Below are 57,671 nucleotides of genomic sequence, written 5' to 3' on the forward strand. Positions count from 1 at the left end.
AACACGATCAAGATCGCCGATGTCCCGGCCACGGGCGTGACCGTGCAGCGCGGCCACACCCTGGACGGCCTGGGCAAGTACTACCGCGAAACCATCGTCGAGGCCCCGGACGAGCCCGTCGACATCGTGGCCGAGCTGCGCGCGGCGAAGGTCGATGTGATGGTCTGCTACCTGCCGGTCGGTTCCGAGGCTGCCGCGAAGTTCTACGCCCAGTGCGCGATCGACGCCGGCGTGGCCTTCGTCAACGCGCTGCCGGTGTTCATTGCGGGCACCAAGGAGTGGGCGGATAAGTTCACCGAAGCCGGTGTCCCGATTGTCGGCGATGACATCAAGAGCCAGATCGGCGCCACGATCACGCACCGGGTGATGGCGAAGCTGTTCGAGGACCGCGGCGTGACCCTGGACCGGACGTACCAGCTCAACGTCGGCGGCAACATGGACTTCAAGAACATGCTCGAGCGGGACCGGCTGGAGTCGAAGAAGATCTCCAAGACCCAGGCCGTGACCTCCAACGTCGAGGCGAAGCTGCACGCGGACGACGTGCACATCGGCCCGTCCGACTACGTGGCCTGGCTCGATGACCGCAAGTGGGCGTTCGTCCGCCTGGAAGGCCGAAACTTCGGCGACGCCCCGGTCTCGCTGGAGTACAAGCTCGAGGTCTGGGACTCCCCGAACTCCGCCGGCGTAATCATCGACGCCGTGCGCGCGGCGAAGATCGCCCTGGACCGCGGGGTGGGCGGGCCGATCCTGTCCGCATCGAGCTACTTCATGAAGTCCCCGCCCGAGCAGTACAACGACGACATCGCCCGCGACAAGGTCGAAGCCTTCATCCGCGGCGACATCGAACGCTAAAAGCCGCTGACGCCTGAGGGCACATCCAGTCCCTCACCTCCAGCCTTAAGGCATTTCGAAGGTCCGGACCCGCTACGGCGGTCCGGGCCTTCGCCGTTTCCTGCCCTTACTTGCCGGATTACCCGCTTGTCTGCGCCTACCTGCTTACTGCCTCCCTGCCTGCCTACCGCGAGGGTCAGGAAAACGTCGTAACGGGACGCTCGAGCCGATCGCCGTCGACGACCAGATCCACGCGCTCGTTGTAAAAACTGAGCAGCCCGCGGATCTTCGGATTCTCGCGGATCGGTTCGGCGTAACTCCACACGACGTCCTGCTCAAGCTGGCCGCCCGCACGGACCGACCAGTAACGGGCGCGGCCTTTATACGGGCAGGTGGTGGTCTTGGTACTCGGTTCCAACAGCTCCGTGCGCACATCCTCGAACGGCAGGTAATAGCGCGGCGGCAGATGCGTCTCGAAGAGCAGAAGCGGCCGAACGCTGTGGGCGATCTCTTCGCCGCCAATGAACACCTGCACGCGCCGCGAACTGTGCAAGGTATCAACGCGCGTGTACGGATCGCGGGCGTGCACGAACACCTGTTCGTCCTCCTCGTACCAGTCCAACTGTCGCCAGGAAAAAGTCACGTGGCCTGCCAGGGCGGCGAAGTCCCCGGTTGGTTCCTCGTAGGACCAGGCGGCCCCCTCGGCCCGTCTCCTCCCGACCCGAACGGTCCACCGGCTTCCGGCGCCGTCGCCAGCACCGGCGCCCGGAACTTCGTCGGTCAACGCGCCGGGAACGACGTCCTCACGCGGCACATAGTAGGTAGGCAGGCTGCCGGACCCGTACCGCACCAGCAACTGCGCGCGAGTGCTTTCGGCGACCAGTTCATTGCCCAGCCGGACCCGGATCCGGCGCTGGGTGGGTTCTACAAACGGCTCTCGAATGTCCATGCTTCATCTCACTGCTTACGCGCCCAACCGGTCTCGAAAACCCCGGATCGGCATTGCGCTCAGCTTGTCTCTTGGTCGGCCGGAGCAGGACCGCGATCAGCGGCGTCCTCGCAAAGTTTAAATGCGATATGAGCCGACTTTGAAATAGCTCCCTCGGGCGGCGCCTTGACACCGGTGCTTGTCGCGCCGGCCTCGTACCCAGCCGCGTAGCCCACCAGGAATGTGGTGACAGGTGCGGTCGCATGAATCACTGACTCCGCAGACTTTCTTGCTAGGTCAAGGAGCACTTCCAGGTCCACATTCAGATTTCCAATCTTCAGTTCCTGCGTCAGCCGCTGACTCCATTCGGCTACGATCCGCATCTCTTCATCTTCCACGGCCATGGTTGCTCTCCTCGGTACGTCGCCCGGAATGGGACGAACGGGTTTGCTTAGACAATACAATTCTCGGTCCTTCGATGGGCGTTATTGCCGTTACTTGTGCTGCGGATTGGAACCGACCGCTAAGAGGTGGCGTCACCAGTGCCAGTGACCGCCGAATGAGCGAGGGTGGCGGGTTGGACAGGGAGCACAATTCTCGATTGCGTGTCTAATCGCCCCTTGCGCGTTGCATTCCTTGCCAGACAGGCGTACTTTCTGCCGGGGTTTCATGCTGACCCGTCTGCAAGCCATTAGGGCACATCCCGCCGCTATGAGGCACCACCACATCAAGGGCTAAGGAGCCAATTAGTTCTAACGATTCTGTCCCTTGACAGGCGTCACGCTATAGGCCACGCTGTTGCAATACGCGAAGCAGGTTGCACAATAGGCACCGCACATGGCCCGGTTACCGGAATATTGGATCCGTCGAGCGGGCTATGTCTGGGTTCTAAAGTGCTGCCTCGGGGGACAATTGCTGATGGTCTTGCAGTCGTCCTTCAGGGTGGACTTCCGCAGCCGCCAGAGTGCGCCGAGGCGCATAGCGCTAGTGGCGGCACCTCGCGGCAACGTTCAATACATTCGGAAGAATCCAGGGCAAGCAGGAGAACATGATCAATCCCATCAAGCGGAAAGCCCCCGTCAAGGATATCGATGAGAACGAGCTTGAAGTCCATGATCCAAAAACTGCAGCAGCAGGGGTCAAGGCTGTCATGGTGTCCATGGATCGCGGCATTTCGCAGGCCGGTCTCGTGCGAACTGCCCGTTCTATGTTGCGAGTCAACCAACGGGGCGGCTTCGACTGTCCCGGCTGTGCTTGGCCCGAGTCCATATCCGGAGCCCGCAAGCCAGCCGAATTCTGTGAGAATGGCGCGAAAGCCATTGCAGAAGAAAACACGCTCCGGACCGTTACTCCAGAGTTTTGGGCAACGCATTCTGTCGAAGAATTAGCCGGAAAAAGTGAATATTGGCTGGGCAACCAGGGCAGGATTACGGAACCGGTCGTCATCCGTGAGGGTGAGACGCACTACTCACCCATCTCCTGGATGGATGCATTCAACCTCATCGGTGAACACATTCGTGCAACCACTCCGGACCGTTGCGTTTTCTATACTTCCGGACGGACAGCCAACGAGACCGCGTTCATGTACCAACTGTTCGCGCGCTCTATCGGGACCAACAACCTGCCGGACTGCTCGAACATGTGCCACGAATCTTCTGGATCCGCGCTCAACCCCACTATTGGCATTGGCAAGGGCACGGTGTCGCTGGATGACATGCACAATGCGGAGTTGATCATGGTCGTCGGCCAGAATCCAGGCACCAACCACCCGCGGATGCTCTCCGCCTTGACGGAATGCCGCCAGAACGGCGGCAAGGTCGTTGCCGTAAACCCACTGCCCGAGGCTGGCCTCCTGAAATTCAAGGACCCGCAGAGCCCCGGTAATTTGGTGCGCGGCGGGGACCAGGTCGCTGACGAGTTCCTGCAGATCAAAGTAGGCGGCGACCTAGCCCTGTTCCAAGCCTTGGGCCATCTGCTGCTGGAAGAAGAAAAACGGGCACCCGGAACGATAGTCGACCACGACTTCATCGATGCGCAGACGGATGGTTTCCAGGATTACCGAGAAGCTCGGAGCCAGCTCGACTGGATTGAGACCGAAAAAGCCACTGGGCTCTCAAGGATGGAAATAACCCGAGTTGCCGACATGCTCGCCAAGTCGAAGGCAACCATCATTTGCTGGGCCTTGGGCGTGACACAGCAGCCGCATTCCGTGAACACACTGCGCGAAATCATCAATATCCTTCTCCTGCAGGGGAACTTCGGAAAACCAGGCGCCGGGGCCTGCCCCGTCCGCGGCCACTCCAATGTGCAGGGCGACCGCACCATGGGTATTTGGGAAAAGCCCAAGGAATGGCTGTTGGCGGCCCTGGACGAAGAGTTCGGCATCAATTCCCCTCGCGAACACGGCGTCGATGCGACAGAAACGCTCGAGGCCTTCATGGACGACAAGGTGGATGTCTTTGTGTCCATGGGCGGCAACTTCGCTCTCGCCTGTTCAGATACCGAGTCGCTGGAAGCAGGCATGAAGCGGGCGGGTTTAACCGTGCATGTGTCGACCAAGCCCAACCGCTCCCACATTGTCCACGGGCGAACGTCGCTGATTCTTCCGACTTTGGGCCGCACCGACAAGGACGATAAGCATCTGAAGGGTGCACAGTTCCTGTCCGTCGAGGATTCGATGTCAGTAGTCCATTCGACGCAGGGCCGGCTGGCACCCGTTAGCGAGCATCTGCTTGCCGAACCCGTCATCATTGCGCGGATGGCTCAGGCCACCCTCGGCGAAGATCACGCCGTGGACTGGCGGGCCATGGCCGAGGATTACGATGTTATCCGCGACCACATATCCCGAGTGCTTCCCGGTTTTGAAAACTTCAACCAGCGAATCCGGACAAAGAATGGGTTCGTTCTGCCGAACCCGCCGCGCGACACGCGCTCCTTTGCCACCGACATCGGGAAGGCCAGATTCAGCGTCAGCCCGCTGGAGTATCTGGAGGCCCCGGACGGTCACCTGATCCTACAAACCATGCGAAGTCACGACCAGTACAACACAACGTTCTATGGACTCGATGACAGGTACCGCGGAATCTCCAACGGCCGCCGGGTTATCCTGGTCCATCCCGAAGACTTGAATGAACTTGGCTTCTCCGACCGGGACCTGGTGGATGTGGTCAGCACATTCAAGGGGACCGAACGCAGGGCTGATAAATTCCGCTTGGTCTCTTATCCGACTGCCCGAGGTTGTGCCGCAGCGTACTTCCCGGAAGCGAACGTCCTCGTGCATCGTGAACTCGTCGCCCGCGAATCCAACACCCCTGGGTACAAGGCGATGACGGTGCGATTCATAACCCACGAGGAGCCGCAGCTTAGCTAGGATTCCCTAGGCAGCTACTCGCCGCAAAGCCCAAGTGTTTCAAACGGACGAGTCAGGTAACCACGCCCGACCCTAAGCCCGGCATAAATTTACGGTGCAGGTGCCCACGGTCGGCTACGTCAAACGGGGCTGGTACTGCCATACCTGCGGGCAGTACCAGCAAGCGCCCGCTGCTGACTTTGCAAGGGCGGGAGCGCAATATCGCACTCCCCTGCCTTTGACCAGATCGACGACTTCCCCGTAATCGAGGGGTATCGGCTCGTTCCTTCAGCAGGATGAAATGAAAGGCCTCAGCGGCTCACTGATCTGCCCTGCCAGAATCCGAGGCAACAAAACGAAGTTGACGAATTAGAGGGTGTCCGCGCGGAGAAGCGGCAGACTGCCCTCCCTTTTACAAGCCTCGGTGTCAGTGAACCATCGATTGGCGGCGAGCAAGCACCACCCCGGCAGCTTTTTGATCCCCGTGACCACAAGATGCTTGGCATGATCTCAGTCCGGTCAATCCTGTCCAAGCGAGTCCTGATGCTGCCCGGCATCGTTCAAGGTTCGACTAAAAGGGGTTGACATCGCATGTGAGGTGCGACACCCTGAATGTGTTGCGTAAGACGAAGCGTGTTGCGCAATAAGCACAAACCAACGGTGATTTGGAGATGGCGATGCGTACATTGGCGATCGTAGGCGCGTCCTTGGCAGGTCTTTCGGCTGCCCGGGCTGCCCGGGCACTAGGGTTCGACGGAAGGCTTGTCATTATCGGCGAGGAAGCGGAGCGGCCCTATGACCGCCCTCCTCTGTCCAAGGACTTCCTGCTCGGCCGGATCACAACCGATGACCTGGCGTTGGAAGCCTCGGATGAGGATCTGCAGGCTGAGTGGTTGCTTGGTAGCCGTGCCGTCAAGCTGGACAGCGCCACCAAGACCATTACCCTCGCAAACGGTCAGTCGGTGAAAGCTGACGGCATCGTACTTGCCACCGGCGCTTCCGCCCGAAACCTCCCCCAGCTTGCTGGTCTGTCCAACGTCTTTACCTTGCGCACCCTTGCTGACAGCCAGGCGCTGGCAGCCGAATTACGGCCGGGCCGCAGGTTAGTAGTTATTGGTGCCGGTTTCATTGGGGCAGAGGTAGCCTCGACGGCCAGCGACCTGGGCCTGGATGTCACAATTATCGAGGCCCAGCCAATTCCGCTGAGCGGACCGCTGGGGCCAGAAATGGGTGCCATTGTTTCGCGGCTGCATGAGCAGAACGGCGTCGAGCTGGTCTGCGGCACCGGCGTGGAGTCCTTTTGCGCTGACGAAGGAATCGTCACCGGTGTAAAACTTAACGATGGCCGCGTCGTCCCTGCCGATGTCCTGCTCGTCGGGATCGGCGCGTCTCCGAATGTAGCATGGCTCGAAGGTTCGGGCCTCGAGGTCGCCGAGTCGGCCCCAGGTGGCGTTCTGTGTGATGCTCGCGGCCAGACTAATGCGCCGGGTATCGCAGCCGTCGGCGATTGTGCCGCCTGGTTGGATGAGCGTTCCGGCCATCATCATCGTGTAGAGCACTGGACCGGGGCACAGGAACGTCCGGCACTAGCCGTCGCCGGGCTCCTGAATTCAGGCGCTCCTAAGCAGCCGGTCAATCTCCCCTATTTCTGGTCGGACCAGTACGGTGTGAAAATCCAATTTGCAGGCAACGCCCGCGACGCCGACAGAGTTCAATTCGAGACGGGTACCGCCGAGGAGCACAGTTTCCTGGCCGTATATTACCGAGGAGAGGACCCGGTCGCGGTTCTCGGCACCAACCAGCCCCGGCTTTTTACCAGATGGAGGCGCCAGCTGAACGCCGCCAGCGCGGCACAAGTAAGCACGCTAACCCCAGCATCGTCCTGAAGCCTCCTGTTACCTTCCCGTATCTTTCCAGGAGGGTCAATGACTGGCGAAGTTACGCTTCCAGAGGATACGTACACTGCTCCCGGTCTTCCAAGTCGAGCAGGAGCGAATTGACGAAGCACTTCTGGGAATCACCTCGGACAGGCATCACTGGAGCAACGCGCTCAGGTCTGCCACTAGCCCTCCTGCCGCCTAATTTCCGGGCCAGCATGCTTGAAGTTCATGCAGACCTACCCGCGCCTGCCCGCGAACTTACATGACCAAAACTTTGCCTTCCCAATGAGGGTGCAAGTTCCGTTCTTCATCAACACACAGAAAAGAGAGGAAGACCGCTTATGTCAGGAAACAGAGCCGTTGCCTATAAAGGACCAGGGAAAGTCGAGATCATCGACACCGACTACCCAACCTTTGAACTCAGAGACGCCCCGGGGATCAACCCGGCCAACATCGGCCGCAAGGTCCCCCACGGCGTCATTCTGCGAACAGTCACCACCAACATCTGCGGCTCGGACCAGCACATGGTCCGCGGCCGCACCACCGCCCCGACCGACCTGGTACTCGGACACGAAATCACCGGCGAAGTCATCGAATGCGGACCCGACGTCGAATTCATCAAGACCGGCGACATCGTCTCGGTCCCGTTCAACATTTCCTGCGGCCGCTGCCGCAACTGCAAGGAACGCAAAACCGGCATCTGCCTCAACGTAAACCCCGACCGCCCCGGCAGCGCCTACGGCTACGTGGACATGGGCGGCTGGGTCGGCGGCCAGGCCGAATACGTCATGGTGCCCTACGCGGACTGGAACCTGCTGAAGTTCCCGGACCGCGACCAGGCCCTGGAGAAAATCATGGACCTGACCATGCTCTCCGACATCCTGCCCACCGGCTTCCACGGCGCCGTCACCGCCGGCGTCGAAGTCGGCTCCACCGTGTATGTGGCCGGCGCCGGCCCGGTCGGCCTTGCCGCCGCAGCCGGCGCACAACTACTCGGCGCCGCCGTCGTAATCGTGGGCGACCTCAACGAACAACGCCTCGCGCAGGCACGCAGCTTCGGCTGCGAAACCGTGGACGTGTCCCAGGGCGACCCGAAGGACCAGATCGAGCAACTCCTCGGTGTGCCCGAAGTGGACTGCGGCATCGACGCCGTGGGTTTCGAAGCCCGCGGCCATGGCAAGGACGCCTCGCACGAGGCGCCGGCCACCGTGCTGAACTCGCTGATGGACATCACCGCCGCCGGCGGAGCGCTGGGCATCCCCGGACTCTACGTCACCGGCGATCCCGGGGCGGCGGATGAAGCCGCGCAGCACGGCTCGCTCTCCATCAGCCTCGGCACCGGCTGGGCCAAATCGCTGTCCTTCACCACCGGCCAGTGCCCGGTCATGAAGTACAACCGCCAGCTGATGATGGCGATCCTGCACGACAAGGTCCAGATCGCCAAGGCCGTCAACGCCAAGGCCATCCCGCTCGAAGACGCACCCAAGGGCTACGCCGAATTCGACGCCGGCGCCGCCACCAAGTACGTCCTGAACCCGAACGGCTACGTCAAGAACTAGGAAGGACCGATTCAAGGATTGCGCTGGCGCTAGGGGGAACGAACGAGGTACGTCAAGCCCGGTTGTACTCAACTCAGCTCATAAGAGCCTCCCATTCCTTCAACAAACGTGTCGAAAAGGAGAATTAACATGACCTCAGTAACTCTTACGGAAGCTCGTGCGATAATCGACGCTGCCGAAAAACGCGCTGGCGAAATCGGCCAGCCCATGAATATCGCAGTAGTCGACAGTGGCGGCAATCTTGTCTCCCACGCACGCATGGACGGTGCTTGGATCGGCAGCATCGACATCTCCATCAACAAGGCGTTCACCGCTCGTGCCTTTGACATCCAAACCAAGGATTTGGGGGACAACTCCCAGCCGAATCAGCAGTTCTACGGCATCCATGCAAGCAACGGGGGCCGGATCATGATCTTCGCCGGGGGTCTGCCGCTGAGCAGGGACGGCCAGGTCGTGGGTGCGGTCGGGGTTAGCGGAGGCTCAGGCGAGCAGGATCAAACCGTCGCGGAAGCAGGCGCCGCAGCTCTGTAGATGGGCGGCAAGCCCCAGCGGCCAGGTGGCCGGTGAATAAATCACCGGCCACCTGGCCTTACCTGCGGATTGCGGACGAGGGTGGGACTGGTCTACGGTCCCACTCTTTCTGTGTTGTGATGACGCCATGAGAGCTGCCGTTGCACTCTTTGGCCGCTCCCCAGCGTTCGGATTTCGACAAGAGCAGCTGTCACCGTGGTCAAACGCCCGTTGCCCGGCGATACACACACGCCGTACGAGCCGGTTACAGGTACCGTCGCTACCAAGCGCGTCCGACCGAGTTCGATCAGTCGCGAGTAACCCCTTAAGGGGTGCGCACTAATTTCCTTCCACGGCACCGTCCGCCTCGGAGAGTGAAAGCTCAAAGGCCGGCAACTGCCGGTCAAAACGTCCTGCCCATGACGCCGCTTGCAATAGCGGCACCGAGAAAGAGGAGAATAGGAATCGTAGGTCCGATAAGAAGATAACGACGGCACTGGTTGCACAAAACATCCGTGGCGGGAAAAGGCTCTTACCGGATGGATGTTGAACCGGACAGCATGGGACCGGTGCCGGAAGGATCATCCATCAGATGTGCCCCTCGGCGGTTCGAAGATTGAACTTCGATGCGTGCAAAGGGCATTCGACTTCACCGCCTTCCACCCAGCCGTCTGCCAACGAGGCATCCTTTTATGGCGACGTCTGATATATCTTGTGTCGGGCCGATACGGCCTCGCTAAACCAACGGAGAGGCCTGGAGCGGTGGAGGGAACGATTTCTATCGGTCGGACCCGGGCGGAGCATGCCTATCTGGAGCTCCGCCAGCGCATCATTGACATGCGGTTGCCGCCGGGCGCGGCTCTGGATGAAGAAGCGCTGATGGCCGAGCTTGGGGTTGGGCGGACACCCATGCGTGAGGCGGTCAAGCGGCTGGAATCGGATCGGATGCTTACCGTCTATCCGCGTCGGGGCACAATCATCGCCGATGTGAACATCCGTGACCTGAAGGAAATCTCCGATGCCCGCCGCGTGCTGGAAGCATTCGCGGCGCGCCGGGCTGCGGAGCTAGCCACCGACGAAGATCGGCAGAGGCTGCAGGCGTGTCTGGACTCTCTGGCTGACGCCCCGTCGGAGTCCAACAAGGCCTCAATTGGTTTGGACGAGCAGATCCATCGGGCTGTGTACACGACGATGCGCAACAGCTACGTTGAAGCGACGTTGATTCAATACTTCAGTCTCTCCCAGCGGATGTGGAACTTCGTGTTGTCGGGGATGGCGCCGATTACCCGCAATGTTCAGGAGCACGTTGCTCTGCTGCACGCCATCATCGATGGGGATGCCGACAAAGCGGCGGCGCTTGCCGAGGAGCATGTGACTCACTTCGAAGAGCTTGTTCGCAGCACCCTATAAGTCAGGGCGCCGGTTAGGCATGCGATCATGAGCCGGTGCCCGGAACCGGCGCGGTTCCGGGCACCGGCTGCAAAGTCAGGCGCGGATCTTCTTCATCTCGGGGTCAACGAGCGGTTCGGAGGCCACTGTTGCGCTGATCCGTTGACCGAAGTATTCAATCTCCACCTGGTCCCCTTCGCCCACGGTCCCGGGAAGCCAGGCGTAGGCGACGGGTTTGCGCACGGTGTGGCCGTAGGCGGCGCTGGTGACATAGCCGGCGCGCTTCCCGTTGGCGAAGACCGGTTCCTTGCCCAGGACCATGGAGGCGCCGTCGTCGATGGTCAGGCAGCGCAGCCGGGTGGCCGGAGGCTGGGCAGTGCGCTGTTCCAGGGCGGCTTTGCCAATGAAGTCGTCCTTGTTGCCGCGGACCGCGAACGCGAGGCCGGCCTGAACGGGGTCGTGTTCGGTGTCCATGTCGGTTCCCCAGGAGCGGTAGCCCTTCTCGAGCCGCAGGCTGTTGAAGGCGCTGCGGCCGGCGGCGACAACGTTGAGGGGTTCGCCGGCTGCCCACAGGGCGTCCCAGAGCCGCAGTCCGTATTCGGCACTGGTGTAGATTTCCCAGCCCAGCTCGCCGACATAGGACAGGCGCATAAGCCGGACCGGGATGCCGGCAATGGTGGTGCTGGCCGCCCGGAAGTATTTCAGCCCGTCGTTGGACAGATCCTGCGGCGTCAGCGGCTGGACCAGGTCGCGAGCGCGGGGGCCCCAGACGCCGATGCAGCAGGTGCCGCCGGTGGTGTCCTGGACGTGGACCCACTGGTGCGGGTCGGTTTCGGTTTGCGCCGCTGCCTGCCGGGAGATGTAGTCCAAATCCAGTCCGCCGTTGGCGCCGATCTGGAACAGGGTCTCCTCGATCCGGGCCACGGTCAGGTCGCTCTTGATACCGCCGGCCTGATCCAGCATGAGGGTGTAGGTGACCGAGCCGATGCTCTTGTCCAGCTGGCCGGTGGTCAGTCGTTGCAGCAGCTGCAGCGCTCCGGGGCCGGAGACTTCCAGGCGTTTGAGCGCCGTCATGTCGTACATCGCCACGTTGGTGCGCGTGGCGTGTGCTTCGGCCGCGGCGATCGGGGAGTCGAACTTCGCGGACCAGTCGTCCCTAGCTGGCGGCTGCCACTCCGGGGGCAGGGTGTTGAGCAGATCGGCGTTCGCTTCGTACCAATGCGGACGTTCCCAGCCACCGGTTTCGAGGAAGAATGCCCCGAGCTCGGCCTGGCGCCGGTGGAACGGGGACAGGCGCAGGTCCCGGGGGGACTGGCGGGGTTCGAGCGGGTGGCGGATGTCGTAGATCTCGACGAAGTTCTGCTCCGAGGTTTCCAGCACGTATTCGGGCTGCACCTGGATTTCCTCGAAACGGGCGACGTCGAGCTCGCGCAGGTCCGTTTCGGACCGGCCGGTCACCAACAGCTCGGCCACCGCTTTGGCGATGCCGGCCGAGTGCGTGACCCAGACGGCTTCGGCGATGAAGAAACCCTTCAGGTCCCGGGATTCGCCCACCAGCGACCCGCCGTCGGGGGTGAAGGAGAAAATGCCGTTGAACGCGTCCTCGATCCCGGTCTCATGCAGGCCGGGCAGCAGCTGCCGGCAGGCCTTCCACGGCTGTTCGAAGTCTTCGGCGGTGAACGCGAGCCGGGACGGCATGGCATGCTCGCTGACGGGCCCGCCGGGCAGTTCGTCATAACCAACGGCTATGGGACGGTGGGCGTAGGATCCGATGCCCAGCCGGGCGCCGTGCTGGCGGAAATAGAGGTCCTCATCCTGGTGGCGCAGCAGCGGCAACACGGCATTGTTGCCGCTGCCGATGACCTTGTCCGCTGCCGCGGGCAGCTCGGCCAGCGGTGTCGTCGTCACGTACTGGTGGGCCAGCGGCACCAGCGGCACAGGCATGCCGATCAGGTCCCCGACAGCCGGACCCCAGAAGCCTGCGGCGGAGACCACGACGTCCGCCGGGAATACTGTGTCGCCGCTGCGCACACCGGTGACCCGCCCTGCGGCGCGCTCGATACCGGTCACGGGGGTGCCGCCGATGAAGCGGGCGCCACGGGATTCGGCGCGTTCGCGCAGCAGTTCCACGGCCAGAACGGATGAGGCCAGTCCGTCGCCGGGCAGGTAGAGCCCACCCAGGACCAGATCGTCGTCGATAAGGGGGTGCAGCGCCTTGGCTTCAGCGGCGTCGACTACCCTGGCCTCCAGCCCCCAGGCGGTGGCGAAGCCACAGCGACGCTTGATCTCGGCGAGGCGTTCAGGCGTGGTAGCCACTTCGAGGCCCCCGACGCGGTTGAACGCCCGGGCGCCGCCGCGAGTCAGGGAGGTGAGCTTTCGTCCGGTGTAGGCGGCGAACTCGGTCATGGCCTTCGACGGGTTGGTCTGGAACACCAGCCCGGGGGCATGCGAGGTGGAACCGCCGGTGAGCGGGATCGGTCCCTGGTCCAGGACGGTGATGTCGCCCCAACCCCGTTCGGTCAGTTCGTCGGCCAGGTTGGCACCGACGATGCCGGCTCCGATGATAACGACGCGAGGTGATGGCATGGTGTGGGCCTTTCGTTTGTGGGCGGTGCCCGCCCCAGGGCGGTACGGGGCGGGCAGCCGTGCGAGGGTCAGGTGAAGATGATGGTGCGGTGGCCGTTGAGCAGGACGCGCTTCTTGGCGTGCCAGCGCACTGCCCTGCCAGTACCTGGGCCTCGGCGTCGCAACCGATGGTGGCCAACTGGTCCTGGGTCAGCCGGTGATTAACGCGGAGGACTTCCTGCTCGATGATCGGGCCCTCGTCCAGGTCCGCTGTCACGTAGTGCGCCGTCGCTCCGATCTGCTTCACGCCTCGGGCGTGGGCCTGATCAAGCGCAGGGCTGAGACTCTGTCTCACCTTAATTAACGTGGTCTCAAAGAACCGCGCCCGCGGCTGCGGGCAGCACCGGGGAGCCGGACGCATCCGGCAGGCCGTACACGGTGTTGCGGAAAAGCAGGGCGGTAGTGACGGCACCTACACCGCCCGGTACGGGGCTCAGGGCAGCCGCCACTGCACCGACAGATCCGGCCTCGACATCGCCGACGAGGGCGCCGGCGTCGTCGAAGTTTGTGCCGACGTCGATGACCACACTGCCCGGGGCCACATGGGCGGCCCTGATGAGCCCCGCCTTGCCGGCGGCGGCTACAACGACCGCAGCGGTGCCGGTGGCAGCGGCAAGGTCAGCGGTGCGTGAATGGGCCACGGTGACCGTTGCGTCCCGGTTGAGCAGCAGGTGCAGCAGCGGTTTGCCGACCACGAGCGACCGGCCGACGACCGTAATGGACCGACCCGCAAGCGCGACCTCGTAGTGGTCCAGCAGCTCGACTACGGCGGCAGCTGTGGCCGGGGCAAAGCATGCTTCTCCGGCCAGCAGCCGGGTCAGCGAGGCAGGGTTGGCTCCGTCAACATCTTTTTCCACAGCAATGGCACTACCGAGGCCGGAGATGCTGACGCCGTCCGGGAGCGGGGTCTGCAGGATGATGCCGTGAACGTTTTCGTCTGCGCTGGCTGTTTCCAGAACCGCTCGGATGTCGGTCTCGGACGCGTCCGGCCCCAGATCGGCCACGGTGACCGTGACACCTGTCTGCCCACCGAACCGTTGCAGCGTGCGGACATATGAGGCGCTGGACGGATCATCGGTCGCGGTCACAATCAGCAGTTGCCGCTTCACGCCCTGCCGCAATAACTCGTCGACATCTGATGCGAGCTGTGCCTGGATGGCCGCAGCCACCGGCCGGCCCGAAAGGACGCGGGCGTTCATGCCAGCACCGTCTTCCGGGCTGCCTCGGTCACCGCATCCAGCCGGTCGAGCAGCCGGTCGACGCTGTCGACGATTGCCTGCAGGCTCTCACGTTCGTTCCCGCTGGCCGCAGATGCCAGGTTCGATTCCAGATTCACCCGGGCGATGGAAGCAGCGGCACGGGCCGACGCGGCAGAGGCCGCGACGTCGGCGATGACGCTGCGGTTGCCGACCGGCAGCAGCTCTTCGGCAGCGGCAGCCAGGTCCGTGCAAATGTCGATGACGGCGCGAGGAGCAGTTGTCGCCCCGGCCAGCGCGGAATTGATGGCGGCCTTGCGTTCCGCCTTTGCCGCCTCCCCGTCGGACGGCAAGGCGTACGCCACACCTACCGCGGCGAATGTGCGCGCGTCGTCTTCGGCCGCAGCAAGGGCGCGGTCCGTTAACTCGGATGCCCGCGCAGCCAGCCTCGTCATGATCGGTTCAACGTCGGCGTACTTTGCGCCGTTCGAATACCCGACCACCATCGAGAGCAGGCTGCCGGCGAAAGCGGCGTGCAGGCCCGCTACCGTCCCCCCGCCGGGTGCGGGAGTGCGGGCAGCGAGCTGTTCAAGCAGGCTTCTGATTCTTTCATTTCCTAGGTGCTGCAATCGGTCTCCTTAGGAGCGGCGTCCACGCGCTTGTGAACATACAACTGATATATAAGAAGAGAATAGTGTTCGCCGTCACACCTGTCAACGATTTTCGGCCGCGGCCAGACGGCCCTGCCCGCCTTCCGCTTATGCTGGCCCTCCAACCCGTTGGCGCACCTGTGGAAGTTGCAAGCCGCTCGGGCGCAATAGGGCCCTCATTCGCGGCGTAGCCTCTGTCGATTTCGCGTCTGCAATTTTTCGAATCCCACTAGACAGGCGTAGTTAGGTTAGCCTAAACTCTCCGTGGCTTACTTCGGCTATTCTCTTATCGTCTCCGGGCCTTCGTCTGTCGGCGTTGAACTTAGGTGGTTTTGTGCGCGCTCTGCTCCCGCTTTCGGCATCCATGGGATTCGTGGCCCTTATTGCACTGTCAGGTTGCGGATTCAGTGGCGGGGCAGGAGGAGCCGAACAGTCGGCCGACGGCCTTGACGAGAGGATCGTCGTGGACAATTTCCGCGCTCCAGTGGCCGGTTGGGCTTTGGAGAGCGATTCCGCCTACATTCTGTCCCTCTCCGGATGCCTCGAGACGCTTACCAGGTACGACGAGAAACAGGGAAAGGTCGTGCCCTCGCTGGCCACCGAATGGAAGCAGGTCGCTCCCACCGAGTGGGACTTCACGATCCGTGAGGGCGTGCAGTTCCAGGACGGTTCCGAGCTGAGTGCGGAAACCGTGGTTGCATCGCTGAATCATGTCCTTGAAGCGGAAGTTCCGGCTCGGGCTTTCAGCCCGACGGTAGTGAGCGGTGTTAAGGCGATCAACGATAGTACGGTCAGGATCACCACTCCGAGCGAGAGTCCGCTGGTCCCGTACCGGCTAGCCAGTGTCAACACGGGTGTCCTGTCACCGGCCGCATTCGCAGACGATGCTGTCGATCCCTTCGGTCACTGTACTGGGCCGTTCACTCCCGTCTCTGAAAAGCCGAAGCAGTCCCTCACACTGGAGCGGAATGAGAACTACTGGGGCGGGCAGGTTCAACTTGCCGGCGCCGAGGTTCGGTTCATCACGGATGGGGCGACCCGTGCGGCTCAGGTTCAGACCGGTGAAGCCGATGTTTCCCTCTCCGTTCCGGTTTCAAGTCTGTCCACGCTGGAAGCAGATTCTGGCGTGAAGGTCCTCAAAGCGGATTCGCCGCGGACGGCAACGCTGTACATGAACAACGGCAGGGCCCCGTTCGACGACGTCGACTTCCGCAAGGCCATCCGCTCGGCGCTTGATCTAGATGCCCTCGCCGGCAGCGTGTACGAAGGGGCTGCTATTGCCTCCAGCGGGCCGTTTGCCCCGTCGGAGCCCTGGGCAACAAAAAATACTGAGCCTCAAGGGCAGGATCTGAAGGCGGCCAAGGAACTGCTCACTGCCGCCGGATACACCGCAGAGCGGCCGCTGGAAATCATCGCTATCGTGGAACGTGCGGAGTTCGCCGACGTCGCGACGGTAATCCAGGCGAACCTGAAGAGTGTCGGCGTCCCGGTTACCATCCAGACCAAGGAATACGCCGCGGTGGAACCGGATCTGCTGGCAGGTAACTACGACATGGTGCTGAGCCAGCGTAACCGCCTGATCGACATCGCCGACCCGATCGGCTTCCTCACGGCCGACTACACCTGCGAAGGTAGTTACAACCTCAGCCATTTCTGTGACGAGGACTACGACAAGCTCATCGCGCAGGCGGCCGAGACCGCTGACAGCGAGGACCGCTACCGGCTGTATTCCGAAGCAGGGCAGATCCTTCAGGAGCAGGCCGTCAACATCTGGCTCGTGAACGAACAGGCCGTTGACGCGGTCCGTGCCGATCTGCAGTCCTACATCCAGGACCCGCTCTCACGCTACGTGCTCCGGGCGGAAACGACGAAGCCCGCATCGTGAGAATGAGCGGCACGGCGGGGATTCAGCAGGAACAAGGTCCCGAATGATGATGTTCCTCGCCCGGAGAACAGCCACCTTGGGCATCACGGTTCTTCTGGCGTCTTTCGTGGTCTTCCTCATTCCCTATGTGACACCCGGGGACCCGGTGCGGAAGATCATCCGCTCCCGTGTGGCCGGAGACGTGATCGATGAATCCGCAGTCCAGGCTCTGACGGTCGAGCTGGGTCTTCAGGATCCCCTGTGGGTGCAGTATCTGCGGTGGCTGGGCCGGCTGGGCAGCGGAGACATGGGCCTGTCCTACACCAGCCGCACACCTGTGATCGACCAGGTCCTGCCTGCCTTCTGGATCACGCTGAGCCTGGTCGTCGTAACCCTGGGCGCGGCTGCCGCAATCGCTGTCGTGCTAGGAATCGCCGCTGCCTTGCAGGAGGGCCGCCTGGCCGACAGGCTCATCACCACTGTCACCCAGGCCTTCATCGCGCTGCCGGAATACTGGCTGGCGCCGATGCTCGTGCTCGTCTTCGCACTGAAGCTTTCGCTGCTGCCCTCCGCCGGGTGGGAGGGCCCTGCCTCCGTCATTCTGCCCGTTGCCGTGCTCGCCCTGCGTCCTACCAGCTATTTCACCTCAGCGGTGCGCGAGGGGATGCTGGACGCGCTGGGCGCGGAGCACGTCACCGCTGCACGAAGCCGCGGACTCAGCTACTCCCAGGCAGTGTGGAAGCATGTGATACCCAACAGCCTGCTGCCCCTGACCACCATGGTCGCCGTGTGGTTCGCCGGCCTGCTGGGAGGATCAGTCATCGTGGAGGTCATCTTTGCCATCCCGGGAATGGGACGCTTGTTATACGACGCCGTGCTCAACAGCGACATTCCCCTGGCGCAGGGCGGCGTCGTCATCGTCGTCGGACTCGCCGTCGTACTCACGACCACAGCCGACCTGATCCACCGACTCCTCAATCCCCGCCTCAGGATCCACCATGCATAAACGGCACGCACTCATCATGGCAGCGGTAATAATTCTGGCCCTCGTCGTGCTGTCTGTGGCGCTGTCCCCGTGGATTAGCCCCTACCCGCCTGCGGAACAGGACCTGGCAGCCAGGCTGGCCCCGCCCAGTGCAGCCCATTGGTTGGGCACGGACCACCTCGGCCGGGACACCTTCAGCCGACTGCTCGACGGCGGACGGTTCTCGCTGACCATCGCGGCTCTGGCAACAATACTGACCGGCGTCGTCGGCACAGCGATCGGCGTCATCAGTGCCCGCCGCCGGGGCTGGCTCGATGAGTTCTTTACCCGTACCAACGACGTCCTCCTGGCACTGCCGGAAATGGTGATCGCTTTGTTTCTGGTCGCCGCGCTGGGGACCGGCTATCCGTCCCTCCTGCTGGCGCTGACCGTGACTGGCTGGACACCTTTCGCCCGTCTGGCGCGCGCGCTTGCCTACGACGTCTCCGCACGCGGATTCACTGAGGCTGCCCGCGTGCTCGGATGCTCCCCCTCGTTCATCATTCTTCGCCACATCCTGCCCCACCTCGCCGCTCCCCTGCTCGGGCAGGCAACGCTCCGGTTCGGACAGCTGCTGATCAACGTCGGTGCTCTTTCCTACCTCGGTCTGGGGGTGCAGCCGCCGCAGTCGGACTGGGGGTCCATGCTGGCCGCTGCACAGCCGTACGCGCTTAGGTCGCCGCTGACGATCCTCGCACCCGGGCTGGTGATCTTCATCGTCGCGCTCTGCGTTACCCTCATCGGCCAGCGGCTGTCGCACATGACCAGCAGCCGGTTCTTACTGACCACAACCTCTTCACAGGCGGCACCGAATGCTTGAAGGCCTGATCATCGAACAGCTGCACCTCAACCACCAGGCGCCCTTGGCTGAACGGAATGCCGCAGGCAGATATCCGGACGGCGTTGTGTCCCGGCCGGTCCTTTCCGGCATCGACCTCTCCGTGGCCCCCGGTGAATTCGTGGCCCTGGTCGGCCCTTCAGGGAGCGGCAAGACGATGACCGCAATGTCCGTCCTGAGACTGCTGCCCCCGCAGGTGCGCATCGATTCAGGGGCGATCCGGTTGAACGGGCTGGACCTGGCACAATCCCGCGAGGCCGACCTGAACCGCATCCGCGGCGGCCGGATCGGCATGCTCTACCAGCAGCCCAAACGGATGTTCAACCCGCGACGGACCATCGGCAGCCACCTGGCGGAACCGCTGAAGCTCCATCAAGGGCTCCGGGGACGAAACGCCAAAGCACGGGCGAAGGATCTGCTGGCTGAAGCGGGTTTGGAAGATCCTGCCTCTTGCGCCTTGGCATATCCACATCAACTGTCCGGAGGCATGGCCCAAAGAGCTATGATGGCCCTCGCCCTGGCCGGACGGCCGGAGTTGTTGTTGGCAGACGAGCCGACGTCTGCCCTGGACAAAGTGCTCGAACGGCAGATCCTGCAACTGATCGATCGAGAGCGGCATGAACGCGGATTGGGTGTTCTCTACATCACCCACAACCTCGCCACCGTCGCCGCATTCGCCGATCGGGTGGTGGTAATGGACGCCGGACGCATCCGAGAGTCAGGACGGGCGAGAGCTGTTCTAACGGATCCGAAAACAGCCTGCACGAAAAACCTCCTTGACGCGGCAACCCTCACGCCCCCTCCCCGATCCGTGCCGGTGGCCCCTAGCCGCACCCTGCTGGCGCTAGACCGTGTCAGCAAACGATTCCCCTCAACCAGGAGCGGCGCCCGGCCCGCCCTCGATGGCGTCTCAATCGACCTTCGGGAAGGCGAGATCCTCGGTGTCCTAGGCCAGTCCGGCTCCGGGAAGAGCACCTTGGCCCGGCTGATCGTCGGGCTCGAGGCCCCCACCGGCGGAAGCATCACCCGGACACCGTCCACAACGAAGGCTGGAACCGGTCCGGCGGCCACCACGGTGCAACTAGTCTTCCAAGAGCCATACGACTCCTTCGACCCCAGAATGAAGCTGCGCACCAGCCTCGAAGCCCCCCTGCTGCAGTACCGCCACATCACAACCGAGGGACGCAGCGAGCGTATCCGCGACGTCGTGCAGGAAGTAGAACTGGATCCCGCACTCCTGGACAGATACCCCGGCCAATGCTCGGGAGGCCAACTCCAACGGCTCACCATCGCCAGGGCGCTCCTGCTCAAGCCAGAAGTGCTAATCTGCGACGAAGCGACATCAGCCCTGGACGCGGTGACACAACGCACGATCCTGGACCTGCTGTTGCGCCTGCATACCAAGCACAGGCTGAGTCTGGTCATGATCTCCCACGACCTGGACGTCATCCGGTACATGAGCCACAGGGTCGCAGTGCTCTACCAAGGCGCCCTTGTCGAACTGGCTCCCACCGGCGATTTCTTCGCAAATCCAAGGCACGAGCACAGCAAACAACTCGTAGCAGCGGCCGTCCCGCTTCACCACGGCACAACCTTGGATCACGACCGCAAGACCACCTACCCGCGGCCATCCGCCACTCTGAATCGTGCCGATACTCTCGCTGCGAGCTGAGCACCCTTCCAGCAAGCGCCGCAGGAGGCCTTCGATGTCATTCGACAGCTATCGGGCTGAAACACGCACCCTGTTGGGTGCCCAACTGGTGTTCAACCTCGGCTTCTATGCCGTTGTGCCCTTCCTCGCGGGCGCCATGAAAACCGAATACGGGCTTGGTGTCACGGCGATCGGACTCGTGCTGGGGGCCCGCACTTTCAGCCAGCAGGGAATGTTCCTGATCGGCGGCGTTCTAGCCGATCGGTGGGGCGCACGCAGGGCTATTCTCATCGGATGCCTGGTTCGTATCCTTGGATATGCGACGCTGGCCGCAGCTTCCGACTTCACCTTGTTCCTCCTCGGCGCCGTGTTAACTGGTGCCGGCGGTGCGCTGTTCTCCCCGGCGCTGGAGTCCCGGCTGTCCCATGCCGACCAGCCAGTCGAGACCGAAGCGTTAACTGGAGGGCGGAAGTCCCACCGATCCGTGTTCGTCTGGCTGGCGGTCATTGGGGAGATCGGCGCGGTCACGGGCCCCGTGCTGGGCTCGGTCCTGTTGAGTTGGAGTTTCGATGCCGCGCTGGCCGCGGGAATCGGAATTTTCTCGGCCGTAACGGTCCTGCTCTGGTACCGTTTGCCCGCCGAGCATGGCCGCGAGCCGGATATCTCCGAGGCTGACCAAGCGGGCTCGGCCGCAGGGTCGCATTCTGCTTTCCGCTGTCTGGGTGACAGACGGTTCGTGCTGTTCTGCCTTCTGGCCAGCACGAACATGCTCGCCTACAACCAACTCTACTTCGCGATTCCCATCGAGCTGAGCCGACGCGGGCTCGATGGCGCGTGGCTGGGCGCGCTGTTCCTGATGGCCTCTGCCCTGACGTTGCTCCTGCAGTTGTCGGTTTCCGCGATCGGCCGACGCTTTGGTTCCGGTCCCGCCCTGTCGATTGGTTTCGTGCTGCTATCAGGTGCCTTCACCGTAGCCGCCATGACTTCAGTACACCCCGGTTCTTCCGACGCTTCGCTGGCGCCGGTGTTTGTAACAGTTGCAGTCCTGATCCTGGGCCACATGCTCCTGACCCCCACGATCCTGTCCTTGATCCCCACGTTCGCCACAGTCAAAGGACGAGCTGCCGAACGCGGCGCGTACTATGGACTCGCGGCAACCTGCGGAGGAATCTCTGTACTGGCAGGCAATTCTGCGCTAGGGCTCCTGCTCGATTTGACCGAGCAGGAAAAATGGTGGCCCGGCACGCCGTACCTCCCGCTGATCCTGCTCCCCTTCCTGACCGCGTTGGCGCTTCCCCGCGTACTGACCAGCCATCGAGCAAGTAGGCTGTCGCACTCGTCAACCAACACCGAACTGTACGGAAAGGCCGGCTGACGAGCTGCTTAGCTTCCGCTCCACACAAACGCCCATAACAGTCGGCGAGGATCCCGTTTATGAACCATCACTTTGGCTTCAAGAGGACTCTCCGTTGGAGTCCCCGCGTGCATCCCACTGCCCAGCGCACCAATCGGTCTTGGTAGATTGGGGCCTGGCCGAACCCGTCCAGCCTGTCGGCCAGCCGGAATCGACCGAGCCGGCCCCGGCGGCGATGCCTGCGCGAGCGCGCAATTACGCACTGGATCTGCTGCGCATCATCAGCATCGTCGGCGTTGTCGCGATCCATTCCTTCGGCGAACTGGCAGGGGACGACAGCGCCCGCAACCAGCGCGACTGGATCCCGGCGGCGGTCATCGACATCGCGTTCATCTGGGTGGTCCCGGTCTTCGTGATCATCTCCGGCACACTCACCCTGGCCCCGCTCGCCCACACCACCGGCGCCGGCGACTTCTACCGCAAACGCGCTCTCCGGCTCGTGCCCGCGCTCATCTTTTGGCACCTGGCCTACATCTTCGTGGGCAACTGGCTGATCCTCGGCCGCGAACCGGACCCGGCCGAAACCCTCGCCGACGTCTTCAACACCTCGGTCTACCCGCACCTGTATTTCCTCTGGCTCATTCTCGGCCTCTACCTCGCAGCCCCTCTGCTGGCCCGCTACCTGCACAGCGTCAGCCTGCGGACCGCCGGAACAACGACGGCGGTGGTGCTGGCCTTGATTCTGCTCCTCTTCATGGCCCAGGCGGCCAGCATCCAGGCCGAACTCGGGTGGCAGTACCCCTGGAACATGCTGACCCAGTGGTTCCCCTACCTGGGCTACTTCATGGCAGGCTGGGTCCTCGCCCAGATGAGCATCAGCAAACGCACCGCGGCGATGCTAGGAGGCGCCGCCGGCGTGATCATCGACGCGGTGCGCGCGGCGAAGATCGCCCTGGACCGCGGGGTGGGCGGGCCGATCCTGTCCGCATCCAGCTACTTCATGAAGTCCCCGCCCGAGCAGTACAACGACGACATCGCCCGCGACAAGGTCGAAGCCTTCATCCGCGGCGACATCGAACGCTAAAAGCCGCTGACGCCTGAGGGCACATCCAGTCCCTCACCTCCAGCCCGAAGGGCATTTCGAAGGTCCGGACCCGCTACGGCGGTCCGGGCCTTCGCCGTTTCCTGCCCCTGCTCACCGGATTACCCGCTTGCCGGTTATTCGCGCCTACCCGCATACAGCCTCCCTCCGACCTCAGGAAAACGGCGTTAGCGGGCGCTCGAGCCGTTCGCCGTCGACCACTAGATCGACGCGCACGTTGTAGAAACTGAGCAACCCGCGGATTTTCGGGTTCTCAAGGATCGGCTCGGCATAACTCCATACGATGTCCGGCTCGAGCTTCCCGCCAGCCCGGACGGACCAGTAACGCGCGCGGCCTTCGTACGGGCAAGTGGTGGTTTTCGCACTCGGCTCCAGCAATTCGGTGCGCACATCCTCAAACGGCAGGTAGTACCGCGTGGGCAGATGCGTCTCGAAGAGCAGAAGCGGCCGGATGCTGTTCGCGATCTCTTCGCCGCTGATGAACACCTGTACACGGCGCGAACTGTGCAGGGTATCTACGCGTTTATACGGATCGCGGGCGTGCACGAAGACCTGTTCGTCCTCCTCATGCCAGTCCGGCTGCCGCCAGGAAAAAGTAACGTGGCCGGCCAAAGCGGCGAAGTCTCCGGTCGGCTCATCGTAGGACCAAGCGGCTCCCTCGGCCCGTTTCCTCCCGGCCTGAACGGTCCACCGGCTCCCTGCGCCGTTACCAGCCCCGGCACCCGGCACTTCGTCGGTCAGCGCATCGGGAACAACGTCTTCGCGCGGGCAAGTAGTAAATAGGCAGGCTGCCTGGACCGTACTGCACTAGCAGTTGCGCGCGAGTGCTTTCGGCGACCAGTTCATTGCCCAGCCGGACCCGGATCCGGCGCTGGGTGGGTTCTACAAATGGCTCTGGAATCTCCATGCTGCATTTTACTGCTTAGCGCTCCAACCTGACTTGAAAACACCGCGCCTCGACGGCGTCACGGAACCAAGGCTTGGGCGCTAACGCAGCGCCCTCGAACTTAACCGACTAACCTCTTGATGCTAGGCGAACGGCGTTGGCCTAGCAGTTCTTGGCGAAGGCCCTCTGTGCCGTCGCGCTTGTGTTGTCGCTTCGATTGTCACGGCAGCTGACGGTTCAGTAGCAAGGGGCTGCGAATGCATCGGATGCAATAATCATCATTTGCTTAACGCAACCGAGGTTATCGGCGAAACAAAACGCCTAGCCAGAAGGGGTTTAAGGAAGAGATTGTCCGTTGTCAGTTGAGTTGGCAGATTTGTCAGAAGACACGGCAGCTTATGGGCTGGCAGCGATTGTGTCAGTTAATGTGGCAGCGTGTCTTTGCTTGGTGCTGTCAGACCCTGGTCGCCCCAAGAGATCGCGTCATTGCTCGTCCCCACGAGGCTGGCGAGCCGCCCTGAGCCGCGGCTCAGGGCGAAGACTCACCGCGGGAGCACGCCCGCTGCGGGGATTGAGTGACCTTGGAACCAGACACCCACAAACCGTGCGATCACTCAGGATGCAACTACTACGTACATACGGAACTGCCAAATCGAATGACAACCAAACGCCGGACCGCTGTCAGTAGAACTGGCATTTTCCCACCTCAGCGCTGCCAGATTCACTGACAACGGACAGAGATATCTGCGGGACTCTCCTTTTGCATCTAACTTGACGCATCGCAGGCCTCTGACCTGCGATGCGTCAGATGTAATGAACATTGAATGAGAATGCGTCAGATGTAGTGACACTGCGTCCATTTAGATGGAAACGGACAGGGACAAACCAGGAGTCAAGCCGTTGGAGTTCCGGTCTCATGGAGATTAAGTAGGACGGCGCCAACGATTACGAGCACGATTCCTGTCGCTTTCACCATTGATAACGTCTCTCCCGAGAAAAGTATGCCGATAATGGCCACGAGTGCCGTACCTAAACCGGCCCAGATGGCATACGCAACCCCTACCTCCAGGTCCTTCAATGATTTGGAGAGCAAGAAGAACGCCAGGCCATATCCCGCGAGAACTGCCGCGGTAGGCCATGGCTTCGTGAACTCCTGGGTCAAGGCGAGAAACGTAGTGGCGAGAACCTCTACAACTATTGCGCATGACAAGAAAACCCACGCCATTTGTCTACCTTTCCTGCCTTTCATTATGAGATGTCCAAACGGGTGACGCGGTTATCAGCAGAGCAGCATTCTGTATGGCGAGATCCGGAAATTGTTCCTTGAGTCATGGTCCGGCGTGCTGAGGCATAGTGACGGTCGATGGCAGCGAGGCTGAGCAAGCAATCGCCAGCCGCAAGCATCGTCGGATTGATCGCCGCTTTCAAGGGAATCGGTCCGGGAACAGCGATCAATCCATGTGCCTAAATCCTGTGCAAGAACGTCTTCTGCGTCAGCTGCCGAGCGGAATCATCGACTCCGGGAGCGTCTCCATCACGAACAGGTTTGAGGTCAGGCCTCCATCGACGACCATGTTCGCTCCGGTGATGGCCGAGGCTTCATCGGAGGCGAGGAAGGCAACTGTTGCGGCTATCTCCTCCGGCTCGATCAGCCGGCGGATCGGCACGCGCTTGAAGTCATGGAGCATGTGGTCGAGCACGCTGGGCGTCGAGGTTTTGTGGACCATGTCGGTGTTCACGAAGCCTGGTGCAACACAGTTGATTCTCACCCCGAATGGAGCAAGCTCCATCGTCATCGTCCGTGCCATGCTGACGACGGCGGCCTTGGTGGCTGAGTACGCCGTCACGGGTCCGTCGGCGCCGAGCGCGTCGATGGATGAGATGTGGACGATGGATCCGCGCCTGTTCTCGACCATGCCCTTGGCCACCGCCTGCGACATGAGGAAGGTTCCGACGACGTTGATGTCGAAAATCTGCCGGACAGTTGCAGCATCGACCTCGAGGAAGGGTGGCTCATCGAACACTGCAGCGTTGTTGACCAGGATGTCGATCCGTCCCCAACGATCGAGTGCAGCAGCTGTCACCCGCTCAACCTCGTCTTCCGAAGATATGTCGGCGGAAAGTGCCCAAGCACGTCCGCCGGTGCACTCGATTGCAGCGACCGTGTCGGCCAACGGCGCCAATGAACGGCCGACTACGAGTACTTCCGCACCTTCCATCGCGAGTTTGTGGGCGATCGATTCACCGATGCCGCGACCGGCACCAGTCACTATTGCGTGTCGGCCTTCGAGTCTGCGGTAGCTGGGCTGCGTCATCTTGTGGTTCTCCTTTTACTTTCGGACGGACAGACAGGGCAGGCCTAACGGCCGGCGGGCGGGAAACGATGCGCGGCGACAACTGGAGGCATCATGGTCGCGAGGACTTTCAGCGTTGGTTAACAAATTTTTCTACAATGGCAGTTTTGAATTCCTCATCAACTTCACCGCGTGTGGACCCCAGGCTCCGGTAGACCTCCGGTCGCGAATAGCGGAAGTAAACGGCAGCGGCCATGCCCGCGACAAGGGCTGCTGCGAGGACCAGCAGCAATCCGAGGTTTTGGCCGGCTTCCCCGCCGACAATGAGCTCGAAGTGCAGAATCACCAGGACAATGGTCACTGAAAACGCAGCGAACGCTATGCCGGGGGCGAGTACCACTTGCCACGCCGAAAATTGTGAGCGTAGGTCCCGACGGCGACGGAACCAAACAATCACAGCCAGACTCACCAGCGCCATGAGTGCGAGGATGCCGGTCGACCCCAGACCCCCGATTTGGCCGTACAGCACGGACGGGTCGGTGCCGGCCAACAGGAACGGGATCAAAGCGATGGCGACGACCGCCGCGACGGTGGCCGAGGCGGTATGGGGCGACTTATGGCGGGGGTGCACGCGTGCGAGATACGGAGGCAGGGCCCGGTCCGCACCCAGATTATGCACGTAGCGGGCAATCACATTATGGATGGAGAGCAGCGCTGCGATTGCCGATGTGGCGATCAGCACGAAGGCGATCTGCGTAAAGGCCGGTCCCACGAAGTGGCCGATGGCGTTGCCGAACATGCTGGCCGGTTCATTTGTAGCCGTGTCGACGGCTGCGCTGCCGTATGCGGAGACGAGCGCATAGCAGGAAAGTGTGTATAAGGCCCCGATGAAGATGACCGCCAGGTAGGTGCTGCGTGGAACGGTTGTATCCGGCGTCTTAACCTCGTCCCGGTAGAGAGCCGTGGCCTCGAATCCAATGAAGACCATAACAACGAAGACCATGGCGATGGGCACGTCACCCTTGGCGAACTCGGCCGGATTCAGCGGCGCCATGCTCAGCCCTTCGGCCCCGCCCTTGACCAGTGTGGCGACGTTGAAAACCATCACCAGCGCCACCTCGAGCACCATGACCAGGCTGAGGACTCTAGCGGACAGCTCGACATGGAAGTGTCCCAGCACGGCCACGAACGCCCATGCCACCAAGGACCAGAGCCACCATGGGGTTTCCGGAACTCCAAAGCTGGCGAGGAGCGACGTCGTTGTAACGCCGGTAAAGACGTAAACACCGGCCAAAATTGCCAAGTAGGCAACCACGGCAAGGAAAGACGCGCCAAGGCCGACAGTCTTGCCCAAACCCGCCGTTATGTACGCGTAGAAGGCACCAGGTGTGGGTAGGGTCCGCGTCATGGCGATGTAACCCACGGCAAAGATCATCAGGAGGACAGTTCCCGCAGCAAAAGCGACCGGCGCGCCCTGTCCGGCGAAGATGATCGTGAAAGGTATGTAGCCGGAGACGGACACAATCGGCGCAGAGAACGCCAGCACGCTGAGGACAAGAGAGGTCATGCCCATCTGGCCCGAGAGACGGGTCTGTTTGCGGCCAGCGGGATGCTCCGCTTGCTTGAGGTTAAGTTCGGCAGCCATGGAAGATCTTTCATGATCAAGCTCCTGCGAGGGCGCCGGAGCAGGTTAAGTATCTGATGAACTGAATCACGCTGGTATGAACTGAATCACCATTAAGGGGCAACGTCAAGAACTTTTTCCAAGGCAGCGCGCTATTGCCTTTCAGTCCCAGTGTTGGCAATAATCAACCAGACAACCGGGCAGCGTAATTAACCAACCGCACTTAACGGTCGTAAGATCGCCGGTAGCCCGCAAAACGATAAGGAGAGAACGTGTCCACAGAGTCTTCCCTCAGCCTCCTGCACGACTACCACGCGGCGTGGGAACGAGGTGACCAGGCCGCCGGCATAGCCTTCTTTGCCGAAGACGTGGTTGTCCACATGGGCGGCAACGGGCCGCTATCCGGGGACTATCATGGCCGCGAGGCATTCGCCAGGGATTGGATCGGCCGCGTTGCCGCCTACACCGACTCCTGGGAGGTCGGCGGGCAGAACGAGGTCCTGCTTGCCGGTGACGACGGCGTGCTGCTGATGGTCCACGAAGTCTGGACCAAGGGCGACCGCCACGTCGCCACCGACCGGCTGGGGCTGTACAAGTTCGCTGACGGAAAGATTGTCGAATGCTGGTTCAGCGATATGAACCAGCACGAAGTTGAAAGCTTCTTCGGCGACCTGCACTAGGGCTAGCCAGTCTGCCGGCACGAGCTCACAGCAGGATTCCCAATTGGTGGCGAAGCCAAATGAGGCATGCGTCAACCGCGGCTGCGGCCCGCATCTTGCCGGGCTTGTCGCGTTCGGCAGCTATCCTGTATTCCTGTTCCCGGACGGCCCGGCCCCTTGTGGGTTTCAGTATCGAAGTCTGCAAGGGGTCGGGCCCCGCGCTCGGACGGACTCGCCTGCGCGACATTCCTTTTTTCCTGCAGCCCCAAACAGTTCTTTGGAAGCAGGGCTGGAGTCCCCACCTGCTCTGTGGTTTTCTGATGATCTGTAAAGACAATGGGAAACCATGGAGCTTTTTTAGTTATCTCTGAGAGCCCCCATCCGGCCGAACTATCAGCTGATCCAGCGTGTCCTGCGGACGGGGAGACAGTCCAGACGGAAAATCCGCGCCATCCAAGAATTAGAAGAGCCATGTAGATGTGAGGAGAAGCAGGACCAGCATAAGTCCCAGGTCAGAAGAAGAACTGGACGATCTCGCTCCAAGCCTCTGCCTGCACTTCATCTCGAATGCATGCCCATTTCTGAGTCGCCTACCCATACCTCTTAAGTTGATAATCCGCCGCGTGCATCCGATTCCGCCTCAGGCACGGTCCGGGCAGCAGCTGCGCAACTGGCATTGAAATGCAAGCAAAGGGCGTCGCGTCATCGTTTCCACTCGCACTAAACTACCCGCCTTACTGCGGACTTGATCTTCAGCGCATGGTGCAAAACACTTTGATGGGCGTTAAGCTCGTTATGAGTCATCGTCGGACGACCGGCTGTACGCGGTTTCGCGGACGTGGCCGTCAGCCGTAGACCGCGAGCAGATAGGAATTTGAGGATGGCAGTGGGCCGAACCGCCAATAGAACGAGCCCGGGGGGCAAATTATCCGCACGTAGCGGAGATGTGATTGGCCGGGACAGAGTCATGAAGGTAGCACTGCAGATGTTTCTGCAGAATGGGTATACAGGAACGAGCATGAAGGCCGTCGCCCAGGAGCTGGGGGTTTCAGCACCGGCCCTCTACTGGTACTTCCCTTCAAAGGATGACCTTTACGTCTCCGTCTTCGAGGCTGCCATGAACGACTTTCTGGCGCACGTCCGGAAGTCGATCACGGAGGAGGAACCCGTCCTGAAATTAGGGCAGATAGTGCGCGCCCACGTGACCTGGCAGCTGGAGCAGCTGGGCGCAGCCCGCGCCTTCGATCTGACGATGACCTATAAAGGAGAGGCGCACGAACTCTCCAGCGACCGCCTTGCACCTGTCTTCGAAATGCAGCGCAAGTATGTGCGCGAGGTCGGGGAAGTCTTGCAGGCCGGAAAAGACCGCGGTGTCATGTTGGTGGACGACGTCACAACAACCACCTTCGCCATCATCACGTTGTGCGACTACGTGTTCACCTGGTTCGATCCCCAAGGTGAAATGTCCATTGCTGCAGTCGCAAACCGGTACGAAGGCATCGTAAGGCATATGGTCGGGGCCTCCGCGGTCCTGAACTCCCGGGCATCAGGCTAAGAGGCCGGATCGCGGCTGATTAACAGCATCCTCACCGACCAAGCGAACTCTGAGCCGACGCAGTTTCCGCATGCCCGCTATCCGTCCAAGTCAGCCCTAAACCACTCAGCCCCTGGCCGCCTCCGACTAGAAGAGGGCACGCATCCAAGGCGCGGGCCCCCTTGACTCTGAGCGGCGCTTCCGGTGGGGCGTCTTCCGAAACTTGATCCGCAGCTCAAGCACACCTCTGGACAGAAAACCACACCAGCCGCAGGAACCCACGAGCCCTCTCCCGCAAGGCCTTAGGCCTGTCGCGCCAGACCCTGGCTGGGTAAGCCTTGAAAGTGGGCCGCGACTGCACGCCGGTCGATCTTGCCGCTGGCTGTTCGAGGCAGCGGGTTGAGAACTTCGATCCGTTCGGGAACTGCATAGTCAGGAAGCAATGACTGCAGCGCTTCCCGGGCTACCACTTCGTCGAAAGCTGTCCCCGGGCGTTCCTCAACGGCTGCCCACACGCGGTTCTGCAGGATCGGATCGGGCACTGCGAAAACACAGCTCTGTCCCACCGCATCCAGGGCGGCCAGCAAGGCTTCAACGTGGGCGGGCAACACCTTTTCGCCCCCGCGATTGATTACGTCGTCGACCCGGCCCTCGATGTAGTACAGCCCGTTGTCCAATTTGGCCAGGTCACCGGTCCGCAGCCAGCCGTCATGGATCTTCGAAGCGGTCAGCTCGGGCTGACGCCAGTAGCCCTGCATCATCGTTGGACCTTGGACCCATAACTCGCCCACCTTGCCCGGTGCGACGTCAACCCCGTCTTCACCCACGATGCGAATGGTCGTGCCGGGGACGGAGAAGCCCACGGACTCGCCGTACTTCCGGGCATACTCGGGAGTCAAGAAGGACACCGCTGACCCGTACTCGGTCATCCCGTAGCCGTGGAAGGGGCGCATGTCCGGCCATTGTGCCAACAGTTCATCGATCCAGGTTGCCGGCATCGGCGACCCTCCATAGAGGAGGACCCGGATCGAGGCAAAGGCCCTGCCGGCTCCTTCAGCCAGCATGATCAGACGAATGATGCTCGGAACGGCTGCCAAATACGTCACGGGACGGACCGAGAGCGCGGCAACAGCCTCCTTCGTGCTGAATTTATAGAGAAGATCGGTCCGGGCTCCCAACAGCAGCATGTGGCCGAACTGGTCCACAAATCCAGTGTTGTGGAACATCGGTACGACGACGAGGGTCGAATCGCCCTGATGGGTTCCCAGTACCCGGACGAATGCCCAAGAGGCTTCAGCCAGGGCCTCCTGCGTGAGGGTGGCACCCTTGGGCTTTCCGGTGGTCCCGGAGGTGAAACTGATGAGGGCAGGGGATCCTGGATCAGGGTCCGGTAATGCCGCAACGGCCGTGCTCTGGTTGTCTTCACTGAGGCGCCTGACCCGTTCGGCCGAAACGTGCGAGGTAATTTCTGAGTGGGCGTCATCGGCCAGGACGAGCACCGCATCGAGCAGATCCACCTGGTCCGCGAACTGGGTTGGGTTGAGCCTGTTGTTTGCCGGTGCTACTACGGCGCCCAAAGACAGAACGGCCAGGTAGTGGACAATCCACGCAATCGTATTGTGGCCTACGATCACGACACGGTCGCCGGGCCTCACATTTTGTTCGGCGAGCCAAGCCATACACAGCGAGACTTTCTCCGACAACTGAGCATAAGTAAGCTCATCCGGCCCCGCGGTGAGAGCAAGATTCCGTGGAGTGACCGATGCCCAATGTTTGAGCGCCGCCGAAAGCGTCGGGAAGGGCAACGGCCGGTCGTCAAGGTGCTGTTTCATGTGCAGGTACTCCTCGTAGCTTGCGCAAATTCCAAGAAAGGAATCGATCGGTGTTCTCCTCGGCCCAGGGGCAGACCTCATGCCGCACTTTTCCTGAAACACCTGGACCCAAATAAGTGGTTGTCTATTTAACGTTAATTCAATAATCTATAGATGCCCTAGGATCTCGTCAAGCAAAATCCTGGAAGACAAGAACGTTCTTCTCCCCTGACCCTCGGCAGCCCGCGACCCGGCCTTGGAGGCCCTATGACTTTGACCGATGTACGTGTCGACCTAGATGGCCCAATCATGACCGTGACGCTCGAGCGGCCGAAAGCCAATGCGATCGACGCCTCGACGAGCCGGGCGCTATACGACGCCTTCTCCATGCTTCAAGATGATGTTTCCCTGCGCGCCGGTATCCTGACGGGCGGCGGTGAACGTTTCTTCAGTGCGGGCTGGGATCTGAAGTCGGCCGATGCGGGCGAAGGCACCGGCGCGGACCACGGACCGGGCGGATTCGCCGGGATCACAGAACTATTCGGCCTCGGCAAACCCATTGTCGCGGCAGTTAATGGCTCGGCCTATGGGGGCGGAGTGGAATTGATGCTGGCAGCACACTTGGCGGTTGCGGCCGAAACGGCCGTGTTTGCATTTCCGGAGGTCCGTCTGGGCGTCCTGCCGGACGCTGGCGGCCTCATCCGTCTGCCAGCTCGCCTGCCGCGCCCGGTGGCCCTTGAGCTGTTGCTGACAGGTCGGACCTTCAGCGCACTCGAGGCGAAGCAATGGGGCCTGGTCAACAGAGTCGTTCCGGCGGATCAGGTATTAGCCACGGCCAGGGAGCTTGCCTTCTCGATTTGCCAGTCCGCACCTTTGTCCGTCGCGGCGACCCTTGATGTGGTCGACGCGGTGCAAGGACTCGGCGAAGAGGAAGCCTTCCGCGCTATGCGGGGAAGCCTTCCGACTGTTGAGAAGGTTCTAAGTTCCGCCGACGCCAGGGAAGGGGCCCGTGCTTTTGTGGAAAAACGCCAGCCCGTGTGGCGCGGATGCTGACAGTTGCAGCCGCCATTCAATTGTCCACCGCAGCATCAGGTCAATGAGAGGACGGTCCGTCCCACGGCAGAACGTGCGGAGAGGCTTTCCAAAGCCGGACCGTAATCGCTGAGCGAGCCCCCCTCCCGGACAGCGGGTTTGATATAACCTGCTTCCGCGAGTTTCATCAGTTCGTCCCACGCCTTTCGGCTGAGGCCCTGCCGCCACAGGTAGTCGGACTCGACGCCGCGCACGTCCGTGTTGGTGAGCAGAAGCCGGTTCACCTTGACCGTGGGAATCTCGCCCGAGGCGAAGCCGACGACCATGACCCGGCCCAAGGGTGCCAGCGTCCTGAGCGCGTTGGTCATATCGCCGCCGACAACGTCAACGACGATATCGACTCCTCGGCCGCCAGTGAGGTCCCGGACAATCCCTGGCACCTCGTTTCGAAGCACGACATGGCGGGCGCCTGCTTCGGCGGCCACTACCGCCCGTTCCTCACTGGACACCACCGCGATGACCTGGGCCCCCAGCCCTGCTGCGACTTGGATGCTGGCAAGGCCCACTCCGCCGGATGCACCCAGCACCATCACCCAGTCCCCTGAGGCCAGACCTCCCCGGGTCACCAGGCTGAAGTGTGCCGTCAGGTAATTCATCGGAATCGCAGCCCCGTCGGAGAACGACATTGTCGCGGGCAGCGGATAAAGCCGGTCATTGGGTACGGAAAGGATCTCGGCAGCCGCTCCATAACTGAGACAGCCTGCCACACGGTCACCAGGGGAGAACTCGGACGAGCCCGACGCCTCCAGGACAACGCCGGCAAAATCCGAGCCGGGGCTGAAGGGGAAGTCGGGCTTGACCTGATACTTACCTTGCGACATGAGCAGATCCGGGAATGCCGGGGCGACAGTCCGAACCTCAACAATGACTTCGTCGCGCCCGCGCACCGGGGCTTCGATGTCGAGGACCTTCAGGCCCGAGGGCCCTTTAGGGCCTGACACGCATACAGCACGCAATGTTCCGTCCTTACTGAGAAGCGACACTGCTTGAGTCGATGACGCCTAAGCAGCTCCGTCTACCGTCGGTTATGGGGATCCGGCACTATTTGCAGAAGTTCATCCAGCGCTCACCCGGCCATGGCGGTGGCGGCGAGCAGGTCGCGGATCCGGACGTGCTCGATGATCTCTCCGCCGCGGGTCCGGTATGCGGTCATGCCGCCGCCGCCGGCTGAGACCTCACGCAGCGATGCGAAGAAGTCAGCAGGGTTCAGGACCTCCGGGCACACTACGCCCGGACCTGGCACGCGTCCCTGCAGGGCGACAAGGGCACCGGCCGCTGCGGGGGTTCCGGTGGCGTCCTCCTGGCTCATCTTCCCGCCCGAGAGGAAGACAATTCCTTCGCTGCCAACGCGCACGTCGACGATCAGCCCCGACCCCACGGGTTCGCGGTCCGCATGCTGCGTACGGGCGGTTTCGAAGATGGTGTGCATCGCGGCCGCCCGGTCAGGGCCTTCGGGGAGCCGCGAGATCGCCCAGCCGAGGTGCGTGAAGTCCTCCGGGATGAGTCCGCCCTTGTTCGATGCCTCCGTGACCCTCGTGAACTTCGGAAGGGTGAGCACCTCCGGGTGGCTCAGCGTCACGACGAGCTGTTCTCCGACCGGCTCGGGGAACTTTACGCGCTGCGGCTCGAGTTCCTCCCATATTGGAGTCCCTCCGGCTTCCGGAACCGCAGTGCTGAACGAGTGCGCGAAGTGGGGCACCACAGCCCCGACCATGTCGTGTGCGTCGACGCACCACGTAATCGACGCACTTGCTTCCTCGGGGGGCAGGGAGTCGAGGGCGAGCCGGACGAGCACGTTGGTAGTCCCCGGCGCCGACCCCATGCCGATGAGCGCGGTCACTCCCGCTGCCTTGGCCGCTTCGTCTCGCTGCAGCAGCAGTTCGGTTGCATCGGCATCGTCGCAGATGTCAACGTAGTTTGTCCCGGCCGCGATGGCAGCGTCGAGGATGACCGGTCCCAAGGTGTAGTAGGGTCCGGTGCAATTAAGAACCAGGTCGGCGCCGGCGAGGATTTCGTGGAGTTTCCCGGGGTCTGCCAGAAGGTCGAACTCTACCTGCTGCACCTCCTGGTTTCCGGCGTCGATGACCGTGTCATCGCGGAACCGGCGGTCAGCGCAAATCAGACGCAGTTCCGTGGCGGAACGACCCAATCCGCGGATCAATCCCGATGCCTGGGCGCCACCTGCGCCAAGCACCACTACTGTCGGCTTGCTCATCCTCGGTACCTCTTTCGATTTTTTCGTTTGATTAGTCCTGGTTATGGGCCGACCGTGTTGCTGGTATGCACCTGTTCGGCCGCATGGCCCATGCGGGTGTATGTTCCACTTCGATGCCGGACCCAATACGGTCCGGCTGCCGTGCCGGCGCAAAGCCGCCGGCACGGCAGACGTCGGAGCTGTGGCGGATCAGTTAGCTGCCATCGCAGCCCGCCGCCGTGAGGTGGCGTCCTCATCGACGGTGAGACCGTTCTCGGTCATCACAACCTCAACCCCGTAAGTCGACCTGGCGTGCTCTTCGGTCTCCCACTTTTCGAGAACATCCGCCAGGACTAGGCTGGGGTCGCGCTCCAATGGCGGCCCATATCCTCCGCCGGAAGCGTCAAAACCGTGGATGGTCTCACCCGGGTTCAGGACCACGGTGGCGGTGTTCGGAAGCCTTGTGCGGGATCCGTCGGCCGTCTCCAGCCAAACTTCGGCGGTTCGGCCTTCCGAACCTCCGGCGACCCCCTTGGAGGGGTTGATCTGGCCGTCACAGGGATAAATGACCGTAATCGGATCGGTCTTGGGGCTGTACGCGAGCTCGAAGGACGGGCCGCCACGGAACTTGCCCGCTCCACCCGTGTCGGTCACAAGGCGAAGATGCTTGTAGAGGATTGGCATCTTGATTTCATCAACTTCGACCGAGTCCCGGTACATCAGCCCGCTCACGCAGGGAACCCCGTAGGTGACCCAGCCGTCGGCGTGGGCGCTGCCAGGGCCGCCGTTCGCGGTGACGCATACCTGGTTCACAAAAGCTTCTCCGCTGCGGCGGTCCGTTCCGGACAGCACGGCGTAGCCGGCGCCCACCCCGACTGCCCCCTCCGCCACACCGTAGGGCTCGCCCAGCTGGGCGAAAGCGGCACCGACGCAGTTGATCAGCCGGTCCGTGACGTTGGTGGTCGCGACCGAGCAGCTATGCGGGAAACGTGGCTTCCCGACTGCGGAACCTTCGTTCATGTCGATGAGTACACGCCTGAAAGCGCCGGAGTTTTTCGGGATTTTCGTCGGGATCGCGTTGAAGATCCCGCTGAACACTGCGGCCCGGGTCGTTGCCTCCGTCAGGTTCAGGCCGCAGTCAACGTTTGGCCCGTTTTCGGTCAGGTCGACGTGGATCCGTCCTTCGTCCGGTTTGATCTGGATCCTGACGTCGATCTCCAGCCCGTCCGGAAGATACGGGAGGAACGCGTCGTGTCGTCCGGTGTTGTGCAGTGTGGCGGCCGGAAGGTTCTCGATCGCCTTGCTCATCATTTTCTCGCTGTAGTCCAGCCAGTCGTGCATGAACTGCTTGACCGTTTCGATGTCGTACTTGGCGACGAGCTCCTTCAGCCGGCGCTCCGCGATGCGGGCCGCGCCGACTGAGGCCAGATAGTCTCCGTACCACTGCGATGGAACTCTGATGCGGCTGCGGCACATGCGGATGACATCGTCAACGTTTTCGTAGCCGGACTGCACTTTAACGGTGGGGAAGATCAGGGCGCCTTCCTCATAGACGTCCTTGGCCGAGGCGTGATATGTGGTCGGGATCGAATTTCCGACGTCGGACTGGTGTGCCTTGGTCACTGCGGTGAACAGGTGTTCTCCGTCGATGAAAACCGGGACAAGGATCGTGTGATCGGCAGCATGGGAGTTGCCCACGTACGGGTTGTTGTCGAGGTAGGCGTCCCCCTCGCGCAGGTCGGGGTGTGCAGCGCGCAGGGCCCGGGCTTGGAGCTGGGCCCCGAAAACATGCACGGGGATTCCTTCGGCGGCTGCCAACAGCTCGTCGTCGGCAGTCAGGATGGCGCAGGAGAAGTCGCGTGCGCTGTTGATGACCGCCGAGCGGGCGGACCGCAGAAGCGTGTTGGTCATCTCCCGCACGATCCCGTCGATTTTGTTGGCGATGACTGCAGTGCGGATGGCATCAAAATTCTTGTTGCTCATGCCTCGTCCTCCTCGATGTGAAGCAAATAGTTCCCGGAGTCGGCGACCTGGGCAGCCATCCCGGGGTAGATGACAAGGGTTGTGGTGGGTTCCTCAATCACGGCCGGCCCGCTCACCCGCGTGCCGGGAAGGAGATCGGCCGGCTTGAAGACCGGGGTTTCGATCTTCCCTGCACCGCCGAAGTAGCAGGTCCGATTGGAAGTAGGCTGGCCCATCCGCTCTCCGGCGGCTGGAAATTCCTGGCTGGCACGGGGAAGGCGGACAGTCACCCGCGCCCGCCAATTGAGGAATTCGATGGCCGAATCCGGGTCGCGGACGGCCATGATCCGCTCGTGCAGGTCATGGAATGCACTGAACAATTGCTCCTGGTCGCCCTGCAGGCTCAGCCGGACCGATGATAGCGGCAGGTCAATCGCCCAGACCTGGCTCTTATACCGCGCCTCCACGCCGAACTCCATGGAGTGATCGGGGTAATGGTCACTGAATCGGCCGGCGAACGCTTCGAGCTTTGCCTCGAGCCCTTGGAGGACTTTCTCCACGGCCGCTGCGGCGAAGGCATCCGAGGACGTGATCAGGGCAGCAGATTCCTCCTTCACGATGTCCGCGAAGTGCATGCCGGAGGCGGAAAGGGCCGAGGCCACCTTGGGCAGGATCACACGGCGGGATCCCAACTCGCTGGCGATCTGCATGATGTTGATGCCGGCCGCACCGCCGCCGGCTACCAGCGTGCTGTCCTGGGGATTAAGGCCCTGGACGATCGTGATCTCGTGTACAGCCTTGACCATCGCTTCGCTTGCCAGGGACAGAATTCCCCAGGCGGTCTCGAGCACGCTCACCCCAAGCTGGGCGGCGACCTTGCCGATAGCGACCTCTGCTGCGGAGACATCCAGCTGCATTCGGCCCCCCAGGAAGTAGTCAGGGTCGAAGTAGCCGAGGACGCAGGCTGCGTCGGAAAGCGTCGGCTCGGTCCCGCCGTTGCCGTAGCAGGCTGGACCAGGCTCGGATCCCGCTGACTGGGGGCCGACGCGAAGCAGGCCTCCCTCGTCGACCCAGGCAATCGAACCTCCACCGGCCCCGATGGAGCGGATGTCGACGGAGGAGATGCCAAGGAGGTCGCCCTCCCACTCGGGCCCGATCCACGTGTCCCGGGAGTGGACTACGGCACCGTTGCGGGACAGCCCGACGTCGAAGGTCGTGCCTCCGGTGTCTGCGACGATCATGTCGCCGCCGAGTCCCTCGAGGAGGGAGTAATTCAGGCCGGCGAGAGGAGCCATCGAGGGCCCGCTGCGCGCCGTATGGATCGGTGACTCGATGACCTCCTCGATGTTCATAACCCCGCCCATGCTCGTGGAGACCAGGATGGCTCCCTTATATCCGAACTCGCGGAGGTCCTGCTCCAGCTGCTTGAAGTGCTGCTGCATCAGGGGCTTGAGCGAGGCATCGATCGCTGCTGCAGAAGTCCTGCGGTACTCCCGGATGATCGGTGCGATCTGGTGGGACAAAGTCACAGGCACACCTGGCGCAACCTCGGCCAGAAGCTCCGCCACCCGAAGTTCGTGGACAGGATTGACTACCGACCACAGCAGTGAGACGGCTACAGCCTCGAAGCCGTCCTCACGAATATTCTTCAGCGTCTCGCGAAGGGACTCCTCATTGATCCCGACGACAACTTCGCCCTCCGAATCGATCCGCTCGTGGACGCCGAACGTATGCCGCCTAGGAATGTAGGGATCGGGGTACTGCTTGGTGAAGTCGTATCCGTCCTGCTTTCCGCCCTCTTTGAGCACCAGCACGTCCTCAAATCCGGCCGTGGTCAGGAGCGCGGTCTTGGCGATGTCTTTGCGCGTCACGATGGCATTCGTCGCACGCGTGGTGCCGTAAATAAAAAGATCAGTATCAGCCAGGAGCTCCTTTGCCGACTTTCCCAGCTCGTTCGCAGCGACCTCGATCGCCTTGGACATCCCGCGGAAAACCCTGTCATGTGTGGTCAGCGACTTGCCGATCACCTGTTTTGACGCCTTGTCCTGCACAACAACGTCGATAAAAGTTCCACCGGTATCTGCGGAGACCTGATAGCTCATAAGACTCTCCCTGCTGAAAAATTAAGGTTCCCGCTTCGCATGCCCTCCAGGAGAGCTCATAGGCGGGCGCCGAAGGTTCTGTTTATTGAATGTTAAGTAAGTAACACTTGTCAAGGGTTTTCGATCTTTGCCGGCCGACTGCTGCCTGCCGGGCTGCGCTGTAAGGCCCGCGTGTGTCCGATCGTCAAAAGGTCGGCGTTGACGAAGCCTTCCCGCGTCCGCCCGCGCCAGCAACTTTATGACCATTTAATGACTGGGAACTTAAGCCCGGACTCCAACTTCCGCTGGAGTAGAAGCTTCACGGGTGCATCCCCTTGCTCCCCCCATGCGGATTCCGCCCGAGACCTTGACGAACACTTTAACGGTCATTAAGCTGACTCAGACGATAGTAATCTAGCTCACGTAGACGTAGACGTAGACGTAGACGTAGCCGAGCCAAGACGGGAGGGCCGCCTTGGCTGCGGCGAATCAATTGACTACGGATTGCTCACCCGAGAGGCGGGGGCAACGCGAAAATTAATGGGCATTAATATCCGCTACAGCTCGTAGCGGTGGAAAGTCGGTGTTTCTTGGCAACGTTGAATGAAGACACGGTTGTGATCGTTACGGGAGCAGGATCCGGAATGGGCGCAGCGATGGTGCAGGAATTCGTAGCTGAAGGCGCCCGGGTGGCCGCTCTGGACATCAATATCAAGAGCGCGCAACGGACAGTGGACGAGCTGGACAACCCCGAAAGGGCCCTGGCGGTCAAAGTCGACGTCGCCGACCCGGAGTCGGTACACGCCTCAGTTGACGAGGTGCGCACGTGGGCAGGACGGATCGACGTGCTCTGCAACAACGCAGGCATCATAGACAGCTTTCAGCCGGCGCACGAAATATCACTCGCCGAATGGGAACGGACGATCGCAGTGAACCTGACAGGCCCGTTCCTTATGTCCCGGGCAGTAATTCCCCAAATGCTGGAACAGTCCGGCGGCGCGATCATCAATACCGCATCCATCTCGGCCCTCAGCGCTGCGGGCGGAGGCACCGCCTACACCGCATCCAAACATGGAGTGCTGGGCCTGACCCGCCAGCTCACGTTCGACTATGGCCGGCGCGGCATCCGGGTAAATGCCATCTGTCCAGGGGCCACCCTCACCGGACTCACCGTGCCGGAAGGCGGCTCCGAAACCCTGCCCGACAACGAGGACGAGATTGCACGCACGCCTGCCGGCCGCTGGTGCCAGCCCCGTGAAATCGCCCGCCTGGCTGTCTACCTGGCCAGCAAAGACGCGGACTTCATCCACGGTGCCGCGATGGTCATCGACGGAGGCTGGCTAACCGCAGCAAGAAACCCCATCTAACTTCCAGGACCCGGCGCCCCTCCGCTGTCAGACACCCGTCCAGCCCGCCGCCGGGATCTTCTCCCGCTGCTTCAGCAGCAAGGGAAAAGCCCACCAGCACACCAACGTCCTGCGCATCTCAGGACCTGGATGAAGGAGACACTGTGACAACGACAGAACATACGATCACCGCTCCCCCGGGCGAAGACCTCCTGCCCTGGAGGGACCCGGAATTCGTGAAGGCCCCCTGGCCGTGGTTCGCGCGTGTGCGCGAGCAGTTCCCGATCCTCCAGCTTGAGGATGAGACGATCATCATCACCCGCTACGACGACGTCGTCGAACACCTTAAAAATCCCTCGCTCGTAGCCGTGCCGCCGGAAGGGATCGGCGACAGTCCTTGGGCATCGAACCTCAACTCTGTTCTGCTCACCGAAGGGGAACGGCACAGCAGGATCCACAAGGCGTTCAGGAAATGGTTGACACCCAAGGCCACCAAGGGAATGGGCGACGTCGCCGCAGAGTCGGCGCGGGCAGCCTTGGACAGAATGGGCCCCGACGGCATCATCAATGCCCACCGCGACCTCGGTGTGCAGCCTGCCCAGGACGCAATGGCCGCCATGTTGGACATTCCCAGTGAGGACGGCATCCCCTACATTCTCGCCACAAACCAGACGATGGACTCGCTGGGGTGGGAACCAACCGAGGACGAGAAGACCCGCGCCTGGGAAGGGTTCGGGTTCATGATGTTCAACGCCGAACGCCTCATCCAGGAGAAGCGACGGAACCCCGGAAACGGGCTACTGGACGCAATGATCCAGATCACGGAGGAGGGCGGGCTGACGGAGCGCGAGCTCAAGGAGTCGATCCAGATTCTGTGGGGATCCGCTGCGCACAACCCCGGATACTGCATGGCATCGGCACTTGCCGACCTCGCTGCCTATCCGGAGGCGTGGAAGGAATATAGGGAGAACCCCGACGCTCGTACCGCCATTATCAACGAGGCGTTCCGGCGGGCACTGCCTGAGGTGCTTGTCGACCGATACACGACAGAGCCCTACGAGATCCACGGCTTAACAATTCCCCCAAACACGCAGGTCCGGTTCATCCTCGGCGCTGCCGTACGCGACCCGGAGGTCTTCCGGAACCCCGACGGGTTCGACTGGACACGTCCCCCGTCGGCAAGCATGGCGATCGCCTTCGGCGCAGGCACACACAGTTGCTGCGGCCAGGGTGTCGCCCGCGTGGAGATGCGGGCCGTCCTCGACGTCGTCGCCGAGCGGTTCGAGAAGATCGAGGTTATCGGAGAACCCCAGTGGGTCTTTTCCGACCGCCACCGCAACTGCGAGGGGCTGACCGTACGGCTTTCGTAAGCCCCTGACGGTCCGGTTAGCGTTACGGCGCTCAACGGTTCGAGCACATACATATTGTGCTCGAACCGTCGCGAACCGATTCGCGACCGCTTGCCTTTAGATATAGGAGTCACACCCCTGAGCATGACAACCAGCGACCGCGGGGCCGTGAAGCTCTTACTCATTGTCTCCGGATCGTTGAGCGGTGGGACGATTGCGGGTCGTCGCTGGGTTCGTGGAGATCCCCATTCATGGCCCACCGCCGCTGCTCGACGGGCAGGCCGCGTGGTCCCTGGGCCGCCGGAGCCCGGCGTTGAGCGCTCCCCGATCGGTTCGGGGTCGAGGAAAGCCCCAGTCCTTTGAACCAAGGCTCGAGGTGGCTGAAAGCACCAGCTCCCGGGCGGCGCGGGCCAGGAGGTTATTGGCGCCGCGGAGCCGGCAGCGGGTGACCATCAGGACCTACCCGCTCCTGGCATGTTTTGGGGTCTGGCCCGACCCGGTCTTGGCCGAGGCCGGCGAGGGCACCCACAGGTTCCTGTCCTGCCGAGGCGCGCTGTTGCCGGGCAAACCTGTGCTCCGCTTGGTAGCCGTGGGCTCCGTGGAGCTCGACGGCGTCGAAACCGAAGTCTCTCGAGGCGAGGGCCGCCCGCGTAAAGTAGTCCCCTGGATGAGATTGAGCTCGATGGCGGTTGCGGCAGGCCGTACGTGGCGCCTCAAGCGCAACGCCGACGGACTAACTTAGGGCGGACAGTTTCGGGTTTGCAGCTGGGCAATCCATGAGTTCGGCGCCCAGATGCCAGTGCCGAGGTGCGATGAGACCCCCAGCTGCTGCGCGGCTGCTACGAAGCGCTTCCATGCGGCGAGCTGCGGCCGGCCAGACATGCGGCACCCGCGAGCTCAGCTGTCAGTGCCGGTATCCGCCGACACGTAAACGCCTTCAGTGATCAGGAGTACGACTCCCGCCGCTGCCCCGCGGGCATAGTAGGAGATCGCCTCATCTATGACCATGCCATCCGGTGAGAATTCACTGGTCATCGATGCCATCGCGAAACGGTTTGGGCCCCGGAGCGCGCCGAGCCGGACCGGCGTCAAGAGTCATGAATAAGAGGCGTAGCGGTTAGCCGTCATCTGCTATGGCATTTTCTCAACTTTCATGGTGGGTTCTGCACAAACGATCTGCCGGACTCCGTGAGTGCCAGTGGCCACGATGCCGGCTCGACTCACGAAGTCTGAATGGGTAAAGCTGCATTCTCAGTTTCTTAGGCGGAGGGGAAGCTTTGTAAAGTGGCGTGAAAAGTCGGTGTTATCCATCTCAAACGGCCCGGCCAGTTCAATGAATTTGAATCGCGAAGCCACTGTCTCAAAGATCGTGCGCGCTTGGGCACGCGCATAACCTTGACCTGCGCAGGTGTGTGGGCCCAGGCCAAACGACAGGTTCTTGCTGTGGTCCAGCGGACGGCGGAAGTTGAAGCGATGCGGGTCCTCGAAGAATTCGGCATCACGGTTCGCCGCGCCCATCATGAAGCGGATCCGGGAACCCGCTGGGATCTGCACGCCGCGGATCGTGACATCTTCCAGCGTCGTCCGGTAGAAGGAAAGCTCGGGCGGATCGTACCGCACGACTTCATTGATGATGGCATCGCGAACTTCGGGATTGTCTCGGAAAGCCGCATAAACGTCGGGGAGTTCCGCGAACACGCGCAAACCGGCGGCGATGAGGTACCCAACGTCCATGTGGCCGAGGCTGTAGAGCATGAGGGCGGTCGCGCGTATCTCTTGGCCTGACATGGTTCCTTCCCGCCCCGCATCTATCAGCGCGTCGATCAGGCCGTCGCCGGGCGAGGCGCGTCGAGCCTCGATCAGCGCGTCTATACGCTGGCCGAGCTTGCCGAAACCCTCGGCCGCTGTCTCCCACGTTCCTGACCGCGGACGAGCCGACAGCATCGGCATCGTGTCAGCCATCTCAGTCATGACCTCGATCGCCTCTTCGTCGTCCACCTGAAGCACCCGGCACATGGTGCGGTGTGTGGGCAGGATCGAAAGGTCGAGCCAGCCGTCGAGAATGTCGTTCTGTTTCTCGTCGAGGATTTCGTTCGTGACCGCGGCTGTAGTGGTAACCCACTCGCGCACAGCCTTCGGTGCGAACCACTTCGTCGTGTGCCGCCGCAATCGCGTGTGTTCAGGAGCATCACGGCCGATGATCGTGGAGCTCGCGACCGACCATGGCCCGGCCGCATCCCATCCAGGTTCGACCGACATGCACGCCATCGGTCCGAACTCCATGACGTCCTCGTAGCGTGAGACCACGTATGCGCCCGTGTCGTCAAGCAGGACTGGCATCTCCGCCTGGGCGCGGGTGTACCACGGATTGGGATCCCGCTCGAACTCAGGGTCGTCCCATGGGTAGTACCCGTACGCGGACAGCTTTCCATCCCCCGAGGGGAGTGCCCGACAGGTGTTCAGCGCGATGCCTCCGGACTGGTAGGCGGCACGGTCCTCGCGTGCGGTCCCTTTCCGCGTTGCAATACTCTCCATAATTTCCTCCATGTCGGTATCTTCTTTGTGCTATCCAGGCCGAGAGCCCCAGTAGACGGTTCTCTATGACTTGCTAGCCTCGTCTGCAGCAGCGAGCTTTGCCTCACCTGCCAGTACGTCGTCGGCGAAGCAGTCGATAGGCTTACCATCATTTCCGGATGTGTCGACCCCAAACATTCCCGGCAGACAAACTGAGAGGACAAGCGATCCCAGCCAGAACAAGCTGCATCAACCGCAAACGGGAGTAGCCATCGCGACGATAAGGCCGCGTTCGCCATTGCATCAGCACCATTCCTGTGAGAGCTGCATCACTGTTGCCTTGATTACTTAATCAACATCAAATAAGCGGAAGCGTCAAGGGACTTGGTGGTGAAGTCCCTTGTTGCTGCGACTGGGCGAGATAAGGTACGGAATGGGCAGATGCTTCCTTTACTTGCCTTCAATTGGACGGCCCTAGGCGGACTCGTTGGCGGGTGCGGCCTTGCTGCGCCGGGTGGACAGACAGCGTTTTCGGCGATACTTGCGCCCACCCCCGGTTTCTGGGCGCCTTGGTCTGCCTTTCCAGCAAAAAGCCCATCTAGCACGTCGGCACCTCCGACAGGGACAGGGCCGCTTTCATGCCACGCCCTGAAGCACACTCGGCGGCCGGACTCGGATCGGGTTCGGTGGCCGGCCGCCCGGTCGATGGATCAGGGTCTAGGAGAGGATGACTGTGTGCTGTCCGGAGAGGAAAACGCGGTCGTCGGCGTGGAGCTGCACAGCCCGCGAGAGAACCTTCCGTTCGACATCACGTCCGATCACCACTAGGGTTTCCGCGCTGCCTCGATGATCGACGCGGACAACGTCCTGCTCGATGATTGGTCCTTCATCGAGGTCAGCGGTGACATAGTGAGCGGTCGCCCCGATGAGTTTTACGCCTCGCCGTCGCGCCTGGTGATACGGCTTGGCACCCTTGAAGCTTGGCAGGAACGAATGGTGGATATTGATGATCCGGCCCGCGAAACGTGCGCAGAAGTCGTCGGAGAGGATCTGCATGTACCGGGCCAATACGATGAAGTCGGCGCCGCTCTCGTGGGCCAGCCTCGACAGCTCCTGCTCCACGGCAACTTTGGTCTCCGCGGTGACCGGAAGGTGGTGGAACGGCACACCGGCAGCCTGGACAACGTCGCGCAGTTCCTCGTGGTTTGACACGACCATCGGGATCTCGATCGGCAGTTCTCCCCTGCGGTATCGGTACAGCAGGTCGTCCAGGCAGTGATCGAGCTTCGACACCATGATCAGGGCACGCCGCCGGTCGCGGAGTCTCCTTAGCTCCACGATTGGGTCGAAGCGGGCAAGCCGGTCGACCAGTTCAGTACGAATGCTCTCCGGGTCTTCGGCCGACTCAAATTCCACTCTCACATTGAGCTGCCCGCTATCCTCGTCGGAGTACTGTGCGCTGTCAAGGATGTTTCCGCCGGTGGCTACGATCCCGCCGGTCATCGTGTGGATGATGCCGGGTTGATCTGCCGCCCGTATTCGCAGTATGTGGCGTTCCAAGATCAGCTCCTGACGCGGTTGCGCTCGGGATCGTAGGCCGGCGTCTGGCGAACCGTTGCGCCGACGAGCCCTTGATCGCTGTCGATCTTCAGCGCGGTGCCGATGCGCGCGTGAGTGCTGTCCACGCGTGCGAGGGCAAGAGTCCGGCCGCTAAGCGCCGGTGAAGAAACGGCCATCGTCACGCGGCCTACGGGTTCTCCGTCGAGGGACAGGGTCCGGCCGTCGAGGCCGGCGGCGGCAGCGTTCGTCTCGATACTCACCAGACGTGTGGGAACGTTGTTCTTTTGTGCGAGCAGCGCCTCCCGTCCCTGAAAGGGGCCCTTCTCGAAGTCGATTGTCCAGCCCAGGCGGCACTCGTATGGTGTAGTGGAGCGGTCGTATTCGTACTCGTTCATGACCATGCCTGCTTCCGTGCGGGCCACGAGGATCGCTTCGAGGCCCATGAGCTCGATTCCGAGGTCAGTCTGGGACAGGATCGCGTCCCAGAGGGTGTCTGTGTGTTCGACAGGCACCATGACTTCATAACCGAGCTCAGCCGTGAACCCGAGTCTGAGGATGGTTGCAGGAATGTTCGCGACTTCGACGTCGAGAAGCGAACCGTAATACGGCAGCGCGTCGTTTGAAATGTCGGCCGTCGTGAGACGCTGCAGCAGAGCGCGGCTCGAAGGGCCCTGCAGCGACACGGCCGCAAATTCGGAGCGGCGATCCATGACGGTGGTTCCATCCGGAACCGCCTGCTCCAGTTGCTGCTGCGTGAGCTGCTCTCCGCCGAGGACGAGAACCGTCTGCGGGGAGAGCTTCACGAGCGTGACATCCTCGATCATGTAGCCGTCGTCGTCGGTGAAGACGCCATACGCCACCCGGCCGATGGGAAGGGCTCTGACGTTGCGGGAGAACACCCTGTCCACCGCGGCGACGGCGTCGGGGCCCTCGACGAACCACTTGCGGATGGTTGAGTATTCGAGTGCGACGACGGCCTCGCGGAGCGCCTTGTACTCCTTGGCCGGATCGCCGTAATGGAGCGCAAAGGGCCGGCCGAATGAGTCTGCCCACCCGGTGACCCGATCTGCGAAGCGCGCTGTTGTCGGGTTTGGTTCGAGTTCTACTGGTATCGGCATTGATGCTACCTCTCGCATTGGCAGGCAAGCCACTGGTCAGCGGCTTGCCTGCTCTTGATATAGGGACAAGCTCGTGCGGTGAAACTGAAGTCCGCGATCGCCTCGGCGGTCGGTCAGTAGTCCCGGTGAGCGCTTAGCTGACAACTGAGACCTGGAATAGTCTGATGGTTTTCACGCTCGGAGCAGTCATGGAACAGGAAGGCTTCGGGCATACGCCTTCAAGTCGAAGTCATGGTTGCGGATCTGTTCCATGGTGATGCCGGTGCGGTGCTCGAGAAGCCTGCGGGCGGCGACATGGTCTGCAGGTGAGTTGACCGATTCGACGGCTACGAGTTGCCCGTCGCGGAAAAGGAATTGGCTGAATTTGCCCGTCGAGCGGTTTCCGCGTTCGATTACGACGTCGGCGGGGTCGGCCAGCCCCGCGATCTGCAGCTTTGCAGGGCCTTGGTTCGACCAGAACCAAGGTGCTATGTCGTAGGTCGAGGGATCCCCCGTGATCGTCTTGGCGACAGTCTTGGCCATGTCGGTCGCGTTCTGCACTGATTCGAGCCGCAGATTCCCGCCGACGTGGCGTGATGGAAATACCGCGAGGTCACCGATGGCGTACGTATTCGCCATGTTTGTGCGCAGGTACTCATCCACCAGAATGCCCCTGTCGCACTTGACCCCCGCGGCGGAGGGGAGATCGTCATCGGTGACTACACCCAGTCCCACGACGGCGAAGTCGCATGGGTAGACCGCGCCGGAGGTGCCGGCCACGGCGGTTACTCGGCCTTGCTCGCCAACGAAGTGGTCAAGGCCCTCGCCGAAGTGCAGCTTTACTCCCAGCCCGGAGTGTACCTGCGCGAAATAGTCGGACATTGACGGGGACAGCACGCGCTGCATGGGACGCTGGGCAAAATCGATGACGGTGACATCCAGCCCGCGCTGCGCCGCGACCGCCGCAAATTCCAGGCCTATGAACCCGGCACCGACTACGACGACGCGTCCGTGGCCCCGGTCGAGCTGGGCACGCAACGCTACGGCATCCTCGACCGTGCGCAGGTAACCGATGCCTTCCAGTTCGTTGCCCGGGCACTCGGCCCTGCGGGCCTCGGCGCCGGCAGCGATGATCAACTGGGTATACGGTATCGGCTCGCGGCCTTTGACACAGACCAGCCGCGCTTCGCCGTCAATGTGCGTGGCCTCTGCCCCTGTCCGCAGACCGATGTCGTGCTCGCGGTAAAAGACGTCGCCCCTGAGCGGCATGGGCGTGGGGTCCCCGCCCTCCTTCATGTAGTCCTTCGACAGCGGCGGACGCTGGTAGGGCAAGTGCCCGGCCTTGTCCAGCAGGACGATTCGGTCCGCGTAGCCCTCCGTGCGCAGCGACTCTGCCGCCTGTACGCCGGCGTGTCCGGCACCGATGATGACAACGCTCATGTCGCCCTCCGACTAGCTCTGGTTCGCAGGAAGATCGACCACGATTTCGACGAAGTCGCGGCCTGCAACGACCTGGCAACCCAGCCGCGAATTGCCGAGACGGTCCTCGGCGGTGCAGTCGAGCATCTCATCCTCGTCTTCGGAGATCTCGGGCAGATCAGCATCACTACGCACGTAGACATGACAGGTGGCGCACATTGTTTGGCCCCCGCATTCACCGACGATGCCTTTGACGCTGTTGTTGAGGGCGGCGCGCATGATCGAGGTGCCTTCGGGAACCTCAACCACGTCGACGCCTCCGCCGGCCTGGTGGTACGTGATCTTTGGCATTGGTGTCTCCTCACAAAATAACGCTTCTTAATGTCCTCCTTATTTAACGTTAATCAAGGAGAGCGGTCAAGAGTTTTTATGAATTGGATCACGCCCGCCCGCCAGTCGGGGAGAAAGGCGTGGGAGGACAGCCCGTGGGGAAGATTGAGCTGTCGGAATGCATGCAACATGCGCTGCTTGTAATTCTGGCGCCAAGGCTGCGGACAGGGTCCCCCGGCCTCCGGGTCTGCTTGGAGCCTGTCCCGGTCTTTAGGAGTAAATTCGCGTCTGGTCGCCTACAGGCAGGACCTCGTAGCCTTCTGCCTTCTCGTACAGGGCACGTGCATCCACGCCATGGGCGGCAATCCAAAGCGCATCGGCAGTAGCGGCGACGTCCTCCACATAACCAGTCCGAATGGTCCGCCCGGCCTTCTGAATCTGCACCTGCAGGCCGGCCAGATCTGTCCACTCTGCCTTGTTTTCCATGAGGATGCCTTTCATTTCGTGAAGTTATTGACGTGCGTGTGCTTACTTGGAGGAAACCTCGACACGGCGCAGTGGTGGCGGCACAGCTGGCGATGCACTTGCCGTGGCGGGCAAATGACTGTCCGGTGGAGTGAAGGACCTGTTTCCGCACCTCTCTTACCTCCACCCGAAGCAGGTGTCATCTGATATTTGAAGGTGGCATGGTACAGCCCTGCTGCCCGTCGATCCGTTGTGCTTGCGGACTGACTGGGCAGCAGGGCTAACAACATTCGGCCCAAGTCTCAGTGGCTGGCTACTGCGGCCTTGGTCCGATCCTTCAGGCCCATGATGGCGCGTGTCTCCGAGGGCGTGGCGATGCGGCGGCCGACGACTTCGGCCAGCTGCTTGGCCAGTTGGAATGCCTCGAGGTTGCTGGTCAGCTTGTCCTCGCGGTGCGGCCACTTGAAGTAGGTGTCCTCCATGCCGACACGGATGTGCAGGCCCATGACTGCTGCGAGGGTGGCCAGGTAAGTCGAGGCCCTTCCGGCCGCACAGACCATGATGACCGCTTCCGGGTCGACATCGCGGATGGCTTCGACGGTCCGGGTAAGGCTGGCGACCATCTGCCGCGGATTTTCCATGGGGCTGCAGCCTGGAAGTGCGGGTAGCACCAGCCAGGTCGCACCGGACTTGAGCAGCCCGGACTTGAACAGGTAGCGGTCGGCGTTGGAGACATCGGCGTCGGTGTAGATAGCGATCTCGGGGACGGATCCGGCCTCAAGGATCTTGCGGGTCTTCTCCAGCAGGATCGGCGTGGGCTTAACGAAAAGGGAATCGCCGATATAAGTCGCTGTGCTGTTGATCGGCGCCGCGTCGAGCAGCCCCGAGTCCAGAACATCGAGCATTTTCTCCCACTCCCCGTCCAAAGCCGGGACCAGGCAGGCGTCCACCGGCACCTCGGGGAATTCCTCGTGCAACGGCTGGATCACGGCCTCGAACCGCTCCGGAGATAGGACGTTGTAGCCGCTCTCGTCCCGGACGTGGATGTGGATCGCGCTGGCTCCGGCGGCGGCAACCTCCCGCGCCGAGGCGAGGATTTCCTCCGGAGTGATGGCCTGGTGAGGGTTCTGGTCCTTGCGGAAGAACGCTCCGGTGATTGCCACCGAGACGATCATCTGCTCCGGAATTTCGGCCCAGGGCTCCGAAATGGGCGCGTCGTGGTAGCAGGAGTGTTCCAGATCCATGACCGTGGGTAAGCCGTACGGTCGCCAGATCATCTTGTTGTTCTCGCGGGCAACGCCCTTGGATACGCGGTCCCAATCGATATTCGTCATGACTCTCCTCGTCATTTCGCATGTGCAGTGGACTTTCCGGAAAGAGGACTTGCCTACTCCCGCATTTGCAGCCGGAGATTCGCCCTCCTGTATTATTGATTTAACATTCATTAAGGAGAGGCGTCAAGAGTTCAGAGAGACTTCGTGACAGCGAAATTGTTCCTGCCCGGTCGCCCGCATACCTCATTGCCGTTCGCGACTGCGGGCGCACTATTGGCGGCCAAAAGAGTCATCGCGTTGCTCCTTCCCCGACCTTGCTGCCCGGTCGTTGTCGGGCTCCAAGGGGTAATTGAATGTCACTGACCGTCTATTTCGACTGATGCCGTTTTGGAGGCGAGAATGCCGAAAGCAACTAAGCTGCCGAGTGTGAGCCGCGGGCGGATCCTCGAGGCCGCCTCGAACCGATTTCTCAGGAACGGCTACGCCGCTACGACCCTTGGTTCTATTGCCTCGGACATCGGGATCACGACGCCGGCCCTATACTGGCACTTCAGTTCCAAGGAGGAGTTGTTCTCTGCCGCCCTCGAAGAGGTGCTGGTCAGCTTCGTGAACCATGTCAGGGATTCGGTAAACGCAACAGAGCCGGTTCTCCGTTTGGCCCAAACTGTGGCAGCGCACGTTACCTGGCAGCTCGAGCAGGCGGACGTTGCATCCGCTTATGCGGCTACGGTGGGGATGAAGGCCCTCTTGCTCGACCTCGGCGAAGAGCATCAAGCGAAATTCATCGAGCTCCAGCGGGATTACATGCGGGACTTAAGGTCTACGCTGGCCGAGGGGAAGGCCCGCGGAAGGTTCCAGTACTCTGACGAGGCAGTCACCGCGTACGCGATCGTCACGATGTGTGAATACGTGCACGTCTGGTTCAATCCGTACGGCCCTCTGACCGTCAGCCAAGTCACCCGGCAGATGGTCGAACTTGCCCTTCGGTCGGCGGGAATGGACTGGAACGCTGCAGTCGAAAGCCTTTCCGCAACGGGATACGGCGCTCTGGCGGAAGCCACCTGTGGATAAGCGGCGGTCGTAGGCGGGGCTGGTCCCTCGCTGGCACAAGGTGTCTGCCGGACTACCCGGTGTCGGTGCAGCCAAAAATTTTCGGCGCCAACATTATGGGGCTGCAACCCCTGGCTCGTCCTACCGGCGTGGCGATTGCGGACCGGGGACCGGGGCAGATGTAGCTGTACTGTCGCTCCAGACTCCGGCCGGGCCAGGGCGAAGGTGGCGGGTGAACCAGTCTGCAGCGGCACTACTTGTCGTGTCGAAATGTCGTGAGTACACGGAGTAGTGGTCTCCCGGAACCAGGATCAGCTGTTTTGGGTGATGCGCCTGCTGATAGGCCTCCTGCTGGAGATCCGCTGGGGTCACACTGTCCGAATCGGCAACGATCATCAGGAGGGGGGTGGGAGCGATCCGCTCGATGAGAGCACCGGGCTCGTAACTGCGGGCCAGTTCCAATGAGCGGACCGTTACTGAATTGCGCCAGTTAGGGCAGACCTGCCCCTGCCCCCACATGTATTCGTAGGATTCACTGCCCGGGTAGGCGACGGCGGCAGCCGGATCCGGACTGACCATCGGGATGGCGGCAGGCTCCGTGCCGGCAAACCGGGCCTCACGGTCTTCCTCGAACCAGCGCTGCTGGCTAAGCAGCTCCTTGGCCGACAACTTTTGACGTGCCGCCCGCCAACCGCTGATCGTGGGTACCTGTGCGACGACGCAGCGGACCCGCCGGTCAGCGGCAGCAACCACGAGGGCATGGCCGCCGCTGTAACTGCTTCCCCACACACCGATTTTTTCACCGTCCGTGTCCCGCCGGGAACGGACATAGCTGATGGCCGCCCTGAAGTCCTCCACCTGCCGGTGGGGATCTATCTCTTGTCGGGGCTCGCCCTCGCTGGCACCGAGGTTGCGGAAATCGAAGGTCAGGGCAGCAAAGCCGCGGGCGACAAACACGGCCGCAAAGTCCTCCAGGTCGCCTCCGGCGACCATGCCCCAGCCGTGAGCAAGAACGATCACCGGCCAAGGGCTGCCCACCCCGGCAGGCGTGTAATAAGTTCCCCGGACCACGCATCCCTCGACACTAAACTCGACCTGCTCGCCTTTCCGCCGATCCCGATCCTCACCAGTCTCTTCATGCACCGCAACCACCACTCCCTACTAGTTCAAAAAATTCCTGCAGAACCCGCGCCAGGTGCTGCCGACCGGCATCGGGAAAACACCAGATCGGTCGTTCCCTCGACGACACCGGCCAATATGACCCGGACGATGGACCGGACTCTTCCGCCTTTCGTGCAGCACGACCGGCGCGTTTACCTCGTGCCGCCTTTTGAAAGGACACGAAGGCTGCGACCGTTCACCCGCCGCTGCAAAAACTCATCTGTTCCCAACCCTCCCTTGCAGCCGCCCAGAGCGTGCCCGCCGGCACTTTGGAGTGCGTGGCTGTCCGGCACATTTCCTCCACCGGTGCTATTTAAGGTTCAGGACCGGTCCCGGGACTGACAATCCAGGCACAGAGGGTGGCTGACCGACCGCCCCGTGTCCATCTCGAAAGCAACATAGCTCAGGTCGCATTCCAGGCACTTGATTCGGGTCCCCCATACGTCCGTAACCTGGGCGCGAACCAGATCTGCTCCGGCAGGCTTCCTTGCACACAGGCCTGCTATCCGGGTTGCCCAGTAGAGAAGTGCAGAGGCGGCCAAGGAAACCAGCGGCGCCAGGGCGGAGAATACAGGCAACTGCTCCGGAAGCTGAAGCAGGACGATACCCAGGACCGAGGAAATGGCCCAAACTCCGAATCCGGGGGCAACGGCCCGAAGCCGGGCGGGGCGGAATTCCGGCTCCCCGTTTCTGTCCATGATCCAGTGGACAATCATTATGCCCACCCACGACACAACCAGCACGGCCTGCCAGGCGAGGGCCACGGCTATGTAGCTGAAGACATTTGTGAACATCAGGATAAAAACAACCGCCAGAAGCACGATGACCCAGGTCCGGCGCGAAAGATTGCGCTGGCTGAAGTGGGCGACAAACCGCTCCATATTGACACTGGCAAAGTAGAAGTTAGCCGAATTGATGCGGACCTGGCTGACAATAATGACGATGAGGCCGACGAGTCCCAAGGCGGCGATCACCCCGTGGACGACGCCTGACTCGGTAATGCTGTCCTGCGGTGCGGCCAGGGCAACGATGAAGATGCCCGCGAGTCCGTTGAACAGGTACGCGATCAGGTAGAAGACCCATCCGAAACTGATTCGTTCATGAAATTTCGAATCCGCTTTCCGGCCAAAACGGGCGGCATCCTGGGTGTCAGGAAAAAGGATCCACACCCCCATGTAGAGCACGAACACGGTCAGCCATCCCGGGATTCCTGTCGATGCCGGCGATGGCTGGAAGGCAGACCAGTCCCCTGCCCACCCGAACCGGATACCCGCCGCGACTACTGCTGCCAGAAGGCCAAAGAAGTAGACGGGCAGCGAGATACCGTTCAGCTTGTTCAGCCACGTCTGCATGCCGCCAAGCATCAGCGGCAGCATGCAGGCGATAACAATCGCGTACCAAACCCGGATGTCCCAAACCTGAAAATAGGTCTGGAGGGCAATGGCCAGCACGCTGCTTTCAAACACGGCGTAATACACTCCGGCCGAGGCCACCAACAGGGGTGCCAGAGCGGCACCCCTGAAGCCAAAAAGTTCACGGGACAGCAGTGTGGAATTGAGCCCCCAGCGGATGGCTTGCCGTGCGCTCTTCGTGGCCAGGACGGAGTACACGATTACAACCAGGACAATTCCGATAACGGCCTGCTGCACGCCGACGAGACTGGCCGACAACGCGCCGTAGTACACGAACGCCATGGCACTTGCAATGGAGGACCAACCGCTGAAGACGGCCCACTTTCCCAGGCGTGCAGTTGTCGGTACGGCATGGTTGGTGTACTCCTCATGAACCTGCCGGTCAATCACACGGGGATCGTCGACGGTGCTGAGTTGGAGTTTCGGGTCGGACCTGAGAGTCGCTTCTTCGAAGTCGTTCATTTTTCTCGCCTGCTTGTAAGTACGGAAAATGGATATAACTGGTCTGCCTGTTTGGAGCGGCAACTCCCCCAAGTCCTCGCGGGACTCCGTCGACAGGCTTTCGTGGGTCACGTTAGGTCGAACCAAGGGCACCCTCGTACGGGAGTGCCTAAGCCCTTCATCGGATCACCGAGAATCACCAATTCGTGCAAGCCGTGTAACTGCAGCGGGGCGCAACCGGCTGTTCCCTCTTTGCAATAACACACGCCCGCTTTCCTCTTGGCGCCATCCGAGCTGCTGTTAGCCAAAAGGACGATGCAAATCTTTATTTAATGTTCATTCATCAGATTCGTCAAGGGCTGGGTTCTCGAGATGTAAGTCCCAATGGCTCGGCTGGCCACTCCTTTGCTGGGAAGCATCCGCAAAAGGCGGAGGCTCGCCATCACCATCCAAACACGTAATGATTTTTGCGAACAGCGTCTCGACGTTCCGGCCAATGAGGCAACAGTGCGGGGAGTGACTAGCCCGGCCTTCCTTACCTGGCAAGTGACAGATAGTCGCCCCGCAGCGGGTGGAATTTCCAATTTCCGTTGGACATCAGCATCTGACCTGCGTCTTTGGTTGTATGTCTCCGCGCAGGACTACCGCAAACGACGCGGAAAGGATTACCTCTCTCGCAAAGTTGCATGCCCACCGCCGGCAGCTCGACGCCATCCGGAAGGACGGGCGGACCGGCAAGTGCGCGACGGCGACGGATGCAAGCGATTAGCGTCAGTGGGATTCTTCAAGACTTCATTGTTGGAAAAGGTGAAGCGCGCTGCCTGCCGTCATGTCCAATGTTTTATCAAGGCCGACCATTGACCCCTGCCGCGATTGAACGTATGTTAAGTCAGCACGAGCACGGTGATTCATCTCACAGTGAAGGCTGGGAGGGGTCCGCAACTTCGCGGACGAATGCGGACCAACGGTAGCTGGCTCGGCCATATCAATCGCAGCAGCATCCCACCTAGAACGGAGTCCCTGATGACGGAACTCAACAGTGGCGAACATTCGTCGATACGGACCAAGTCGCAAGACTCGGGCAACAACACCAAGCTCACGGGCCGCATGGGCGGTGCGTCGCTCGCGCTCACGGTGCTGGCCTTCTCAGCCCCTCTGTCCGTCGTCAGCGGCTTCATTCCATTGACGATCATGTTCGGCGGAGAAGGCGCTCCCTTCGGGTTCGTGTTGGCGACGGCAGTCCTGCTGCTCTTCAGCATCGGCTACGTGACTATGACGAAACACGCCCCGAAACCGGGAGCCTTCTATGCGTTCATCAGCATGGGTCTCGGGAAGACGACCGGACTTGGGGCGGCTTTCCTCGCCGTTCTGTCCTACCTGCTCGTCTATACCGGGAATTACGCTTGGTTTGGAATCAGCGTCGGAGCCCTGGTCGAAAGCCTCGGCGGCCCCGGTACTCCTTGGTGGATCTGGGCACTTGTGGGATGGGCAGGCGTGAGCATCCTTGGATACTTCAATATCGAGCTGTCGGCGAAAATACTCACTGTCGTGATGGCCCTTGAGGTGGCCCTCGTCATGATCGTCAATGCCTTCGTACTTGCCAAGGGCGGCGCTGAAGGGCTGTCCGCCGAGCCGTTCTCACCAGCCAAGTTCCTTGAAGGTGACTTCGGCGTCACCATGCTGTTCGCCATTCTGGTATTCATGGGATTCGAGGCGACGGCCCTCTTCCGCGACGAGGTGCGTAATCCCGGCAAGGTGGTCCCCCGTGCCACATTCGGTGCGGTCATCTTTGTCGGCATTCTCTACACGGTGTCCACCTACTCCCTCGTCACTGCGTTCGGGTCCGACGCCGTCACGGTTTCGACGGAAACGCCCACGGAGATGTTCCCCATCTCGATCTCGCAGTACGTCGCATCATCTTTCGTCCCAATCGCCTTCGTCCTGATCTCCACTTCGGTTATCGCTGCCTCCCTGTCCATTCACAACGTGATCGCCCGCTACATCTACAATCTGGCCTATGATCGCGCGCTTCCCCACTCGCTCGCAAAAGTCCATGAGAAGCACCGCTCGCCGCATCGCGCTTCTAACGGTCTGGCCTTGCTAACCGGCATGATCATGGTCCTCATGGCTGTCCTCCCCCTCGACGAGATGCTGCTGTACGCACAGATGATCGGTCTTGGATCGGTTGGCGTCCTTTCTCTCATGGCAATCGTGTGTGTGTCGGTCATCGCCTGGTTCCTGCCCCGGCGTTCGGACATCGGCGAGAATTCCTTCAAGACGTATATCGCACCTGCTGTTTCCGGGCTGTCGCTCATTTCAGTCGTCGTGTTCGCCTGCCTCAACCTGCACCTTCTGGTGGGCGGCGAGCCAGGCCAGTACAACTGGCTGCTCATTCCGCTGGCGGTCGTCTTCTTTGCCGGCATCGGCGTCGCATTGCACTTCCGCCGGTCGAAGCCCAAGCTCTACGAACGGCTTGGCCGGTCGGAAGGCACCAGCCTCGGAGCGCGGTAATAAGTTGCGCCTGCCTCACCGGCCCGCAACTCAGACCGAGATAGCGCCAACGTACCCGCGAGACTGAACTGCTCCCCGAAAGTTGGACTGAGAATTCAGTACTAATTTACGGGGAGCAGTTACGGGGCGGCCTCCCCTTTCTGAGCATTGTGTTCTATGTGGCTTGTGTCCGAGCGTCGCGGACCAGCCGTCAGGTGCTTTCATTAGTTCGAGGTGTTCGGGGTCGCGATGTTCTTTCATGTCGAAGTTGTAGAAAGGGCCTTGTGGCTCCAGGAGGACTGTCACGGGGTGGTCTGCGTAGTCGCGCCACCAGACGCTCATGCCGGCGGCTGGGTCGAGGCGCAGGTGTTCCCAGGAACGCCACATGGCCGCTACACGTGAGATAGCTTCGGGGTGGAAGTACCACTCGATGCACCACTTTGCCGTTTTCCCGGTGACGCTGCGGACGTAGGTGGGCAGCAGATGCTCGTGCAGGAATTCTTCCGCTGAGCCGTAAACCAGTTCCGTTGGCTTTTGCTCCTCCCCAGCGGCGTCGGCAGGCTCGGCGCTGGTGCCAGGGACTTCACTGAATCGGCCGATGTCAATAGTCATGTCCTACTCCCCTACCCGGTTATCCAGGGATTGGTAGCAGGGGGCGCAGCTTCCAATACTGCTTCTTCCTCAGGACGGGGGCTGTCCTTCTTGATGGATGCCTCTACGGCTTCTTTGCGTGGGCCTGTGTACCAGGGTATGGTTCGGACCAGCGTGGCGGGTGCACCTGAGGCGAGGATGACGGCGCGGCCGCGGTCGAGTTCGGCGAGGTTGGAGACGTCGAAGATGCGTTCCTTGCCTTCCTGGCGGGATCGGCTGGATCCG

Annotated in this window: 46 protein-coding genes and 3 pseudogenes (2 of these 49 only partly in view); 20 read left to right on the forward strand and 29 right to left on the reverse strand. The window is 61.7% G+C overall.

Annotation, left to right across the window (positions count from 1 at the left end; all coding sequences use genetic code 11):
* Window positions 1-852: the 3' portion of an inositol-3-phosphate synthase gene (locus tag AC5RWO_RS05285; protein WP_498729906.1), read on the forward strand. 234 nt of this gene lie to the left of the window's left edge; 852 of the gene's 1,086 nt are visible here — the last part of the coding sequence; its start codon lies off the left edge, out of view; its stop codon occupies window positions 850-852.
* Window positions 853-1,027: 175 nt separating this feature from the next.
* On the opposite strand, the gene AC5RWO_RS05290 is transcribed toward AC5RWO_RS05285, so the two are convergent.
* On the reverse strand, window positions 1,028-1,780 hold the full coding sequence (locus AC5RWO_RS05290; RefSeq protein ID WP_498729907.1) for a DUF427 domain-containing protein: 753 nt from the start codon (window positions 1,778-1,780) through the stop codon (window positions 1,028-1,030).
* 59 nt (window positions 1,781-1,839) lie between these two features.
* Window positions 1,840-2,163, reverse strand: coding sequence for a DUF6457 domain-containing protein (locus tag AC5RWO_RS05295; RefSeq protein WP_498729908.1), 324 nt, complete (start codon window positions 2,161-2,163; stop codon window positions 1,840-1,842).
* Window positions 2,164-2,807: 644 nt separating this feature from the next.
* Here AC5RWO_RS05295 and AC5RWO_RS05300 point away from each other — a divergent pair.
* From AC5RWO_RS05300 to AC5RWO_RS05315, 4 genes are all read left to right on the forward strand, one after another.
* Window positions 2,808-5,129: an FdhF/YdeP family oxidoreductase gene (locus AC5RWO_RS05300; RefSeq protein ID WP_498729909.1), complete on the forward strand. Its 2,322-nt coding sequence runs from the start codon at window positions 2,808-2,810 to the stop codon at window positions 5,127-5,129.
* Between the two features lie 656 nt (window positions 5,130-5,785).
* Window positions 5,786-6,994 carry an NAD(P)/FAD-dependent oxidoreductase gene (locus AC5RWO_RS05305; protein ID WP_498729911.1) on the forward strand — a complete coding sequence of 403 codons (1,209 nt, stop codon included), beginning with the start codon at window positions 5,786-5,788 and terminating at the stop codon, window positions 6,992-6,994.
* 335 nt (window positions 6,995-7,329) lie between these two features.
* The gene (fdhA, locus tag AC5RWO_RS05310; protein ID WP_498729912.1) at window positions 7,330-8,547 is read left to right on the forward strand and encodes a formaldehyde dehydrogenase, glutathione-independent; all 1,218 of its coding nucleotides are present in this window, start codon (window positions 7,330-7,332) and stop codon (window positions 8,545-8,547) included.
* Between the two features lie 129 nt (window positions 8,548-8,676).
* On the forward strand, window positions 8,677-9,078 hold the full coding sequence (locus AC5RWO_RS05315; protein WP_498729913.1) for a GlcG/HbpS family heme-binding protein: 402 nt from the start codon (window positions 8,677-8,679) through the stop codon (window positions 9,076-9,078).
* Between the two features lie 585 nt (window positions 9,079-9,663).
* On the opposite strand, the pseudogene AC5RWO_RS05320 reads toward AC5RWO_RS05315, so the two are convergent.
* Window positions 9,664-9,747, reverse strand: a pseudogene (locus tag AC5RWO_RS05320) (bifunctional 3-phenylpropionate/cinnamic acid dioxygenase ferredoxin subunit); the annotation flags it as partial.
* A gap of 72 nt (window positions 9,748-9,819) precedes the next feature.
* Between AC5RWO_RS05320 and AC5RWO_RS05325 the strand changes: the two are divergent.
* Window positions 9,820-10,467: a GntR family transcriptional regulator gene (locus AC5RWO_RS05325; protein ID WP_498729915.1), complete on the forward strand. Its 648-nt coding sequence runs from the start codon at window positions 9,820-9,822 to the stop codon at window positions 10,465-10,467.
* 75 nt (window positions 10,468-10,542) lie between these two features.
* On the opposite strand, the gene AC5RWO_RS05330 is transcribed toward AC5RWO_RS05325, so the two are convergent.
* The 4 genes and pseudogenes from AC5RWO_RS05330 to AC5RWO_RS05345 all read right to left on the reverse strand — a co-directional run bounded on the left by AC5RWO_RS05330 (window position 10,543) and on the right by AC5RWO_RS05345 (window position 14,896).
* A complete protein-coding gene (locus AC5RWO_RS05330; RefSeq protein WP_498729917.1) occupies window positions 10,543-13,032 on the reverse strand; it encodes a GcvT family protein in 2,490 nt (829 codons plus the stop codon).
* 68 nt (window positions 13,033-13,100) lie between these two features.
* Window positions 13,101-13,336: pseudogene (locus tag AC5RWO_RS05335) on the reverse strand (formyltransferase family protein); the annotation flags it as partial.
* A gap of 46 nt (window positions 13,337-13,382) precedes the next feature.
* Window positions 13,383-14,270, reverse strand: coding sequence for a tetrahydrofolate dehydrogenase/cyclohydrolase catalytic domain-containing protein (locus AC5RWO_RS05340; RefSeq protein ID WP_498729918.1), 888 nt, complete (start codon window positions 14,268-14,270; stop codon window positions 13,383-13,385).
* Complete coding sequence (locus AC5RWO_RS05345; protein ID WP_498729920.1) at window positions 14,267-14,896, reverse strand: cyclodeaminase/cyclohydrolase family protein; 630 nt, start codon at window positions 14,894-14,896, stop codon at window positions 14,267-14,269. The genes AC5RWO_RS05340 and AC5RWO_RS05345 overlap by 4 nt, the downstream gene beginning before the upstream one ends.
* Window positions 14,897-15,251: 355 nt before the next feature.
* Between AC5RWO_RS05345 and AC5RWO_RS05350 the strand changes: the two genes are divergently transcribed.
* The 6 genes and pseudogenes from AC5RWO_RS05350 to AC5RWO_RS05375 all read left to right on the forward strand — a co-directional run.
* Entirely contained in the window at window positions 15,252-16,802 is a 1,551-nt protein-coding gene (locus AC5RWO_RS05350; RefSeq protein WP_498729922.1) for an ABC transporter substrate-binding protein, read from the forward strand.
* A 43-nt stretch (window positions 16,803-16,845) separates the two neighbouring features.
* The gene (locus AC5RWO_RS05355; RefSeq protein ID WP_498729923.1) at window positions 16,846-17,787 is read left to right on the forward strand and encodes an ABC transporter permease; all 942 of its coding nucleotides are present in this window, start codon (window positions 16,846-16,848) and stop codon (window positions 17,785-17,787) included.
* Entirely contained in the window at window positions 17,780-18,625 is an 846-nt protein-coding gene (locus AC5RWO_RS05360) for an ABC transporter permease (RefSeq protein ID WP_498729924.1), read from the forward strand. The genes AC5RWO_RS05355 and AC5RWO_RS05360 overlap by 8 nt, the downstream gene beginning before the upstream one ends.
* Window positions 18,618-20,315 carry a nickel ABC transporter ATP-binding protein NikE gene (gene nikE / locus AC5RWO_RS05365; RefSeq protein WP_498729925.1) on the forward strand — a complete coding sequence of 566 codons (1,698 nt, stop codon included), beginning with the start codon at window positions 18,618-18,620 and terminating at the stop codon, window positions 20,313-20,315. Before AC5RWO_RS05360 ends, nikE begins: the two co-directional genes overlap by 8 nt.
* A 34-nt stretch (window positions 20,316-20,349) precedes the next feature.
* Window positions 20,350-21,669 (forward strand): MFS transporter, encoded by a 1,320-nt coding sequence (locus AC5RWO_RS05370; protein ID WP_498729927.1) that lies wholly within the window; start codon window positions 20,350-20,352, stop codon window positions 21,667-21,669.
* A 244-nt stretch (window positions 21,670-21,913) separates the two neighbouring features.
* Window positions 21,914-22,732 (forward strand): annotated as a pseudogene (locus AC5RWO_RS05375) (acyltransferase); the annotation flags it as partial.
* Between the two features lie 171 nt (window positions 22,733-22,903).
* Here AC5RWO_RS05375 and AC5RWO_RS05380 read toward each other — a convergent pair.
* The 5 genes from AC5RWO_RS05380 to AC5RWO_RS05400 form a co-directional block, all read right to left on the reverse strand.
* On the reverse strand, window positions 22,904-23,479 hold the full coding sequence (locus AC5RWO_RS05380; RefSeq protein WP_498729928.1) for a DUF427 domain-containing protein: 576 nt from the start codon (window positions 23,477-23,479) through the stop codon (window positions 22,904-22,906).
* Window positions 23,457-23,657 (reverse strand): DUF427 domain-containing protein, encoded by a 201-nt coding sequence (locus AC5RWO_RS05385; RefSeq protein WP_498729929.1) that lies wholly within the window; start codon window positions 23,655-23,657, stop codon window positions 23,457-23,459. The genes AC5RWO_RS05380 and AC5RWO_RS05385 overlap by 23 nt, the downstream gene beginning before the upstream one ends.
* Window positions 23,658-24,528: 871 nt before the next feature.
* A complete protein-coding gene (locus tag AC5RWO_RS05390; protein ID WP_498729931.1) occupies window positions 24,529-24,861 on the reverse strand; it encodes a DMT family transporter in 333 nt (110 codons plus the stop codon).
* Window positions 24,862-25,129: 268 nt separating this feature from the next.
* A complete protein-coding gene (locus AC5RWO_RS05395; RefSeq protein ID WP_498729932.1) occupies window positions 25,130-25,951 on the reverse strand; it encodes an SDR family NAD(P)-dependent oxidoreductase in 822 nt (273 codons plus the stop codon).
* A 109-nt stretch (window positions 25,952-26,060) separates the two neighbouring features.
* Window positions 26,061-27,575 (reverse strand): APC family permease, encoded by a 1,515-nt coding sequence (locus AC5RWO_RS05400; protein ID WP_498729933.1) that lies wholly within the window; start codon window positions 27,573-27,575, stop codon window positions 26,061-26,063.
* A gap of 251 nt (window positions 27,576-27,826) precedes the next feature.
* Between AC5RWO_RS05400 and AC5RWO_RS05405 the strand changes: the two genes are divergently transcribed.
* Together AC5RWO_RS05405 and AC5RWO_RS05410 are read left to right on the forward strand one after the other, a co-directional pair.
* On the forward strand, window positions 27,827-28,234 hold the full coding sequence (locus tag AC5RWO_RS05405; protein WP_498729935.1) for a nuclear transport factor 2 family protein: 408 nt from the start codon (window positions 27,827-27,829) through the stop codon (window positions 28,232-28,234).
* 946 nt (window positions 28,235-29,180) lie between these two features.
* Window positions 29,181-29,768 (forward strand): TetR/AcrR family transcriptional regulator, encoded by a 588-nt coding sequence (locus tag AC5RWO_RS05410; RefSeq protein WP_498729936.1) that lies wholly within the window; start codon window positions 29,181-29,183, stop codon window positions 29,766-29,768.
* Between the two features lie 281 nt (window positions 29,769-30,049).
* Here the strand turns inward: AC5RWO_RS05410 and AC5RWO_RS05415 are convergent, their stop codons facing one another.
* The gene (locus AC5RWO_RS05415) at window positions 30,050-31,579 is read right to left on the reverse strand and encodes a class I adenylate-forming enzyme family protein (protein WP_498729938.1); all 1,530 of its coding nucleotides are present in this window, start codon (window positions 31,577-31,579) and stop codon (window positions 30,050-30,052) included.
* A gap of 246 nt (window positions 31,580-31,825) precedes the next feature.
* Here AC5RWO_RS05415 and AC5RWO_RS05420 point away from each other — a divergent pair, with 246 nt between their 5' ends.
* Window positions 31,826-32,611, forward strand: coding sequence for an enoyl-CoA hydratase-related protein (locus AC5RWO_RS05420; protein WP_498729939.1), 786 nt, complete (start codon window positions 31,826-31,828; stop codon window positions 32,609-32,611).
* 35 nt (window positions 32,612-32,646) lie between these two features.
* Here the strand turns inward: AC5RWO_RS05420 and AC5RWO_RS05425 are convergent, their stop codons facing one another.
* The 4 genes from AC5RWO_RS05425 to AC5RWO_RS05440 form a co-directional block, all read right to left on the reverse strand.
* On the reverse strand, window positions 32,647-33,591 hold the full coding sequence (locus AC5RWO_RS05425) for an NADPH:quinone oxidoreductase family protein (protein WP_498729940.1): 945 nt from the start codon (window positions 33,589-33,591) through the stop codon (window positions 32,647-32,649).
* Window positions 33,592-33,716: 125 nt separating this feature from the next.
* Window positions 33,717-34,865 (reverse strand): saccharopine dehydrogenase family protein, encoded by a 1,149-nt coding sequence (locus AC5RWO_RS05430; RefSeq protein ID WP_498729941.1) that lies wholly within the window; start codon window positions 34,863-34,865, stop codon window positions 33,717-33,719.
* Between the two features lie 189 nt (window positions 34,866-35,054).
* Entirely contained in the window at window positions 35,055-36,827 is a 1,773-nt protein-coding gene (locus tag AC5RWO_RS05435) for a hydantoinase B/oxoprolinase family protein (protein WP_498729942.1), read from the reverse strand.
* Window positions 36,824-38,908 (reverse strand): hydantoinase/oxoprolinase family protein, encoded by a 2,085-nt coding sequence (locus AC5RWO_RS05440; RefSeq protein WP_498729943.1) that lies wholly within the window; start codon window positions 38,906-38,908, stop codon window positions 36,824-36,826. Before AC5RWO_RS05440 ends, AC5RWO_RS05435 begins: the two co-directional genes overlap by 4 nt.
* A 596-nt stretch (window positions 38,909-39,504) precedes the next feature.
* Here AC5RWO_RS05440 and AC5RWO_RS05445 point away from each other — a divergent pair.
* The 3 genes from AC5RWO_RS05445 (at window position 39,505) to AC5RWO_RS05455 (ending at window position 42,324) form a co-directional block, all read left to right on the forward strand.
* Window positions 39,505-40,254, forward strand: coding sequence for an SDR family NAD(P)-dependent oxidoreductase (locus tag AC5RWO_RS05445; RefSeq protein WP_498730103.1), 750 nt, complete (start codon window positions 39,505-39,507; stop codon window positions 40,252-40,254).
* 143 nt (window positions 40,255-40,397) lie between these two features.
* On the forward strand, window positions 40,398-41,603 hold the full coding sequence (locus AC5RWO_RS05450; RefSeq protein ID WP_498729945.1) for a cytochrome P450: 1,206 nt from the start codon (window positions 40,398-40,400) through the stop codon (window positions 41,601-41,603).
* Between the two features lie 400 nt (window positions 41,604-42,003).
* Entirely contained in the window at window positions 42,004-42,324 is a 321-nt protein-coding gene (locus tag AC5RWO_RS05455) for a hypothetical protein (RefSeq protein ID WP_498729946.1), read from the forward strand.
* 155 nt (window positions 42,325-42,479) lie between these two features.
* Here AC5RWO_RS05455 and AC5RWO_RS05460 read toward each other — a convergent pair whose 3' ends face one another.
* The 8 genes from AC5RWO_RS05460 to AC5RWO_RS05495 form a co-directional block, all read right to left on the reverse strand.
* A complete protein-coding gene (locus AC5RWO_RS05460; RefSeq protein ID WP_498729948.1) occupies window positions 42,480-42,617 on the reverse strand; it encodes a hypothetical protein in 138 nt (45 codons plus the stop codon).
* Between the two features lie 216 nt (window positions 42,618-42,833).
* Window positions 42,834-44,129 (reverse strand): cytochrome P450, encoded by a 1,296-nt coding sequence (locus tag AC5RWO_RS05465; protein WP_498729950.1) that lies wholly within the window; start codon window positions 44,127-44,129, stop codon window positions 42,834-42,836.
* A 684-nt stretch (window positions 44,130-44,813) separates the two neighbouring features.
* On the reverse strand, window positions 44,814-45,656 hold the full coding sequence (gene purU / locus AC5RWO_RS05470) for a formyltetrahydrofolate deformylase (protein ID WP_498729952.1): 843 nt from the start codon (window positions 45,654-45,656) through the stop codon (window positions 44,814-44,816).
* A gap of 2 nt (window positions 45,657-45,658) precedes the next feature.
* On the reverse strand, window positions 45,659-46,774 hold the full coding sequence (locus AC5RWO_RS05475; protein ID WP_498729954.1) for an aminomethyl transferase family protein: 1,116 nt from the start codon (window positions 46,772-46,774) through the stop codon (window positions 45,659-45,661).
* A gap of 186 nt (window positions 46,775-46,960) precedes the next feature.
* Window positions 46,961-48,193 (reverse strand): NAD(P)/FAD-dependent oxidoreductase, encoded by a 1,233-nt coding sequence (locus AC5RWO_RS05480; protein ID WP_498729956.1) that lies wholly within the window; start codon window positions 48,191-48,193, stop codon window positions 46,961-46,963.
* A gap of 12 nt (window positions 48,194-48,205) precedes the next feature.
* On the reverse strand, window positions 48,206-48,523 hold the full coding sequence (locus AC5RWO_RS05485; RefSeq protein WP_498729958.1) for a 2Fe-2S iron-sulfur cluster-binding protein: 318 nt from the start codon (window positions 48,521-48,523) through the stop codon (window positions 48,206-48,208).
* Between the two features lie 249 nt (window positions 48,524-48,772).
* Window positions 48,773-48,988 (reverse strand): hypothetical protein, encoded by a 216-nt coding sequence (locus AC5RWO_RS05490; RefSeq protein ID WP_498729960.1) that lies wholly within the window; start codon window positions 48,986-48,988, stop codon window positions 48,773-48,775.
* A 281-nt stretch (window positions 48,989-49,269) separates the two neighbouring features.
* Complete coding sequence (locus AC5RWO_RS05495; RefSeq protein ID WP_498729961.1) at window positions 49,270-50,301, reverse strand: beta-keto acid cleavage family enzyme; 1,032 nt, start codon at window positions 50,299-50,301, stop codon at window positions 49,270-49,272.
* Window positions 50,302-50,640: 339 nt separating this feature from the next.
* On the opposite strand from AC5RWO_RS05495, the gene AC5RWO_RS05500 reads away from it, so the two are divergent.
* Window positions 50,641-51,312 carry a TetR/AcrR family transcriptional regulator gene (locus AC5RWO_RS05500; RefSeq protein WP_498729963.1) on the forward strand — a complete coding sequence of 224 codons (672 nt, stop codon included), beginning with the start codon at window positions 50,641-50,643 and terminating at the stop codon, window positions 51,310-51,312.
* Between the two features lie 120 nt (window positions 51,313-51,432).
* Here AC5RWO_RS05500 and AC5RWO_RS05505 read toward each other — a convergent pair whose 3' ends face one another.
* Complete coding sequence (locus AC5RWO_RS05505) at window positions 51,433-52,362, reverse strand: alpha/beta hydrolase (RefSeq protein WP_498729964.1); 930 nt, start codon at window positions 52,360-52,362, stop codon at window positions 51,433-51,435.
* A gap of 410 nt (window positions 52,363-52,772) precedes the next feature.
* The gene (locus AC5RWO_RS05510; protein ID WP_498729965.1) at window positions 52,773-54,326 is read right to left on the reverse strand and encodes a purine-cytosine permease family protein; all 1,554 of its coding nucleotides are present in this window, start codon (window positions 54,324-54,326) and stop codon (window positions 52,773-52,775) included.
* A gap of 1,002 nt (window positions 54,327-55,328) precedes the next feature.
* Here AC5RWO_RS05510 and AC5RWO_RS05515 point away from each other — a divergent pair.
* Window positions 55,329-56,816, forward strand: a complete 1,488-nt coding sequence (locus AC5RWO_RS05515) for an APC family permease (protein WP_498729967.1) — start codon at window positions 55,329-55,331, stop codon at window positions 56,814-56,816.
* A gap of 30 nt (window positions 56,817-56,846) precedes the next feature.
* Here the strand turns inward: AC5RWO_RS05515 and AC5RWO_RS05520 are convergent, their stop codons facing one another.
* Both AC5RWO_RS05520 and AC5RWO_RS05525 read right to left on the reverse strand, forming a co-directional pair.
* Window positions 56,847-57,407 carry a DUF4913 domain-containing protein gene (locus AC5RWO_RS05520; RefSeq protein WP_498729968.1) on the reverse strand — a complete coding sequence of 187 codons (561 nt, stop codon included), beginning with the start codon at window positions 57,405-57,407 and terminating at the stop codon, window positions 56,847-56,849.
* An 11-nt stretch (window positions 57,408-57,418) separates the two neighbouring features.
* Window positions 57,419-57,671 carry the 3' portion of a hypothetical protein gene (locus AC5RWO_RS05525; protein ID WP_498729970.1) on the reverse strand. It continues 86 nt past the right edge of the window, so only the last 253 of its 339 coding nucleotides appear in the window; the start codon falls outside the window, past its right edge; its stop codon occupies window positions 57,419-57,421.

Source organism: Arthrobacter sp. B055-34 (genome assembly GCF_059090425.1).

Excerpts from the sequence above, each read along its gene's own strand:
- AC5RWO_RS05290 (WP_498729907.1), bottom strand. The coding sequence starts at position 1,780 with ATGGACATTCGAGAGCCGTTTGTAGAACCCACCCAGCGCCGGATCCGG.
- AC5RWO_RS05295 (WP_498729908.1), bottom strand. The coding sequence starts at position 2,163 with ATGGCCGTGGAAGATGAAGAGATGCGGATCGTAGCCGAATGGAGTCAG.
- AC5RWO_RS05300 (WP_498729909.1), top strand. The coding sequence starts at position 2,808 with ATGATCAATCCCATCAAGCGGAAAGCCCCCGTCAAGGATATCGATGAG.
- AC5RWO_RS05305 (WP_498729911.1), top strand. The coding sequence starts at position 5,786 with ATGCGTACATTGGCGATCGTAGGCGCGTCCTTGGCAGGTCTTTCGGCT.
- fdhA (WP_498729912.1), top strand. The coding sequence starts at position 7,330 with ATGTCAGGAAACAGAGCCGTTGCCTATAAAGGACCAGGGAAAGTCGAG.
- AC5RWO_RS05315 (WP_498729913.1), top strand. The coding sequence starts at position 8,677 with ATGACCTCAGTAACTCTTACGGAAGCTCGTGCGATAATCGACGCTGCC.
- AC5RWO_RS05330 (WP_498729917.1), bottom strand. The coding sequence starts at position 13,032 with ATGCCATCACCTCGCGTCGTTATCATCGGAGCCGGCATCGTCGGTGCC.
- AC5RWO_RS05340 (WP_498729918.1), bottom strand. The coding sequence starts at position 14,270 with ATGAACGCCCGCGTCCTTTCGGGCCGGCCGGTGGCTGCGGCCATCCAG.
- AC5RWO_RS05355 (WP_498729923.1), top strand. The coding sequence starts at position 16,846 with ATGATGATGTTCCTCGCCCGGAGAACAGCCACCTTGGGCATCACGGTT.
- AC5RWO_RS05360 (WP_498729924.1), top strand. The coding sequence starts at position 17,780 with ATGCATAAACGGCACGCACTCATCATGGCAGCGGTAATAATTCTGGCC.
- nikE (WP_498729925.1), top strand. The coding sequence starts at position 18,618 with ATGCTTGAAGGCCTGATCATCGAACAGCTGCACCTCAACCACCAGGCG.
- AC5RWO_RS05370 (WP_498729927.1), top strand. The coding sequence starts at position 20,350 with ATGTCATTCGACAGCTATCGGGCTGAAACACGCACCCTGTTGGGTGCC.
- AC5RWO_RS05385 (WP_498729929.1), bottom strand. The coding sequence starts at position 23,657 with ATGGAGATTCCAGAGCCATTTGTAGAACCCACCCAGCGCCGGATCCGG.
- AC5RWO_RS05390 (WP_498729931.1), bottom strand. The coding sequence starts at position 24,861 with ATGGCGTGGGTTTTCTTGTCATGCGCAATAGTTGTAGAGGTTCTCGCC.
- AC5RWO_RS05395 (WP_498729932.1), bottom strand. The coding sequence starts at position 25,951 with ATGACGCAGCCCAGCTACCGCAGACTCGAAGGCCGACACGCAATAGTG.
- AC5RWO_RS05400 (WP_498729933.1), bottom strand. The coding sequence starts at position 27,575 with ATGGCTGCCGAACTTAACCTCAAGCAAGCGGAGCATCCCGCTGGCCGC.
- AC5RWO_RS05410 (WP_498729936.1), top strand. The coding sequence starts at position 29,181 with ATGAAGGTAGCACTGCAGATGTTTCTGCAGAATGGGTATACAGGAACG.
- AC5RWO_RS05415 (WP_498729938.1), bottom strand. The coding sequence starts at position 31,579 with ATGAAACAGCACCTTGACGACCGGCCGTTGCCCTTCCCGACGCTTTCG.
- AC5RWO_RS05420 (WP_498729939.1), top strand. The coding sequence starts at position 31,826 with ATGACTTTGACCGATGTACGTGTCGACCTAGATGGCCCAATCATGACC.
- AC5RWO_RS05430 (WP_498729941.1), bottom strand. The coding sequence starts at position 34,865 with ATGAGCAAGCCGACAGTAGTGGTGCTTGGCGCAGGTGGCGCCCAGGCA.
- AC5RWO_RS05435 (WP_498729942.1), bottom strand. The coding sequence starts at position 36,827 with ATGAGCAACAAGAATTTTGATGCCATCCGCACTGCAGTCATCGCCAAC.
- AC5RWO_RS05440 (WP_498729943.1), bottom strand. The coding sequence starts at position 38,908 with ATGAGCTATCAGGTCTCCGCAGATACCGGTGGAACTTTTATCGACGTT.
- AC5RWO_RS05460 (WP_498729948.1), bottom strand. The coding sequence starts at position 42,617 with ATGACCAGTGAATTCTCACCGGATGGCATGGTCATAGATGAGGCGATC.
- AC5RWO_RS05465 (WP_498729950.1), bottom strand. The coding sequence starts at position 44,129 with ATGGAGGAAATTATGGAGAGTATTGCAACGCGGAAAGGGACCGCACGC.
- AC5RWO_RS05475 (WP_498729954.1), bottom strand. The coding sequence starts at position 46,774 with ATGCCGATACCAGTAGAACTCGAACCAAACCCGACAACAGCGCGCTTC.
- AC5RWO_RS05480 (WP_498729956.1), bottom strand. The coding sequence starts at position 48,193 with ATGAGCGTTGTCATCATCGGTGCCGGACACGCCGGCGTACAGGCGGCA.
- AC5RWO_RS05485 (WP_498729958.1), bottom strand. The coding sequence starts at position 48,523 with ATGCCAAAGATCACGTACCACCAGGCCGGCGGAGGCGTCGACGTGGTT.
- AC5RWO_RS05490 (WP_498729960.1), bottom strand. The coding sequence starts at position 48,988 with ATGGAAAACAAGGCAGAGTGGACAGATCTGGCCGGCCTGCAGGTGCAG.
- AC5RWO_RS05495 (WP_498729961.1), bottom strand. The coding sequence starts at position 50,301 with ATGACGAATATCGATTGGGACCGCGTATCCAAGGGCGTTGCCCGCGAG.
- AC5RWO_RS05500 (WP_498729963.1), top strand. The coding sequence starts at position 50,641 with ATGCCGAAAGCAACTAAGCTGCCGAGTGTGAGCCGCGGGCGGATCCTC.
- AC5RWO_RS05510 (WP_498729965.1), bottom strand. The coding sequence starts at position 54,326 with ATGAACGACTTCGAAGAAGCGACTCTCAGGTCCGACCCGAAACTCCAA.
- AC5RWO_RS05515 (WP_498729967.1), top strand. The coding sequence starts at position 55,329 with ATGACGGAACTCAACAGTGGCGAACATTCGTCGATACGGACCAAGTCG.
- AC5RWO_RS05520 (WP_498729968.1), bottom strand. The coding sequence starts at position 57,407 with ATGACTATTGACATCGGCCGATTCAGTGAAGTCCCTGGCACCAGCGCC.